Source organism: Streptomyces violens (assembly GCF_000717745.1).
GTDB classification, from domain to species: domain Bacteria; phylum Actinomycetota; class Actinomycetes; order Streptomycetales; family Streptomycetaceae; genus Streptomyces; species Streptomyces violens.
In genome coordinates, this window is record NZ_JOBH01000004.1 from 399,470 (window position 1) to 457,140 (window position 57,671).

Sequence of the window (57,671 nt, forward strand, 5' to 3'; positions counted from 1 at the left end):
CCGGCCCAGTCCCGGACCGCTCAGCCGACGAGACCCCGGTACCGGCCGGGAGCACGGCGGGCCGCACGACGTCCGGCTGAGACCGGCGCGCTCAAAAAAGGGGGCGCTCAGCCGGTCGACCCCACATTGCGGCCCGACACCGGGACCTCCAGCGGGCGGGCGAGACCGATCACGCCCTCGTCGAGGCGCTGGAGGTGGCGCAGGACGCGGAAGGTGACCGTGCCCGAGGCAGGCCCGGCGGTGCCGTTGGCCTCCAGTACCGAGGCGATGCTCGCGCCGGACGAGACCTCGCCGCGGGTGCTCTCCTCCACGACGCGCGCCACGATGATGTCGATGTTCCGGGCGATGCGCTTGCCGGCCCGCTCCAGCCGCGGGTCGGCCGCGACGTTCTTGCTGTACGGCACGAGCTCGGCCGTCGCCGCCAGTGAACGGGCGTGGTACGCGCAGGTCTCCAGCAGCGCCACCAGATAGCGGGCGGTCTGCCGACGCCCCCGCAGCGGCGTGATCGGGTGCGTCAGCGGCTGCGTGGAGGCCCGCAGGTCGTCCAGCGCCGAGTCCAGATCGCGCGCCTTGTCCAGCAGATCGGCGGCGGGGCCGCCACTGAGCTGCGCCACCGCTGCCGTCACCACGTCGCGCAGCCGCTCCAGCACCGTGCCCAGCAGCTCGTCCGTGCGGCGGTCGGTGTGCACCGGCAGCACCAGCATGGCGGCGATGATCCCGCAGGCCGCGCCGAGCGCCGTCTCCTCGATGCGCAGCACCAGCACGGCCAGGCTGTAGGTGTTCAGCAGCGTGTAGAGCAGGCCCAGCATCGCGGTGACGCAGAAGGACATCAGCGCGTACGACAGCGGCGCCGTGAAGAACATCCCGAAGATGAAGAGCAGTACGAGGGCGAACGCGAGCCAGGTGTTGTTCCCGACGAGCCCCGCGAGCGCGACACCGGCGACCACGCCGAGGATCGTGCCCACCAGCCGGCGATAGCCCTTGACCAGGATCTCGCCGGTGGACGCGGTGTTGAGGAAGACGACCCAGCAGGTCAGCACCGCCCAGTACCAGCGCTGGCTGGAGAGGAACTCGCCGCCGATGATGGCCAGCGTCGAGCCCACCGCGACCTGGAAGGCGGCCCGGGTGGTGGGCCGCTGCAGCCCGGTGCGCTCGTCGGCGGCCTCCTCGCCCGCCTCGTCCAGGCCGGCCATCGCGACGTCCTCGGCGTCGAACTCCTCACGGGAGCGGGCCGTCGCGGGGGTGTCGTCGGACGCGTCCTGCGGCCCGTCCAGCGCCAGCCGCAGACCCAGCACCGCGCGCGCGGCTTCACCGATGCCGCGGAAGACGTCCTGGACGGCGGGCGAGGCCGCCGGCAGCTTCTCCTCGTCGCGGTAGCCGAGCAGCCGGTTCCGTACGTGGGCCAGGGCCATGCCGCGGTCGTCGGCACCGCGGCGCGCGATCAGCAGGTGCAGCGCGCTCAGGTCCCGGCGCAGGGTACGGGTCTCGGCGTCCTCGCTCGGCAGCCGCTCGGCGGCGACCTGCAATGGCGCGTGCGGCAGATGCATCGTGATGGTGTCGGCGCGCTCGGAGCTGCGCGCGTTGAGCAGGATGACGCCCAGCCGCTCGGCGGCGATCTCCGCGTCCGCGATACGGCGCTGCAGCCGCGCAGCCGTGGCCTCGTCCCGGGTCCCCTCCTCCAGCCGGCCCTGGATCATCAGGGCCGCCTCGTGCAGCCGGGCGGTGCGCCGCCGCAGACTGTCCAGGACCTTGTCCAGGTCGTCCGGAGTGGCGTCGAGCAGCTCTATCTGGGCCGCCACCAGTTGCGCGAGCCGCGCCCTGAACGCCTCGCGGAGCCGCCCCAGGGTGCGCTGGGGCGTCTCCGGTACGACGGCGAAACGGACGACCGCGCTGCACGCGAAGGCGACGGCCAGCGTCAGATACAGCTCCGGCAGCGCGCCGACGGTGGCCTGGACGAACAGCGACACGAAGTAGACCTGGAAGCCGATCAGGCCGAGGGCCGTGCCGCGGTCGCCGAACCGCCGTCCGTACACCGCGCCGAAGATCAGCAGCACGAAGAAGATGTCACCGGCGATGATCCGGGTGTGCAGGAGCGCTCCCAGCGACATCGCGGCGAGGGCGACGGGCAGGCCGCACGCGAGCGTGACGGCCTGCCCGCGCACCTCCTTCTCCTTGATCGCGAAGGTGGCGACCATGGCCGTCATGGCGCCCGCCACCATGTGGTTGACATCCGTGCCGAGCAGCGCGAGGACGACGAGGGCCAGTACGATCGCGCCGACCGTCCGCAGCCCCGCCATCAGCCGCAGCAGTCCCGGGTCGGACGCCGCGAAGCGGTCCCAGGTGCGGATGCCGGCCCGCCGTGTCGCTGCTATCACGCTGCCGTACTCTCCCGATGCTCGCCATGATCCATGGAGGCCCCAGCATCGCATGAGTCACGCCCCGGTACCGAGGTCGGTGTTCCGGTGACCGCCGACGGCCGCGAGCATCGGGAGGCGCCGGCTAGCGAGCGTCCTTCCGCGTCAGGACCGTCCGGCGGACCCGGCGGGCCGCCGCGACCAGGTGCTCCAGCGACGTACGGGTCTCCCGCCAGCCCCTGGTCTTCAGACCGCAGTCGGGGTTGACCCACAGCCGCTCGGCGGGGACGGCCGTCAGCGCCGCGCGGATCAGGGCCTCGACCTCGTCGGTGTCCGGGACGCGCGGCGAGTGGATGTCGTAGACACCCGGGCCGACCTCCCGCGGATACCCGGCGGCGGCCAGCTCGCCGGCCACCCGCATATGGGAACGGGCCGCCTCCAGGCTGATCACATCGGCGTCGAGGTCGTCGATGGCCGGCAGGATGTCGCCGAACTCCGCGTAACACATGTGCGTATGGATCTGGGTGTCAGGACGTACGCCGCCGGTGGCGAGCCGGAACGCCTCGGTGGCCCAGGCCAGATACGCCGCGTGGTCGGCGGCGCGCAGCGGGAGCGTCTCGCGCAGCGCCGGCTCGTCCACCTGGATCACCGAGGTGCCCGCCGCCTCCAGGTCGGCCACCTCGTCGCGCAAAGCCAGCGCGACCTGGCGCGCGGTGTCGGCGAGCGGCTGGTCGTCCCGGACGAAGGACCACGCGAGCATCGTGACGGGTCCGGTGAGCATGCCCTTGACCGGCCGCCCGGTGAGCGACTGTGCGTACCGTGTCCAGCGCACCGTCATCGGCTCCGGGCGCGAGACGTCACCGGCCAGCACGGGCGGGCGGACGTAGCGGGTGCCGTAGGACTGGACCCAGCCGTGCCGCGTGGCGAGGTAGCCGGTCAGCCGCTCGGCGAAGTGCTGCACCATGTCGTTGCGTTCCGGCTCGCCGTGCACCAGGACGTCGAGCCCGGCCTTCTCCTGGTAGGCGACGACCTCACGGATCTCCGCCGCGATGCGCTCCTCGTACGCGGCCTCGTCGATCCGGCCCGCGCGCAGCTCGGCGCGTGCGATGCGCAGCGCGGCCGTCTGCGGGAAGGAGCCGATGGTCGTCGTGGGCAGCGGCGGCAGGCCGAGGTGGGCGCGCTGGGCGGCGGACCGCTCGGGGTACGGCTGGGAGCGCCGGCAGCCGGCGGCGGTGACGGCCGCGGCGCGGGCCCGGACGGCCGGGTCGTGGGTGAGCGCCGCGCCGGTGCGGGAGGCGAGGTCGGCGCGGTTGGCGGCGAGTTCGGCGGCGATGATGCCGGTGCCGTGCGTCAGCCCGCGGGCCAGGGTGACGACCTCGGCGGTCTTCTGCCGGGCGAAGGCGAGCCAGCGGCCGATCCCCGGGTCGATGTCCCGCTCGACGGCCGCGTCCAGCGGGACGTGCAGCAGCGAGCAGGAGGCCGCCACGTCCACCCGGTCGGCGAGGCCCAGCAGGGTGCCGAGCGTGGCGAGGGACTTCTCGTGGTCGTCGATCCACACGTTGCGGCCGTTGACGACGCCCGCGACCAGCCGCTTGCCGGGCAGGCCCCCGGCCGCCGCGAGGTCGTCCAGATTGCCGGCCGCCGCCTCGGTGAAGTCCATGGCCAGCCCCTCGACGGGGGCCTTGGCCAGTACCGGCAGGGCCTCGCCGAGCCGGCCGAAGTAGGTGGCGACCAGGAGCTGCGGGCGGTCGGTGAGCGCGCTGAGGTCGCGGTAGGCGCGGGCCGCCGCGTTCAGTTCGGCCGGGGTGCGGTCCTGCACGAGCGCCGGCTCGTCCAGCTGTACCCACTCGGCGCCGGCGGCCCGCAGATCGGCGAGGACCTCCGCGTACACGGGCAGCAGCCGGTCGAGGAGGGTCAGCGGCTCGAAGCCGGGGTCCGCGCCGGGGGCGGGCTTGGCGAGCAGCAGGTAGGTCACGGGACCGACCAGGACGGGCCGTGCCGTGTGGCCGAGCGCGCGGGCCTCATTCAGCTCCCCGACCTGCTTGCGCGAGTCGGCGGCGAAGACGGTGTCGGGGCCCAGTTCCGGCACCAGGTAGTGGTAGTTGGTGTCGAACCACTTGGTCATCTCCAGCGGCGCCGCGTCCTGCGCGCCGCGCGCCATGGCGAAGTATCCGTCCAGGGCGTCGGTTTCGACGGCGGTGCGGTGCCGTCGGGGGATCGCGCCGACCATGATGCTGGTGTCCAGTACGTGGTCGTAGTACGAGAAGTCGCCGGTCGGCACCTCGTGCAGGCCCGCCTCGGTCAGCTCCCGCCAGACGGAACGGCGCAGGTCCGCGGCGGTCTCCCGGAGCGCGTCGGCGGTGACGCGGCCCTTCCAGTACCCCTCGACCGCCTTCTTCAGTTCCCGGTCCGGCCCCTGCCGGGGATAGCCGTACACGGTGGCCCGTCCGGCCGTGGCGGTGTGCTTGCTGGTCACGTTGCTCTCCTTCGCGAGCGTGTCTCCGAGTGCCCGGCGACGGGCACGAGAGCGCGAAGGGAGTGCACAGCGGACGGGCCGTCACGCACTCGTGCGCCGCGTCCCTGCTGTACGCCGACCCGCCCTCGAGGTCACCGGGAGACCGCACACGAACGGATCGCGTGCGGGCAACGGGCAGGTCTTCGGACTCACGAGCACGTCCACCCGAAGGCGGACACCTACTGGCCGTCGCTTCCCGGACCCGGTCGGTCCAGTGCGTATGACGGCGGTCGTTCCCGCTCACCGCTGCGGGGCAGTCCCGGATTCCCACCGGGTTCCCTCTTGCGACGCGCCTGCCTGGCGGACAGGGCGAACCAGCTGCACGCATCAGGCTATGCCCTGCCACCGTCCACGTGCCATCCCCCCTAGATCCATATTAGGTTAGGCTTGCCTAAGTCACACTGTTCGTGGCGCGTGGCTCCAGCGGCTCCGCGCTGCCCAGGAAAGCGGGAGAGATGTACGTCCTTGACGGTCCCGGCGTACGGGACTCGCGGCCATCGCGCACGGCCGGCCCGTGTGTCGAACGCCTCGCCGCCCGGCTCGCCACCGCCATCGAAGCCCAACGACCGGTCCTGCTCGCGGACTTCTGGGCGGAGGTCGAGCGGCGCGGCACACCCCTCGTCGAAGAGGCCGCCGACAGTCCCGGGCGGTACGCGGTCACGTTCCTCTGGCGCGGCCATCGCGCCACCTGCCAGGTGCTGCTGCTGGCCGATGGCCTCACCGACCCCGGTGACCTCGCCTCCGCGCTGCTGGAGCGGCTGCCGGGCACCGATGTCTGGCATCTGACGTACCTGCTGCCCGCCGGCAGCGGCGGCGCTTACCGGCTCGCCGCGGACATCTCGCCCGGCGGCGCGCCCGCCGACTCCGGCCGCCGGCGGCAGCGACTGCGCGCGCTGTGCGCGTACGCCGCGGCCGATCCGCTCAACTCCGGTGCAGCAGACGGTGATTGGAGTGACCCGGACGCCTCCGCGTACGTTGTGCCGACTGTCGCCGGATAGCCCCGCGCGGCGCGGGCCGGGCCCGCCGGGCCGACAGTCCGACAAGCTGACCTGACGTGTCGTCAGGCAGAGCGCCGGAATGTGCCGCACATGGCCCTTATCGTGCACTTATGAGTCAAGTGCCTGATTCCGCTGCTCGTGACCGGATCGCCATCATCGGCATCGGCTGCCGCCTGCCCGGCCACGCCAACGACCACCGGGCGTTCTGGCGGAACCTGGCCGAGGGCCGGGACTGCATCGTCCCGACCCCGGCCGACCGGTACGACGTCACCACCCTCGGCAGCCGGGACCGGAACAAGCCCGGACGGCTGGTCGGCGGCCGCGGCGGATACATCGACGGCTTCGACGCATTCGACCCGGAGTTCTTCGGCATCAGCCCGCGCGAGGCCGCCCACCTCGACCCACAGCAGCGCAAGCTCCTGGAGGTCTCCTGGGAGGCCCTGGAGGACGGCGGGCAGCGCCCGGCCGGGCTGGCGGGCGGCGACATCGGCGTGTTCATCGGCGCCTTCACGATGGACTACAACATCCTGCACTTCGCCGACCTGGACTTTCTGGCAGCACACACCGCGACCGGCACCATGATGACGATGGTGTCGAACCGCATCTCGCACGCCTTCGACTTCCGCGGCCCCAGCGTCTCCCTCGACACCGCCTGCAGCTCCTCCCTCGTCGCCCTGCACCTCGCCCGGCAGAGCCTGCTGCGCGGCGAGACCGACCTCGCGCTGGCCGGTGGCACGCTGCTGCACAGCGCGCCGCAGTTCACCATCGCCGAGACCAAGGGCGGCTTCCTCTCCGTCGACGGCCGCTCGCGCGCCTTCGACGCGGCGGCCGACGGCTATGTACGCGCCGAGGGCGTCGCCGTCGTGGCACTGAAACGGCTGGCCGACGCGGTGCGCGACGGCGACCCGGTGCACGCCGTGGTGCTCGGCAGCGGGGTGAACCAGGACGGGCGGACCAACGGCATCACCGTGCCGCGCGAGGACGCCCAGGTGCGTCTCGTACGGAAGGTGTGCGCCGAGGCGGGTGTCGCGCCCGGCAGCCTGCAGTACGTCGAGGCGCACGGCACCTCCACCCCGGTCGGCGACCCGATCGAGGCCCGGGCGCTCGGCCGCGTCCTGTCCGCCGGACGCCCGCCCGGCGCCCCGTGCTACGTGGGCTCGGTCAAGACCAACATCGGGCACACCGAGGCCGCCGCCGGCATCGCGGGACTCATCAAGACGGTGCTCGCCCTGAAGCACGGGAAGATCCCGCCGCATCTGAATCTGGAGCGGCTCAACCCCGCCCTCGACGCGGTCGCGCTGCCCTTCGAGATCCCGGACCGGCTGGTCGACTGGCCCGCGCATGACGGGCCCGCCCGGGCCGGCGTCAATTCCTTCGGCTTCGGTGGCACCAACGCCCATGTACTGCTGGAAGAGGCGCCCGCGGCCGCTTCCCGCCCCGACCCGCCGCAGCGCGGCCGCACGATCCTGCCGCTGAGCGCCCGCCACCCCGAAGGGCTGCGCACACTCGCCGCCGGCCTCCGCGCCGAGCTCTCCGGCACGCACGGCATCCCGCCCGCCCTCGCCGACCTCGGCCACACCCTCGCCCACCGCCGCGAACACCACGCGCACCGGCTCGCGGTGGTGTACTCCCCGGCCGAGCCCGACTCGCTGGACGAGGCACTGGCCGCGTACGAGCGGGGCGAGCAGCACCCGCGCGTCGTCACGGGCCACTGCCGAGAGCGCCAACACCGGGGTGCGGCCTGGGTGTTCACCGGCATGGGACCGCAGTGGTGGGGGATGGGACGCCGGCTGCTGGCGGCCGAACCGGTGTACCGCGCGGCCGTCGAGGCGTGCGACCGCGAGATCCGGGCCCAGGCCGGCTGGTCCCTGCTGGACGAACTCGCCAAGGACGAAACCGAGTCGAGGATGGGCGAGACCTGGCTCGCGCAGCCCGCGAACTTCGCGCTGCAGACCGGCCTCGCCGCACTCTGGCGCAGCCACGGGATCCGGCCCGACGCCGTCGTCGGCCACAGCACCGGTGAGGTCGCCGCGTGCTACGAAGCCGGGGTGCACACTCTCTCCGAGGCCGTCACGGTGATCCTGCACCGCAGTCGTCTCCAGCACCGGCTGGCCGGCACCGGCACGATGCTGGCCGTCGGGCTGACCGAGGCCGAGGCGGCGCGCCGCGTCCGCGCGCTGCGCGACCAGGTGTCGGTCGCGGCGGTCAACAGCCCCCACGGCGTCACCCTGTCCGGGGACGCGGACGCGCTCCGCGCCCTCGCCTCCGACCTGGAAGGGGAGGGGGTCTTCGCGCGCTTCCTGGCGGTCGACATCCCGTACCACAGCGTGCGCATGGACCCGATCAGGGAGGAGCTGCTGGCGGCGCTGGCGGATCTGAAGCCACGCCCGCCGGAGGTGCCGCTGTACTTGACCGCCCGTCAGGACGTCACGCCCGGCGACGAGCCGGACGCCGCGTACTGGTGGGACAACGTCCGCGAGCCGGTCCGCTTCCGAGCGGCCGTCGACCGGCTGGCCGAGGACGGCCACCGCCTCTTCCTGGAGCTCGGACCGCACCCGGTGCTCGGCCACTCGATCGCCGAGTGCCTGGAGGCCTCGGGCACCGAAGGCCGGACGCTGGCCTCGATGCACCGTCAGGAGGACGAGGTCGAACGGTTCCATCGCTCACTCGCCGAACTGCACACGCTGGGCGTCGAGTTGGACTGGAACGGCCTCCAGCCGGGCGGCCGGGTGGTCCCGCTGCCCCGCTATCCCTGGCGCCAGGAACGGTACTGGGCCGAGCCTGAGGGCATCGCGCAGCTCCGGCTCGGCCGCCTCGACCACCCGCTGCTGGGCCGCCGCACCGCACACACCCGGCCCACCTGGGAGGCCCGGCTCGACACCGAACAACTGCCGTACCTGGCGGACCACCGCATCCAGGGCAACGTGGTCTTCCCCGCCGCGGGCTACCTGGAGATGGCGGCACAGGCGGTACGGGCGCTGACCGGCGGCGGCCCGGCGGTGCTGGCCGACGTCCGGCTGGCCAAGGCGCTCTTCCTCGACGACACGCAGCCGACGGCGGTCCAGTTCTCCTTCGACCCGGACGGCGCGGACTTCACCGTCGCGACGGGCACGGCCGACGACCCCGCCGTGCACGCCACCGGCGTCATCCGCACAGGTCAGCGACGCGCGCCCGGCCCCGCGCTCGACCCGGACGCGGTCCGCTCCCGTACCCGCCGCCGGCTCTCCGGCCCCGAGGCGTATGCGGCGCTGGTCGGGCAGGGATACGAGTACGGCCCGGCGTTCCAGGGCATCGAGGAGGTCTGGACCGGGCCCGGCGAGGCGCTGGCCCGCATCCGTCCGCCGGCCGGCCTCACCGGCGACGCGGCGGACAGCCACTGCCACCCGGCCCTGCTCGACGCCGCCTTCCAGGCCCTGCTGACGACCCTGCTGCCGGAGGACGGCCGCGCGTCCGGCGGCATCCGGCTGCCGCTCGCGATCGCCGAGGTACGCCTCGACCCGGTCGGCGACCGGCCGTTCTGGGTGCACGCCACCCTCACCGGCCAGGACGCCGACGAGATCACCGGCGACCTCGCGCTGTACGCCGAGGACGGGGCACCACTGGGCCGGATCACCGGCTTCCGCGCGGCGGACGTCGAACGCGCCTCGGCCTCGGTCGGCCTGAGCACGATCGACAACTGGCTGGCAGAGGTCGTCTGGACCGACGCCGACAGCCTGCCGGAGGACGTGGATTGCCCCGGTGACCTGCTGATCCTCGCCGACGAGGGCTTGCTCGCCGAGCGGCTGGCCGGACTCGCGCGGGCCGGTGGCGGACGCTGCCACCTGGTACGGCCCGGTACGCACTACACCCACGGCCCGGCGGAAACCACGGTCCGGCCCGACTCGACCGAAGACCTGACCCGCCTCTTCGCCGACCTCGACGCCCCCTTCGACGCCGTCGTCCACCTGTGGAACCTGGACCTGCCGCCGCTGGACGGGGTCACCCGTACGCAACTGACCCGGTGCACAGGACTCGGGACGTACTCGCTGGTCCGCCTCGCGCAGCTGCTGCCGGACGCGCAGCCCGGCGCCCGGCTGCACATCGTCACCCGCGGCACCCAGGCTGTGGCCGCCGGCGATCCCGTCGAACCGCTGGGCGCCGCCGCCTGGGGGCTCGGCCGGGTGCTGTGGCAGCAGGAACTCACCGCGCAGCGCGGCAAGTTGATCGACCTGCCGGCCGAGCCCGCCGAGGGGGAGGCCGAGGCGCTCTGGCGCGAGCTCGCCGCCACCGGCGACGAGGAGATCGCGCTGCGCGGCGGCCGGCGCCGCACCAGCCGGCTCCGCCCGCCGACCGGCCTCACCCGTCCGCTGCCGCTGCGGCTCCGGAGCGACGGTGACTACCTCGTGACCGGCGCGTTCGGCGCGCTCGGCCAGGTGCTCTGCCGCACCCTCGTGGAGCGCGGCGCCCGCCGGCTGATCCTGGTGGGCCGCACTCCACTGCCCGACCGCACGGAGTGGCACCGCGTCGACCCCGGCACCCCCGCCGGGCAGCGGATCGCGTTCCTCAAGGAGCTGGAGGCGCTCGGCGCCCAGCCGGTCCCGGCCCCGCTGGACATCACCGACGAGACGGCGCTGACCGACTGGCTGGCGGACCGTCGAAGCCGTCAACTGCCACCCATCCGCGGTGTGTTCCACCTCGCCGGGGAGGTCAGGGACGCGCTCGTCCCGGAGATGGACCGGGAGGCATTCGACGCCGCGTACGCCCCCAAGGTGGCCGGCGGCTGGCTGCTCCACCACCACCTGCGCGACGAACCACTCGACCACTTCGTCCTCTTCGGCTCCATCGCGGCCCTGCTGACCACCGCCGGGCAGACCAACTACGCGGCCGGCAACGCCTTCCTGGACGCGCTCGCCCACCACCGCAGGGCCCGCGGCCTGCCCGCGCTCAGCCTGGCCTGGGGCCCCTGGGACGCCGGCATGATCGAGGAGCGCGGCCTCGCGGAGCACTACCGCACGGCACGCGGCATGAGCCCCCTCTCGCCCGCCGCAGGCATGGCCGTACTGGAGCGCGCCATCGGCCAGGAGCGGGCACAGCTCGCCGTCGCCACCGTGACCGACTGGCGGACCGCCACCGCCTGGTACGCCGCGCCGCCCCCGCTCGTCGCCGACCTGGCAGCGGCCGCCGCCGACACCCCGGCGACCGGCGCGCGCGGCACGTTCCTGGACGCCTTCCGCGCCGCCGAGGGGGAGGAGGCCCGCCGCCACCTGATCACGGAGCGCTTCGGTGAGCTGGTCGCCGCCGTGCTGGGCGTGCCGCGGGACCGCGTCGACCCGGCCGCCGGACTGCTCGCGCTGGGCCTGGACTCCCTGCTGGCGATGGAGCTGCGCGCCCGGACCGGCACCGAGCTGGGCGTCACACTCCCGGTGGTGGCGCTGCTCAGCGGCGAGCCGGTCGACGCGCTGACCACCCGGCTGTACGAAGGGCTGCTGGCGGCCGGTGGGTCCGAGGCCGCGCCCGCGGCCGAGCAGCACAGCGACGAGGAGCAGTACCCCCTCACGCACAACCAGAAGGCGCTGTGGTTCCTCCGGGAACTCGACCCGGAGGCGCACGCCTACAACATCGGCGGCGCGATGGTGGTGCACGGCGAGCTCGACCCGGACCTGGTCCTCACCGCCTTCCGCACCCTGATCGAGCGGCACCCGTGCCTGCGGACCACCTTCGTCGCGGAGGAGGGGCGGCCCGTGCAGCGCGTCTCCCCGGAGGTACGGGCCGACGCGGCCGTGTTCGACGTGCGGGGCGAGGACTGGAACGCCGTACGCGGGCGGCTGGTCGAGGAGTACCGCAGGCCGTACGACCTGACGAGCGACCCGCTGGTCCGGCTCCGCCTCTTCCAGCTGGCCCCCGACCGCTGGGTGCTCCTCAAGGCCGTCCACCACATCGTCTCCGACGCCCACTCCATCTTCGCCTTCATCGAGGAACTGTTCGCGCTCTACGACGCGCTGCGGCACGGCGGACCGGCCGAACTCCCATCGCTGCCGGCCCGCTACCTGGACTTCCTCAACCGGCAGAACAGCCTGCTCGCCGGGCCCGAGGCACAGCACATGCTCGACTACTGGCGGGACCACCTGCCCGCCCGGATCCCCGACCTGGAGCTGCCCACCGACAAGCCCCGCCCCGCGGTGGCCACCCACCACGGCGCCTCCGAGTTCTTCGAGATCGACGCCGCGCTCGGCGCCCGGGTGCACGCACTGTCGCGCCGCCACGACGTCACGCCCTTCATGGTGCTGCTGAGCGCGTACTACCTGCTGCTGCACCGCTACTCGGGCCAGGACGACCTCATCGTCGGCAGCCCCGTCAGCGGCCGCACCCGCCCGGAATTCGACCCGGTCTACGGCTACTTCGTCAACCCGCTGCCGCTCCACGTCAGCCTGGCCGGGGACCCTTCGGTGGCCGAGCTGCTGGCCCGCACCCGCGACACCGTGCTGGGCGGCCTGGACAACCAGGAGTACCCGTTCGTCCTCCTGGTCGAGCAACTGGGGCTGCCGCACGACGCCAGCCGCTCCGCCGTGTTCCAGGCGATGTTCGTCCTGCTCACCCACCAGCTCGGCGAAGAGCTGGCCGGGCACCCGGTGGAGAACGTCCAACTACCCGAGCAGGAAGGGCAGTTCGCCCTGACGCTGGCGGCCTACGAGGAGCCCGCGAGCGGGCGCTTCACCTGCGCGTTCAAGTACAACACCGACCTGTTCCACGCGGCGACGGCCCGCCGGATGGCCGGGCACTACCTGAACCTGCTGGACGAGCTGACCCGCGCCCCCGCCGAGGCGCCGGCGGCCCGGCTGCCCCTGCTCGGCCCCGAGGAGCGCGACCGCATCCTGACTCAGTGGAGCGGGACCGGCCGGACGGCGGACCACGACATGCCCGTACCCGATCTCATCCGGCGGCGCGCCGCCGAGCGGCCGGGCGCTGTCGCCGTCGTGGCCCCCACGGCAGCCGGCGAGACCCGTCGGCTCAGCTACGCCGACCTGGACGCACGGTCCCGCCGGGCGGCCCGCCGGCTGCGCGCGCTGGGTGTGCGCGACGGCGCCGTGGTGGCCGTCCGCATGGCCAAGTCGCCGGAGCTGATCGTCACGCTGCTCGCGGTGCTGCGGGCCGGGGGCTGCTACCTGCCGCTGGATCCGGGCCATCCGGCCGACCGGACGGCCGGGCTGGTCGCGGACGCGGGTGCGGTCCTGCTCGTGGCCGACCGCCCCGCCGAGCCCGGCGGGGCGGGTCCCGAAGTGGTCACTCCGGACGAGCTGGACGCGCCGGTGCCGGAGGACAGCGGCGCCCCGGACAGCGGCACCTCGGAAGGCACCGAGCCGCCGATCTCCCTGGACGCCCCCGCCTACATCCTCCACACCTCCGGCTCGACCGGCCGCCCCAAGGCCGTCCGGGTCAGCCACCGCAACCTCGCCGCCGTGCACGCCGCCTGGCGCGCCGAGTACCGCCTCGACGACGAGGTCGGCGTCCACCTCCAGATGGCCGCCCCGACCTTCGACGTCTTCACCGGCGACCTGGTGCGCGCGCTGTGCTCCGGGGGCACCCTGCTCCTCGCCGACCGCGACCTGCTCTTCGACACCCACCGGCTGTACCGGACCATGGCCGAGGAGCGGGTCGACTGCGCCGAATTCGTCCCGGCCATCGCCCGCGGCCTGATCAGCCACTGCGAAGCGGCGGGGCTGCAACTGGGCTTCCTGCGGCTGCTGATCGTCGGCTCGGACATCTGGCGGGCCGGCGAGCACCGGCGGCTGCGTGCCCTGTGCGGGCCGCGGACCCGCCTGATCAACTCGTACGGGCTGACCGAGGCCACCATCGACAGCGCGTACTTCGAAGGCCCGGTGGACGGCCTCGCACCGGGCACGACGGTCCCCATCGGCCGCCCGCTGCCCAACAGCGAGCTGTACCTCCTCGACCGGTACGGCGAGCCCGTGCCGCCCGGCGTGACCGGCGAGCTCTTCATCGGCGGCGCCGGCGTCGCGACCGGCTACCTCGGCGACCCGGAGGAGACGGCACGGCGGTTTCCGACCCTCGTCCTGGAAGGCACACCGCGCCGGCTCTGCCGCACCGGCGACCTGGCCCGCTGGTCAGCGGACGGCACGATCCATCTGCTGGGCCGCGCGGACCGCCAGGTCAAGGTGCGCGGCCACCGCGTCGAGACCGGCGAGGTCGAGACCCAACTGTCCCGCTGCGCGGACCTGCGCCAGGTCCACGTCACCACCCGCCGGGCCGACGGCGGTGACAACACCTTGTGCGCCTACTACGTACCGGACGACGGGGCGCCGGTGGACCGGGGCGAGCTGCGCCGGCGGCTCGCCGACCACCTCCCCGCTTACCTGATCCCGTCCCACTTCGTGGCGCTGCCCGCGCTGCCGCTGACGGCGAACGGCAAGGTCGACACCGCCGCGCTCCCCGCTCCCGCGTACGAGGCGGAGCACCGGGCCCCCGAGGCGCCGGCCACGCCCTACGAGGCGCGGATGGCCGCGCACTGGCAGGCCCTGCTGGGCGGTGAACTCCTCGGCCCGCACCATGACTTCTTCGAGGCGGGCGGCAACTCGCTCACCCTCATCGAGCTGATCCACCATCTGCGCACCGAGTACGACACCGAGATCCCCGTCGGCCCGCTGTTCAAGGACACCACGCTGCGCGGCATGGCCCGCACCGTCGAGCACGTGGTGGCGGGCGAAGCCGACGACGCACCGCCCTACGTCCGCTTCGGCCCCGACGACCCGGCACCGGACCGCACCGTCTTCTGCTTCCCGCCGGCGGGCGGCCACGGCGCGGCCTACCGCGAACTGGCCGCACAGCTGGGGGACTTCCACGTCGTCGCCTTCGACTACCTCCCTGATGAGGACAAGGCCGCCCGCTACGCCGACCTGATCGCCGCCCTCCGGCCGGACGGGCCGTGTGCCCTCCTCGGCTACTCGCTCGGCGGCAACCTCGCCTTCGAAGTGGCCAAGGAGCTCGAACGGCGGGGGAGGGAGGTCTCCCGGCTGGTTCTGCTGGATTCCTACCGCTTCACCGAGGCCGGGCCGCTGGACGCCGAGCAGCTGGCCCGCTTCGAGGAGGGGCTGCGCGACCGGCTGGGCGAGCGGGCCGGTGCCGGTCCGCTCGCCGAGGAGACCATCGGCCAGGCCCGGGACTATCTCGCCTTCTGCTGCCGCACGCCGAACCTCGGCACGGTCGCCGCACCGATCACGGTGATCGCCGCCGAGCGGAGCGGACTGCCATACGTACTGGGGAAACGGGCCGGCTGGCAGGAGAGTTCCCGTACCGGCGCGGTACGGCTCGACGGCTCCGGCACGCACGACGAGCTGCTCGACCCGGCGCACCTCGGGCACAACGCCCGGCTCGCCCGCGAGGCCCTGGCCGGCGCGGAGTGCGGGGTGCCCGCATGACAGAACCGAGCCGTACGACCGCGGCGGCCACCGGTGACCTGATCGTCTTCGTCCTCGGGATGCGCATCAACCGCCTCCGCTCGCCGCGCGACTGGGTGCCGGTGAGCCGGGCGATGGCGCCGATGATCAGGGAGCTGCTGGCCGACCGGGAGAGCGGCCTGTTGGGCTCCCGGACCCGGCTGGGCCCGCCCCGGGTGATCGAGCTGATCCAGTACTGGGAGTCCCAGGAGAAGCTGCTCGCGTACGCCTCGGACGCGCGGCGGCGGCACCGGCCCGCGTGGGCGGCGTTCAACCGGCGGGCCCGGGAGAGCCGCGGCGCCGTGGGGATCTACCACGAGAACTACATCGTGCCGGCGGGCGCGTACGAGGCGGTCTATGTCGACATACCGCCGTACGGGCTGGCCGCCGCCACCGGAGTCCGCCCGGTCGGCGACCGCGGCGACACGGCGGCCGCCCGGCTGGGCCTGCGGTGAGCCTTGCACACAGGCTCCAACGCAGGCCCCAACATGCGCTCTTACCGCCCGGCCTCGCCGAGCAGCGCGCTGGAGAGCCCGCACAGTGACGTGATGAGGTCCTGCCCCAGCAGGCGCCAGCGCGCCTCCGCCTCCCGCTGCTCGATCCGGCCGTTGGCCAGGTCGTACTCCAGCTCCGCGAAGGCGTGCACGCTGAGCTGCCGCACCATCGCGCTGTACCGCTGGAACAGCCCGGGCGGGAAGTCCTTCCGCCGCACCGCGCCGTGGGTGTTGAGCATGCGGAGCGACGGCGTGTTGAGCTGCTCCTGGATGACGTACTCCCGCAGCGCCGGCTCGACGATCGCCTGGGCGAAGAAGCGCGCGCCCCAGGTCGGCGCGGCCGCTTCGATGTGGTACTCGACGCCCGGCAGGATGAGGCACGCGAAGTGCTCCTCCCGCGTCACCGCCCGGTCCGTGCCGAGGAGCGCCTCCACCATGGCGATGCGGCGCTCCTCGATGACGTCCGTGTAGCTCGACAGGATCGCCTTGATGAGCTCGTCGCGGCCGTTGAAGTGGTACTGCACCGCGGAGTTGTTGCGCTGGCCGGCCGACTCGCTGATCTGCCGGACCGAGACGTTCGCGAAGCCCTTCTCGGCATAGAGCCGCTCCGCGGTGCGCATGAGCTTGGTCCGCGCGACCACGGAGCGGGGGGACGGCGGGGCGGCCGGCGCTGGGGTCCTCATTCCGCGAGTCGGATGGCTCCGGTCGGGCACCCCGCGGCCGCGGCGCGCACCTCTTCGAAGTCCTCCGGCGACGGCGCCTCCTCCAGCAGCATCACGACACCGTCCTCCTCCCGCTGGTCAAAGACCTGCTCGGCCCTGAGCACACACAATCCGCTGCCGCAGCACGCTTCCTGGTCCACGGTGATCTTCATGCTACCTCCTCGTTCCCCGCCGCCCCGGTGCTCCGAGACCTCACCAGGTGACCCACAGTTCCTCCAGGCCGCCGGCCGCGACGCCGTCCCGGGGGCGCAGCTCCTCCGGCTTGTCCCGCAGCCGCAGGCCGGGCAGCCGCCTGGCGAACGTACCCAGTACGACCTGCAGTTCCACCCGGGCCAGCGTCTGGCCGACGCAGAAGTGCGGGCCCGCGCCGAAGGTGACGTGCTGGCTGTTGTTCTCGCGGCGCGGGTCGAACCGGTCGGGCTCGGGGAACTTGCGCCCGTCCCGGTTGGCGGCCGCCATATTGACCAGCAGGTTGCTGCCCGCGCCGACCGGAACCCCGCCGACCTCGGTGTCCTCCGTGATGAACCGGGGAATGCCGACGCCCGCGAGCGGGTCCATCCGCAGCGACTCCTCCACCGTGCCCCTGATCAGCTCCGGATCGGCGACCACCGCCTCGTAGCGCTCCCGCTCGGCCAGCAGCAGCGCCGTCATCTTCATGATCATGTTCGAGGTGGTCTCGTGCCCGGCCAGCAGCAGGCCCCGCGCCGTGGAGACCAGCTCGTCGTGGCTGAGCCGGCCGTCCTCGCTGTCCGAGATCAGGGTCAGCTCGCTGAGCAGATCGTCACCCGGCTGCGCGCGCTTCTGCTCGACCAGGTCCGAGGCGTAGTCCAGGAACTCCTGCTGCGCCGCGTCGACCTCCTCCTGCGTGTACTTGGTCAGCGTCAGCGCCACCTCCGACCAGTACGCGAACTTCTCCTGGTCCTCGCTCGGCGCGCCCAGCAGGGCACAGATGACCTGGACCGGCAGCGGCAGCGCGAGGGCCGTCCGGAGGTCGGCGGGCGACCCGCCGGCCATCATGGCGTCCACCAGCTCGTCGGCCATGCCCTGGATGCGCGGCCGCCACGCCTCCATCTTCTTCACCGTGAAGGCGCGGCTGAGCAGCCGGCGCCAGCGCTGGTGACCGGGGCCCTCCTGGATGTCCGTGGCACCGGGGTTGCGCCGGCTGAACATCCCGCCGTCCTCGGTGTTCGACAGGCGTGCCCCGCCTTCCCGGGCGAGGTTGCGGCTGAAGCGAGGGTCGGCCAGCAGGGTGCGGACCTCGTCGTATCCGGTCAGCAGCCCGACGACGTCACCGCTGGGCATCCGCACGTGTGCCACCGGGCACTTCGCGCGGTTCTCGGCCCACTCCTGCGGCGGCTCCAGCACGTGCGGCTGGGCGAACGGGTAGTCGGGGATCGGTGTGGCCTCGTCGGTCATGGGGGGCTCCTCCGGGCGTCGGCGTCCCGGCCACCGTAAGACGCGCGTCTTACTAAGACAATTGCCTTAAGTTCGATTGGCCGATACTGAACGCCAGTTGAGTGGTACAGACCACTTGTCGACGTTCTTCGGCGCCCATATGATCCCGCCAGTTGTGCAGAGCGGAACGTCCATTGCGCATGTTGCAACACATGTGTTGCCACGCTCGATCTGTAGGGGTGCCGATGACCGCGTATGCCCGAATAGCCGCGCCACTGGCGGGACTTGTCCTCGCCGGCCTCGCCGTCACCGGCTGCGCTCCGCAGACCTCGGCGAGCGGCGGGACCAAGGACGAGAGGAGCGGGACGCTGCGCGTGTGGCTGTTCCGGGAGGTCGGCAACAAGCCCAAGGAGAAGGTCGTCGACGCGGCCGTCGCCGCATTCGAAAAGCAGCACAAGGGCACCGACGTACAGGTCGAGTACATCCCGGTCGACACCCGCGCCCAGCGCATCAAGGCCGCCTTCAACGACCCCGCGAGCGCGCCGGACCTCATCGAGTACGGCAACACCGACACCGCCGGCTACGTCAAGGACGGCGGCCTCGCCGACGTCACCGCGGAGTACACCGCCTGGGACGAGGCGAAGGACACCGACCCCACCGCCAAACAGTCCGTGACCGTCGGCGGCAAGGTGTACGGCGCGCCGCTCTTCGTCGGCGTCCGCGCGCTGTACTACCGCACCGACATCCTCAAGGACCTGGGCATCGCCCCGCCTCAGTCCCAGGCCGAGTTGATCTCCGCGGCGAAGAAGATCCACAAGGCCCGGCCCGGCCTCTACGGCCTCGCGGTCGGCGGCGCGTACACCTACGGCGCCCTGCCCTTCCTCTGGGCCCACGGCGGCGAACTCGCCGTGCAGCGCGGCGACACCTACCGGGCCGCAGTCAATACCCCGAAGGCCCGCAGGGGCATCGAGGCGTACGCCTCCCTCTTCGGCGACGCCAACTGTCCGGCCGACAAGTGCGCCTCCATGGGCGGCAACGCCACCGTCACCGCCTTCACCTCCGGCAAGGCGGCCATGGCGATCGGCGGCGACTTCAGCCACGCCGCCGTCGAGGCGAGCAAGGTGAAGGGCAAGTACGCGGTCGTCCCGCTGCCCGGCGTGAAAAAGGGATCGATCGCCCCGGCCTTCGCGGGCGGCAACAACATCGGCGTCCTGAAGAGCACCTCGCACCGCACTCTCGCGGTCGACCTCATGAAGTCGCTGACCGGCAAACAATCGCAGCGGGGACTCTTCGACGCGATGGGCTTCCTCCCGACCTACACCGACGTGCTGGACGAGGCCGCGAAGAAGCAACCGTACGTCGCGCCGTTCGTCAAGACCCTGGACGCCGGCGCCAAGTTCGTCCCCGCCTCGCCGGCCTGGGGCCAGATCGACGCCTCGCTGATCCTCCCCACCATGTACCAGGAGATCGTCAGCGGCCGGAAGAGCGTGGACCGGGCGTCCGACGACGCGGCAAAGAAGATGGATGCCGCGTTCTCCGCCGCCCGGTGAGGGCCGCCCCTTGACCTCGACCGCCCTGCGCCGCTCCCGCTGGACGCCCTGGCTCTATCTGCTGCCCGCGCTCGTCCTGCTCGCCGGACTGCTCGTCTACCCGATCTACCAACTCGGTCTGATCTCCTTCCTGGAGTACACCCAGGCCCAGGTCAGCGGCGGGCAGCCGACCTCCTTCCAGGGGTTCGGCAACTACGCGGCGCTGTTCGGCGACGGTGAGTTCTGGCGGGTGCTCCTCGCCACGGTCCTCTTCGCCGCCGCCTGCGTGCTCACCACCCTCCTGGTCGGCTGCGCGCTCGCCGTCCTGCTGACCCGCATCCGGGCGGTGCCCCGGCTCGTCCTGATGATGGCCGCGCTCGGCGCCTGGGCCACCCCCGCCATCACCGGCTCCACCGTCTGGGTCTTTCTCTTCGACCCCGACTTCGGGCCCGTCAACAGGGTGCTCGGGCTCGGCGACTTCTCCTGGACGTACGGCCAGTACAGCGCGTTCGCCCTGGTCCTCCTCGAAGTCGTCTGGTGCTCGTTCCCGTTCGTGATGGTGACCGTGTACGCGGGCATCCGCGCCGTCCCCGCCGAAGTACTGGAGGCGGCCGCGCTCGACGGCGCCTCGCAGTTGCGCACCTGGCGCTCGGTCCTGGCCCCGATCCTCCGGCCGATCCTCGTCGTCGTCACCATCCAGTCGGTGATCTGGGACTTCAAGGTCTTCACCCAGATCTATGTGATGACGGGCGGCGGCGGCATCGCCGGGCAGAACCTCGTGCTCAATGTGTACGCGTACCAGAAGGCGTTCGCCTCCTCGCAGTACAGCCTCGGCTCGGCCATCGGCGTCGTCATGCTGCTGATCCTGCTGGCCGTCACACTGGCGTACCTGCGCATCGTGCGGCGTCAGGGGGAGGAACTGTGAGCCTGCTGTCTTTGCGGGAAATCCGGCGGCCGGGGCGGCTGGCCGCCGAGATCCTCGCAGTGGCCATCGCCGTCCTCGTCGCCTTCCCGCTGTACTGGATGGTCCTCTCCGCCCTCAAACCCGCGGCCGAGATCCAGTCCACCGACCCCCGCCCCTGGACCCTCGCCCCGACCCTGGACGCCTTCCGCCGCGTCTTCGAGCAGCAGGACTTCGGCCGGTACTTCCTCAACAGTCTGATCGTGGCGGGCACCGTCGTCATAGCCTCCGCACTGATCGCCTTCCTGGCCGCCACCGCGGTCACCCGCTTCCGTTTCAGGTTCCGCACCACCCTGCTGATCATGTTCCTGGTCGCGCAGATGGTGCCGGTCGAGGCGCTCACCATCCCGCTGTTCTTCCTCATGCGGGACGCCGGTCAGCTCAACACGCTCGGCTCGCTGATCCTGCCGCACCTCGCCTTCTCGCTGCCGTTCGCCATCTGGATGCTGCGCGGCTTCGTCAAGGCGGTACCGGAGGCGCTGGAGGAGCAGGCCGCGATCGACGGCGCGAGCCGCACCCGCTTCCTGTGGCAGATCCTCTTTCCGCTGGTCTTTCCCGGCCTGGCCGCGACCAGCGTCTTCTCCTTCATCTCCACCTGGAACGACTTCCTGTTCGCCAAGTCCTTCCTCATCAGCGACACCTCGCAGTCCACCCTGCCCATGGCGCTGCTGGTCTTCTTCAAGCCCGACGAGAACGACTGGGGAGGGATCATGGCCGCCTCTACGGTGATGACCGTCCCCGTCCTGGTCTTCTTCGTACTCGTACAGCGCCGCCTGGTCTCCGGACTCGGCGGCGCGGTCAAGGACTGATGTCATGTCAAGGACTGATGCCATGAACGCCCAACTGCTCCCCGTCCCCCGGCACTTGGATGTCGGCGACGGTGTCGGATGCGCCCTGGACGCGGCCACCACGCTCGCGGCCGGCCCCGGCACCGAAACCACCGAGCGGTGGCTGCGCGGCACGCTGGGCGCCGCGCTGGGACTGGCGCTCCCGCCGGGCCCGGCCGACGCGCCCGGCACGATCACACTCACCACCGCCCCCGAACTGCCGCCCGAGGGCTACCGGCTCGACACCACCGGAGACGCCGTACGAATCACCGGCGGCGGCCCGGCCGGCGTCTTCTGGGGCGCCCAGACCCTGCGCCAGCTCCTCGGCGCCGACGCCTTCCGCCATGCACCCATCACCCCCGAGCGGACCTGGCGCCTGCCCGCCGTACGCATCGAGGACGGCCCCCGCTTCTCCTGGCGCGGCATGATGCTCGACGTCGCCCGGCACTTCCTCCCCAAGGACGATGTGCTGCGCTACCTCGACCTGCTCGCCGCGCACAAGCTGAACGTCTTCCACTTCCACCTCACCGACGACCAGGGCTGGCGCATCGAAATCAAGCGCCACCCGCGCCTCACCGAAGTCGGCTCCTGGCGGCCACGCACCAAGTACGGCCACCGCGCGTCGGAGCTGTGGGACGAGACGCCGTACGGCGGGTACTACACCCAGGACGACATCCGGGAGATCGTCGCGTACGCCGCCGAGCGGCACATCCGCGTCGTCCCCGAGATCGACATTCCCGGCCATTCCCAGGCCGCGATCGCCGCCTATCCCTGGCTCGGCAACGCCGACGTCGTCGACACCGCCGCGCTGGAGGTGTGGGACACCTGGGGCGTCAGCCCGAACATCCTCGCGCCCACGGACGCGACCCTCCGCTTCTACGAGGACGTCCTGACCGAGGTACTGGAGCTCTTCCCGCCGCACGTCTCGCCGTTCGTGCACATCGGCGGCGACGAGTGCCCCAAGGACCAGTGGCATCGGTCGCCGGCCGCCCAGGCCCGGATCGCCGAACTCGGGCTGGCCGACGAGGACGGACTCCAGTCCTGGTTCATCCGCCACTTCGACCGCTGGCTGACCGCGCGCGGCCGCCGCCTCATCGGCTGGGACGAGATCCTGGAGGGCGGCCTCGCCGAGGGCGCCGCGGTCTCCTCCTGGCGCGGCTACGCGGGCGGCATCGCCGCCGCCGAGGCCGGGCACGACGTCGTGATGTGCCCGGAGCAGCAGGTGTACCTGGACCACCGCCAGCACGGCGGCCCCGACGAACCGATGCCCATCGGCTACGTACGCACCCTGGAGGACGTCTACCGGTTCGAACCTGTACCGCCCGGCCTTTCCCCGGAAGCCGCCCGGCACATCCTCGGCACTCAGGCCAATGTCTGGACCGAGGTGATGCAGAACCGCTCCCGCGTCGACTACCAGGTCTTTCCCCGGCTCGCCGCGTTCGCCGAGGTCGCCTGGTCCCCGCTGCCGGTACCGGCGGAACGGGACTACCCGGCCTTCGAGGCGCGGATGGCCGACCACTACGCCCGCCTTGATGCCCTGGGCGTCGACTACCGCCCGCCCGGCGGCCCGCTGCCCCGGCAGCGCCGCCCCGGCGTCCTCGGCCGCCCGATCGAGGGCGCACCGCCACAGGTGTGACACCCGGCGTCGCTGTACGACCTGACGTACCGGCACACCTCAGAAGGGCATGCGGGAACGGCCCTTACGGCCGGCGCGACCGCTCTTTCCCACCGCCCGGTTGCTGCTGCGGAACGGCGCGCTCAGCAGTCGCCCCACAACGCCAGGAGCCTTGCCTGCCCCACGCGCGCCCGCACCGAGCGACTTCTGCGTGCCCCGCTCCGGGCGCCGGGACAACCTCGGTACGAGGAACCCCAGAACCAGCATGAGCACACACACGACAGCGATGACCGCTACCACCATGACGCTCTCCTCTCCGCTGTGGGCTGCCCCACCCCTCCCGAGTACCCCCGAGAACGGACCTCACGGCCACTACTGCGCCGGCGGCCGGTTTCTCCCCGTGGAACGGTCGTGACTGCGCCACGCCGGCAGCGTCACCGAGGTCATCGCCTCCCACGACGGCTCACACCTCCACTGACCGCCTCCGCCTGATCCACCGGCCCCGTTTTCGCTGATCCGGTCGAACATCGCCTACGCTCGACGGATGGCGAAGTACTTCGACGTGCACCCCGAAAACCCGCAGCCGCGCACCATCCGCAGTGTGGCCGACAGCATCCGCTCGGGCGGGCTCGTCGCCTATCCGACGGACTCCTGTTTCGCCCTCGGCTGTCAGCTCGGCAGCCGGGACGGCATCGACCGGATCAAGTCCATCCGGAACCTCGATGACCGCCACCACTTCACCCTGGTGTGCCAGAACTTCGCGCAGCTCGGCCAGTTCGTACAGATCGACAACGATGTGTTCCGGGCCATCAAGGCCGCGACGCCCGGCAGTTACACCTTCATCCTCCCGGCGACGAAGGAAGTGCCGCGCAAGCTGCTGCACGCGAAGAAGAAGACGGTCGGGGTCCGCATCCCCGACCACGCCGTCGCGCAGGCACTGCTCGCCGAACTGGGCGAGCCGCTGCTGTCCAGCACCCTCCTCCTGCCCGACGAGGAGGAACCGCTGACGCAGGGCTGGGAGATCAAGGAACGGCTCGACCACGTGGTGGACGCGGTGGTCGACTCGGGCGACTGCGGCACCGAGCCGACCACGGTCATCGACTTCTCCGGCGGCGAAACCGAGATCGTGCGCCGGGGAGCGGGCGACTGGACGCGGTTCGAATAAGCGCTGCTGTTACTGGGCGCTGCCGTTACTGAGCGAGTCGCTCCCAGGCGGCCACCGGTCCTGGGCGAATCGCTCTCAGGCGGCCACCGGCTCGCGTTCCAGCAGCCGCCGGATGTCGCGTGCGGCGGCGCGTCCCGCCCGGTTCGCGCCGATCGTACTGGCGGAGGGGCCGTAGCCGACGAGGTGGACGCGGGGGTCGCGGACGGCACGCGTGCCGTCCATGCGGATGCCGCCGCCCGGGTCGCGGAGGCGGAGCGGGGCGAGGTGGTCGATGACCGGGCGGAAGCCGGTGGCGAGCAGGATGGCGTCGGCCGGGTAGGCACTGCCGTCGGCCCAGCGGACGCCGTCCTCCGTAATGCGGTCGAACATCGGCCGCCGGACGAGCACGCCCCGCTCCCGCGCCCGCCGCATCTCCTCGGTCATCGGCAGGCCGGTGACCGAGACCACACTGCGGGGCGGCAGACCCTGGCGTACCCGGTCCTCGACCAGGGCCACGGCGGCGCGGCCGCGCTCCTCGTCGAACGGTCCCTCGCGGAAGGCCGGCGGCCGCCGGGTCACCCATGCCGTGTCCGCCGCGACCTCGGCGATCTCCATCAGATGCTGTACGGCGGAGGTGCCGCCGCCGACCACGACGACCCGCTGCCCGGCGAACTCCTGCGGCCCGCGATAGCCGGCGGTGTGCAGCAGACGCCCGCGAAACCGCTCCTGACCAGGGAAATGCGGCCAGAACGGCCGGTCCCAGGTCCCGGTCGCATTCACCAGCGCCCGGGCCGCGTATGTCCCCTCCGAGGACTCGACGAGCAGCCGGCCGCGGGGCTCCGGGCCCTCCGGGCGTACGGCGGTGACGTGTACCGGCCGATGCACCCGCAGGCCGAAGGTCTCCTCGTACGTCGTGAAATAGTCCCCGATCACCTCGGCGGAGGGGCGGCCTGGGTCGGCGCCCGTCAGCTCCATGCCGGGGAGCGCGTGCATCCCGTGGACTCTGCCGTACGTGAGTGTCGGCCAGCGGAACTGCCACGCGCCGCCCGGGCGCGGCGCGTGGTCGAGTACGACGAAGTCCTGATCCGGTGTGTAACCCAGCCGCCGCAGATGGAAGGCGGCGGCGAGACCGGCCTGACCTGCACCGATCACCACGACCTCGACCTCACGCGCCCCGCTGGTGTTGTTCATGGTTGTACTAACCATGCGGGGCGCCGCTGTCTTCCCGGCATCGCTGTTTTCCCAACGCCGTGGCTGCGGCCTCAGCGGGCGTCAGCCGGCCTCAGCCGGTCTTTCCGTACGTACGCGGTCGTGTGCTCGACGGCGGCAGGTCACCGTTGAACCGCGGGTCGACGAAGTCGGCGAAGGAGTACTTCCGGGGGATCAGCCCGATGTCCGCGAAGGTGTTCACGATCTGCTGCTCGGAGGCGACGGCGGCCTTGTCGACCGCGACCGGTACGGCCGTACCGCGCGTCCGCTTGACCGCGTCCAGCGCCACCTTCTCCGGCAGCCCGGTCTCCTTCGCCCACACCTCGGCCCACTTCTGCGGATGCTTGAACACCCAGTCCTGGGCACGCCGCAGCCGGTCGTTGTAGTCCTTGAGCACCCCGGCCTTCTTCTTGTCCTTCAGCGCGGCGGGCGCGGCCACCTGGAAGCTGAGGCCGTTGACGACGCCCTGCCCGGTGGTCAGCACGCGCGCGTCGGCCTGGTCGAGGGCCTGCGAGGTGTACGGGTCCCACACCGCCCAGGCGTCCACCCGGCCGCGGGTGAACGCGGCCAGCGCGTCCGCCGGCTGCAGATAGCTGAGCTTGACGTCCTTGGTCGTCAGGCCGGCCTTCTTCAGGGAGGCGACGAGCTGGTAATTGGCCGAGCTGCCCTGCGCCACCGCGATCGTCTTGCCCTTGAGCTGCGCGGGCCGCTTCAGTGGCGAGTCCTTCTTCACCAGGATCGACTCGCCCTCCGAGGAGCTGTGCGAGGCCGCGATGACCTTGAGTTTCTGCTGGGCGGCCGCGGCGAAGACGGGCGGGGTGTTGCCGACCGCGCCGATGTCCACGGCGCCCGCGTTGAGCGCCTCCAGCAGCGGCGGCCCGGAGGTAAAGGTGGACCACTTGATGCGGTACGGCAGGTCGTCCAGCTCCCCGGCGGCCCGCAGCAGCGCCTCGGAGCCGCCCTTCTGGTCACCGACGTTCAGTGTCACGGAGCCCTTGCCGTCGGTGCCACTGCCCGTACCACCGCCGGAACCGTCCGCCCGGGACGCACCGCCGCACGCCGTCAGCAGCAGCGCGAGCGGGAGCAGCAGGGCGGCGGCCGGTACGAGGGCGCGGGCCGGTGGGCGTGGTCTCATCACAGTTCCGTTCGTTGGTTTCGTGGGTGTTCGTTGGTTCGTGAGCTTGTGCAGCGAGGGATGGGTTGTGCGTCGAGCCGGTCAGGCCGCGTCGGCGAGGCCGCCGCCCGCCGGGCCGTCCGCGAGGCTGTCGTCGGCGGGACCCTCCACGCCCAGCCGGTCCAGCAGTCGCGCACGCAACGCCGCGAAGCGCGGGGAGGCGATGTCCCTGGGCCGCGGCAGGTCGATGGCGGTCTCGTACGCGATCACGCCTTCGTCCATCACCAGCACCCGGTCCGCGAGCAGCAGTGCTTCCTCGACGTCATGGGTGACCAGCAGCACCGCGCAGCCGCGCCGCCGCCACAGCTCGGCGACCAGTCGCTGCGCCTTGATGCGCGTCAGCGCGTCCAGCGCGCCGAACGGCTCGTCGAGCAGCAGCAGATCGGGCTCGCGCACCAGGGCCCGGGCCAGCGAAGCGCGCTGGGCCTCGCCGCCGGAGAGCGTCTTCGGCCAGGCATCGGTACGGTGCGAGAGGCCGACCTCGCCCAACGCCCTTTCCGCAACCTCCCGTTCGGGCCGCCCGGGCAGCCCGAGGAGAACATTCCGCCACACCTTCTTCCAGGGCATCAACCGCGGCGCCTGAAAGGCAACGGCCGAACGGCGCGGTACCGACACCTCACCCTCGATCTCCCGGTCGAGCCCGGCGAGCACGCGCAGCAACGTCGACTTCCCGCACCCACTGCGCCCGAGCAACGCCACGAACTCGCCGGGCCGCACGGTCAGTTCAAGCCCATCAATCACCGCCCGCCCACCAAAGGAACGGGTCAGCCCGGCCACCCGTACAGCGGCGGTGGAGGCACTGTCTGCAGTCTTCGGGCTCACTGGCCCGTGAACGTCGGTCGCCATTGCAGCAACAGCCTTTCGAGAGTACGGACGAGGAAATCGGCGAGCAGCCCGAGCAGCGCGTACACAATCAGGCAGACCACGATCACATCGGTGCGGAAGAATTCCCGTGCCTGATTCATGAGGAACCCGATGCCGTCATCGGCGTTGACCGACTCGCCGAATACCAGCGCCAGCCACGCCGTGGCCAGCGAGTACCGCAGCCCGGTCATCGCACCCGGCAACGCCCCGGGCAGTACGACATGCCGGATCAGCCCCCACCGTCCGAGCCCGAGCGAGGTCCCGGCCTCAACCAACTGGGCGTCCACACCTCTGATCCCGGCGTACACATTCAGGTACAGGTGAAAGGCCACCCCGAGCGCAATCAACGCAATCTTCGGTGCCTCGCCAATCCCCAGCCAGATGATGAACAACGGGATGACGCCCACCCACGGAATGGACCGCAACATCTGCACGGTCGCGTCCACCAGGTCCTCACCCAGCCGCGACAACCCGGAGGCGAGCGCCAGCGCAACGCCCGCGACGCCGCCCAGTACCAGCCCGACCAGCACGCGCTGGACGGACACGAGCATCGCCGACGGCAACGTCCCGTCCGAGACGAGCCCCGCGGCGGTACGCGCGATGGTGCCGGGCGAGGCGAGCACGTCGGGATGGAGCACCCCCGACGCACTCAACACCTGCCACAACACGACCAGCCCCACCGGCCCAGTCGTACGCCGCAGCCACCGAGGCACCGACCGCCGCCGGGCGGAGACCGGCACCAATGTGACGAGCTCGGGCCCCTGGGAGGCATCGGATGTCTCGGGCGGCGCAGAGGACGATCGAGCCCGTCGATCAATTACAGCCTGATCAGGCGTCATAAAAACTCCGCAAACGGAAAGAAGGCCAGGCCGCACACAAGCACGGCAAAAGCGCGCGCAACGCAAGAAGGCGCGAAAGGAAAGGCGAAGCCCGGAGTGAAAACTGGAGGCGAAACTCGTCAGCAGTAACAGCAGCAGTAACAGCAGCAGCCGTCGCCGCGGCGACAGGCGGCAGAGGCCACCCGCAGCAGGTCGATATGACCGCGCGTGGTGAGCAAGGCTGACGAAGACATGCCGCTGAACGTAGCCGCGTGGCCGGAACCGGGTCAATCGCTGTCTCGGCCAGTGGTCCTTTATTGCGGCCGTGTGTCAGGTCGGTCCCACCCCGCTGCATCGCCGATCATGGTGATATGGCAAACCCCTTCACCACACACGTACTGAACGTCACGACCGGCTCCGCCGAGACCGTCCACGACCTCACGGGCGACTGCTCCGCCTTCCTCGCCGAGGCAGCAGCCGGCCGCGACGGCCTCCTGAACATCTTCGTCCCCCACGCCACCGCCGGCATCGCGATCATCGAGACCGGCGCCGGCAGCGACGACGACCTCCTCGCCGCCCTCCGCGACCTCCTACCGGCCGACAACCGCTGGCGCCACCGCCACGGCACCCCCGGCCACGGCCGCGACCACGTCCTCCCCGCCTTCATCCCCCCACACGCCACCCTCCCGGTCATCAACGGCGACTTGGCCTTGGGCACGTGGCAGTCGGTGTGCCTGGTCGACACGAACGGGGATAATCCGCAGCGGCAGGTTCGGCTCAGCTTCCTGGGCTGATCCAAGATTGCCCTGGGTGTGGCCGCCATATCTCCGTACTCTTCCTGGCCGAAACGGAGAAGCAGCGCGCGGTGTGGACATGGATGTGGTGGAACGGCCCTGGGACGGCTGCGGAAAGTGCCTGGTCGGCGTGCGGCGAGCACATCATTGGCTGGGCCGATGACTGGGAGGTCTCCGGTGCACCGACCCGGTGACCAGGCCGCAGCTGGGGCCCAGGCTGCGAGACGAGATGGATCCAGGCAGGCTATCCACTTGTGCGCCGTGACGCGTGAGATGCCCGTCTCTGCTGCGACATGCTCATCCGGGCGGTCGGCGCGGACACGTTCATCGAGCAGCCGACCGCCCTGAACGGTCAGCCGGGCATCACGGTGGGACACGAAGACCTCCGTGCGGTGAAGACTCGACACCTCCACCGCACCGGAGATCTTCACCATGATCATGCCTGGCGAGTGTCAACCACGCTCGTGATCAATACAGCTGCGGTTCAGGCGGCGGCGGTCCGCCAGATCTGCACCAGACAGAACTGGTGCTGTCCATCCAGATCGGCCTCATGGCCGCCGGGGTTGTCGAGCACGTCGAAGCAGTCCTTCAGAGGGGAAGTGAAGGAGCGGCCGATGTCCGGATTGAACACCCACTGCCACCGCATCCGGTACGTGCCCGGCGACGGCAGCACCAGCGGAAGCTCCCACATCCCGCCGTCGACGGTCTGCAGTTGGAGCTCGCCCTCGGGAAGTTCCACCTCGACTTCTTCCCGCCCCGCCCACGGGCCGGGCGGCGGCGACGGTGCGGTGGTCCACGACTCCAGGCGTATCGCCACCGTGCCCACCTCCGGGGGAGTCTGGAGATACACCAGGCCCGGTCCGGGAAGCAGCCACTTCGTTCTGTCCGCGTCGTCATCGAACGTTTCGGCCGCCATGGTCGTGTCGTGCAGCCCGAGCAGCCGATAGCTCGCCGACACATTCGCCTCGTAGGAATCCAGCAACCTACTCATCAAGTGCCTCACAAATCGGGAAAGCGCCGCTCAATGGCGGCGCTGCCGCCGACTGTAAACGAAAGGAAGGAACGCGCGCGGTAGATCTCAGACGCTCCGAGACGGGAGGCACAGGTCCGTACCGGACTCGGGCCTGGGCCTGTTCGTCATGTAACCAGGCACCCGATATCGCAGTCATAGACCTGCCCGAATAGCAGCCGACCAGTTCCAGATCACCCCGCACATCACTCGGCGCGGCGTCGGGCACGGCTCCGGCCTGGGCGTGTACCGCTGGGTCGTGGAAGGAGCGATCGCGCTGCTGCACTGGTTCTGCCGCCTGCGCATCCGCTGCGTCAGAACGCACTCGCTGCAGTCGGGTCCGCGCAGCCTCACATCCGGGATCTGAGCACGTCGACTTCGCAGCCTGGCGCGAACGGGTCGAAGTCGTGCTCGACCAGCCAGCGCACCCCCAGCAGGCTTCGCAACGACCACCATGCGCGGATCACGTCGAGGTCGACGTCGGTGCCGTAGCCGGCGACGACGTCGTCGAGGTGCTCCTCGTGTCCGAGCGTCAAGGTGGCGAGGTCGTACAGGGCATCGCCCTGGCCCGCCTCGGACCAGTCGATGATGCCCGTGACCTCGTCGCCGTCGACGAACACGTGAGTTACTTGTAGGTCGCCGTGCGTGAAGGCCGGAGTCCACGGCCGGAGCGCCGCCTCGGCGACCTGGCGGTTGCGGGTAACCAGGTCGGCGGGCAGGGCGCCGTTCGTCACGAGCCACTCGCACTCGCCGTTGAGGTCCGCCGCCAACTCCTCGAGGTTCCGGCCGGCCCGGCCGGGGCAGGGCGGCAACGGGGCGTCGTGCAACTTCCGGAGGGCGGTACCCGCCGCGGCCCACGCCGCCGGGGACGCGGTCGAGGGCTCGCCGAGGCGGCCGAGCGCCGTTCCCGGGACCGCGGCGATCGCGAGTACCGGCGGTTTGCGCCACAGGACCTTCGGAGTCGGGATGGGCGCCAGGGCCGTCGCCTCGTCCTCGACGTCGAGGCGCGCCTGATCGGCGTCCACCTTCAGGAACACGTCGCCGACGCGCAGGGTCGCGCGCTCGGAATGGGCGACGACGACCTCGACCTCATCCATGGCGACCAGGATCCCGGACGGCCGTCCACGTTGCCGGGATTATCGCGTCGATTGCGTGACTGACCGCGTCCCGACCGCGGCGGAATGCGCGACGGCGGGAAGAAGGTGCGCCATGGGTGGGGGTATGCCTTTCCGGAACGGGGCAGCCGGTGGGTTCGTATGAGGGGGCAGAAGGCGGGCCTTGTCGGCTGCTGGGGTCAGTGACGAATATTCACTATGGGCCCTCGTGGGTGGGTTTGTGTACGGCAAGGGGGCGACTGTTCACCCGGGGGTTTTGCCGCGTTCGGTGGCCGCTGATTAGGCTGGGGTACGTGGTTACGGCAACCACTTGTCCGCGGTCGGGGTACGGCCCGGCACCCCCGAACACCCTTGAGGCAGCACATCGATGAGCGAACCGGCGATATCGGCCCCGGGTCCTGCTGCCGCCGGGCCGGGTCGCCCCGCGCCGGGTCGCCCCGCGCCGGGTCGCCCCGCCCCGGCCTCCCTGTCGTCCGCCCGGCCGTCCGCCGAGGAGCGCATCACCGCACTTGTCCTGACGTACCGTCAGCCGTTGTTGCGGTATGTCACCGGCCTGCTGCCCGCCGACCCGCAGCGCGCGGAGGACGTCGTCCAGGAAGCACTGTTGCGCGCCTGGCTGAAGAGTGAGGCATCGCGCGCCCGCGGCGCCCGGCGCGAGACGGGGTGGGAGCCGAGTCTGCCCTGGCTGTTCAAGGTCGCCCGCAACGTCGTGATCGACTGGAGTCGGCGTGACAGCTCCCGGCCGGCGGTGCCGACCGGGCTGCCGCCGGAGACGGCCGTACTTGCGGACGAGGCCGCGCGCGTCGTGGAGCGGACGCACGTCGTCGAGTTGCTCGCCCAACTGTCCCGCCCCCATCGAGAGGTTCTGGTGTACACATACCTGCTCGGCTGTTCCGGCCCCGATACGGCGCACGCCCTGGGCATTCCGTCCGGCACCGTGAAGTCCCGGCTGCACCACGCGATGCACCACCTGCGGCAGGCCGCCGCGCTCGCCGCGCGGGAGTGCGCGTGAGTCTCTCCAGCCACGCCGCGCCCTCGGGCGCGGCGGCCGTCGCGGCACCGGCGCAGTTCCCGGTACCGCTGGCCCTCGGCATGCCGGACCGCAACTCCTGGCTGATCCTCATCGGCTTTCTCGTCGCCCTGGTCCTGCTCATCTGGCTCCTCGTCCGCACCGTGAGCAGGCAGGGCGGCTTCCGCCGTACCTGCCGCCGGATCGCGTGGGAGGTGCGGATGACCGCACGGGCGTTCACCGCGCCGCTGCGCGCCTACCTGCGGCACCGGCGCTGTGCCCGGATGCTGGCCGGGTACTTCGCCGACCCGGCCGCCGGGGACGTGGTGCGGGCGGCCCTCGACCGCGCGGACGCGGACGCGGGGGACGGCTGCTACGTGCCCACCGTCCAGCTGTCCCAGGGCGGGGGCCGCGTCCGCGTCGTCGTCGCGGGCCGCGACCCGGCCGGATCCGCCGGGCCGGTGCTGCCCTGGGCGGACGCGGCGGACGAGCCGGGGGAGTGGACCTGGGCCGCGCCGGCCGATGCGGTACGGACGCGGCCTGCCGGCCTCGGCCGCACTGTACGGCTGCCGCTCGTCCTGGGTGTGGACCGCAAGGCCCCGGGTGTCGTCCTCGTCGACTGGCTGCGCGGCCCCGCCGCGCTGAGCATCGAGGGCGACGCGCGGGTCTCCCGCGGCGTGCTCCAGGCGCTGGCCGCGCAGGTGGACCGGATGCCGGACGGGCCGCCGGTCCAGGTCGCCGCCGGTGTGCACCCGCGCTTCCCCGGGCGCCCGCTGGACGACATCCTCGCGGAACTGGCGACGGCGGGCCCTGAAATCCCGGCCGAGGCGGTGCCGGTGGTGGTCTGCTGGGCACCGACGCCCGCACAATCGGCCCGGCTCGCGGAACTGTGCGCGCGAGGCCGGGCCCGCGTGCTGGCCGGCGGCCGGCTGCCGGGTGCCTGCTGGGTCCTGCACGCCGAGCCGGACGGCCGGCTGCTGGGGCCCGGGCCCCAGGTGGACGTGGAGTCGCCCGCACTCGGCCGGGCCGTGGCTCGCGCGGTACGGCGGGGGCTCCCCGCGCCGCACTGCGTGCTGCCGGACGCCGGTAACGGAGCGGGCGCAGCCACGGATGCCGGTAGCGGGACCGGCGGCGGCACGGATGCCGGACCTGGCGTCCCGGCCGCCGGGCCCGTCCGGGAAACCGCCCCGGCCAAGCAGGTACTCCGCAAGCCCGAGCCCGCGCCGGACGGCACCGAGCCGGTACGCGAGCAGGCGGCGGCCGGCCGTCCCGAGCCGGCCGCCCGGCCCGCCGAGGCACCACGCGCGGCGGACAGCGGTGCCGACGGCATACCGCGCGGAGCCGCTCCCCGCGATGCCGACTTCGATGAGCCCGCGCCGAGTGTGCTTGCTCCGGGGGCGACTGCTCCGGCGGCCTCCGCCGCACCTGCTCCCGCGCAGAGCCCGGACGCGCCCGGGCGACCGGCCACCAAGGCACCCGAACCCGGCACGGCCCGCGGCGCGGCCGGACCCGACCGCCCGTCCGACGCCGGCTCCGTCGTGGAGGACGACTTCGACTTCACAGAACCGGACTTGGCCGAGCCCCGGGCCGCCGCCTCCGCGCCCGGCCTGGCCGGGGTGTCCGCCACCTCCGACCGCTCCGACGCCGACTTCGACCCCGCCGCCTCCGGCGATCCCCAGGAACGGACTCCTCGTACCCCGTGAGACTCTTCGTCACCCTCGCTCCGGCCGCCCCGGAAACCTCCGCTCCGGCCCGGCCCGGCTCCCCGCACGCCGCCCCCGAGCGGCGCGACATGGTCCTGGACGCCCCGGGCTCGACCACCGTCGGCGCACTGGCCGCACGCCTCGCCGGTGAGCACACCACCGCCGACGGCGCGGCCTCTGCGCTCTACCTCGGCGACTGCGAACTCCCCGCCGACCTGCCGCTGTCCGCCACCGGCATACGGGACGGCGCCACGCTCGGTCTCGGCGGTCCGGTACCGCCCGAGCCCGACGGGGGCTACGGTCCCGACCGGGCCGAACTGCCGCCGCCGTCCCGTTCCGCCGACGGCGAGCGGCTGCCGCGCGGCCCCCGCGTCGAACTCCAGCTCATCGGCGGACGCGGCGCCGGACGGGTCTGGCCGCTGGACCTCGGTACGCACACCGTCGGTCCCGCGGAGGGCAGTTCGGTACGCCTCCAGGGCCGCGACGTGCCCGCCGAAGGCATCCGGATCACCGTCCGCCCGGACGGCACCGTGCTGCTGAACGCCGGCCTGGCGGTCAGCGGCCCCGGTGCTGGCGACGGCCCTGCGGCGGACGCCGGCACCGGGACCGTGCCCGGCCACCGCACCGGCGTACGCCTGTCCGTGCCCGAACCGCCGCCCGCCCGGCCCCGCGCCGATGCCACCCCGCTGCCGCCCGCGCCGCCGCCCGAACTCCCCGACCCCTACGCCGACACGCACGCCCCCGTCCCCGAGGGCTGGGCGGAGTGGCCGCTCGGCGGTGAGCTGCGGATGGGCGAGTACCTGCTGCGGGTGGCCGAGCCCACCGAGGCGGACGCCGCCGTGACGGCCTCCGAGGACGGCGCGTACCTGGACTTCAACCGGCCGCCGCGGATCGTGCCGCCGCTGGTGCCGGAACGGTTCACGCTGCCCTCGCCGCCGGTGCCGCCGGCCCGGCGCACCATCCCGCTGCTGGTGGTGCTCGCGCCGATGTTCATGGGCGTCGGCATGGTCGTCTTCCTGCACTCGTACTTCTACTTGATGTTCGCGTTCTTCAGCCCGGTGCTCGCCATCGGCAACTGGATCAGCTCCAAGCGGAGCGGCTGGCGCGACTTCCTGGACTCGGTCGCCAACTACCGTGCCCGGCGCGCCTCGTTGGAGGAGGACGTCAAGGACATGGTCGCGCACGAGCGCGGCCTGCGGGTCGCCGCCGGCCCCGACCCGGCCGCCGCCGGCATGTGGGCCGTCGGCCCCGGCGCCCGGCTGTGGGAACGCCGCCGCGGCCACTCCGACCACCTCCTGCTGCGCGTCGGCACGGTACGCCAGGCGTCGCTGCTGACGATCGAGGACAGCTCCCGCGAGGACAACCACCGTTCCGTCAACTGGCAGATCCCCGACATGCCGATCGGCGTGAACCTGTGCGGGGACGGTGTCGTCGGCATCTCGGGCGAGACGGACGCGGCCCGGGCGCTGGCCCGCTGGACCGTCGCGCAGGCCGCGATCCTGCACAGCCCGCGCGACGTCCGGATCACCGTGCTCACCGACGCGGCGGGCGCGCCCGCCTGGCAGTGGGTGCGCTGGCTGCCGCACGCCCGCCCCGGCGAGGGCGGCGTCGCCGCGCCGCCGTCCGGCGGGCCCACCGTGACCATCGGCAACGACCCGGAGACGGTCGCCAACCGGGTCTCCGAACTGGTCTCCGCGATCCGTTCCCGGGCCCGCTCCCGTGAGTCGGCGATGGGCGGCGCGCTGCTGGCCGAACCCGACCTCGTCGTCGTCCTGGACGGTGCGCGGCGGCTGCGCGACGTGCCCGGCGTGGTGCAGGTGCTCAAGGAGGGCCCGGCCGTAAGGGTGTTCCTGATCTGCCTCGACCAGGAGGAGCGGATGCTCCCCGAGGAGTGCGTCACCGTCTGCGCGGTCGGCGCCCGCGAGGTGACGCTGCGCCGTACCGGCAACGCCGACATCACCGGCATCCGGCCCGACCTGGTGGACACCGGCTGGTGCGAGCGGATCGGCCGGGCCCTGGCCCCCGTACGCGACGTCACCCCGGACGGCTCGGACGGCCTGCCGGACCGCGTCAAGCTGCTGGACCTGCTCGGCCTCGAACCGCCGCGGGCCGCCGAACTGGCCGCCCGCTGGACCAAGCGCCCGGCCTCCACCGGCGTCCTGCTCGGCACCGGCTACACCGGGCCGGTCACCTTTGACCTGGTCAAGGACGGCCCGCACGGCCTGATCGCGGGCACGACCGGCGCCGGCAAGTCCGAACTCCTCCAGACGCTGGTGGCTTCCCTGGCGGCGGTCAACCGGCCGGACGAGATGACGTTCGTCCTCGTCGACTACAAGGGCGGCAGCGCCTTCGCCGGCTGTGAGCGGCTGCCGCACGTCCTCGGCATGGTCACCGACCTGGACAGCCACCTGGTCGAGCGGGCGCTGACCTCGCTGACCGCCGAACTGACCCGCCGCGAACGCGTCCTGGCCGACGCGGGTGCCAAGGACCACACCGAGTACCGGGCGATGCGCCGCCGCGACCCCGCGCTCGCACCGCTGCCGAGGCTGCTGCTCATCATCGACGAGTTCGCCACCCTCGCCCGCGACGTGCCCGAGTTCGTGCCGGGGCTGGTCGGCATCGCCCAGCGCGGCCGCTCGCTCGGCCTGCACCTGTTGCTCGCCACCCAGCGCCCGGCCGGTGTGGTCACCGCCGACATCCGCGCCAACACCAACCTGCGGATCTCGCTGCGCGTCACCGACGCCCTCGACAGCCAGGACGTCCTGGAGGTCAACGACGCGGTGAGCATCTCCAGCGACACCCCGGGCCGCGCCCTGGCCCGGATCGGGCACCGCTCGGTGCTCCCGTTCCAGACCGCCTTCGTGGGCGCCGTACGCGACGACGGACAGGCCGCAGCCGCGGACACCGGGGCCACGGGGACGAGCACCGGACCGGACCCGGAGCACCGGGCCGACGTCTGGACCAGCGAACTGTCCTGGTCGCTGCTGGGCCGTACGGCGGCCGAACCCGTCGAGGAGACCGCCGACCTCTTCGAAGCCATCCAGGAGGCGATGGACCGCGCCGACGCGCCCACCGACCTGACGGCCCTGGTCGACGCGGTCCAGGAAGCCGCCGCTCAGCTGGAGATCGAGCGGCAGCCCAGCCCCTGGCTGCCCGCGCTGCCGAATGCGGTGAGCCTGGCCGAACTGCCCGAGCGGCCCGACCCGGCCGACGGGCGCCTCGCGCCGGTCGTCTGGGGCCTGGCCGACCTGCCGGGCGCCCAGCGCCAGGAGCCCCTGGAACTGGACCTGTCCCGCTTCGGGCACCTGTACGTACTGGGCACCCCGCGCTCCGGCCGCTCCCAGGTGCTGCGCACCATAGGCGGCGCGCTGGCCCGCCGGCACTCCAGCGCCGACGTGCACCTGTACGGCATCGACGCGGCCGGCGGCGCGCTGGCTGCGCTGTCCGAACTGCCGCACTGCGGCGCCGTTGTACCGCGCGCCGACCTGGAACGGCTGGGCCGCCTGCTGACCCGGCTGACCGCCGAGATGGGCGCGCGTCAGGAACTGCTCACCTCCCACGGCGCGGCCAACCTCACCGAACTGCGCACCCTGCTGCCGCCCGCCGAGCGTCCCGCCCACGTGGTCGTCCTGATCGACGGCTGGGACTCGCTGGCCGCCCTGCTCGGCGAGCACGACGGCGGCCGGCCGATGCATGAGCTGACCGCGCTGATCCGCGAGGGCGCGCCGATGGGGCTGCACGTGGTCGCCACGTCCGAACGGGCGCTGCTGACCGGCAAGGTCGCCTCGCTCAACGACGAGCGTCTGCTGCTCAGGCTGACCGACCGCAACGAGTACAGCCTGGCGGGCATCCCGCCGAAGCAGGTGCCGGCCGTCGTCCCGCAGGGCCGCGGCTGGCGCGGGGGCAGCGCCACCGAGGTGCAGGTCGCCCTGCTCGGCGAACAGGCCGCACAGGGACAGGGGGCGCCGGTCACCGGACGTGACCAGGCCGAGGCGCTCAAGCGGATCGGGGAGCGGGCCGCGCAGCGCGACCGCGACCTGCCCGCGGCGCGCCGCCCCGCGCGTGTCCTGAGCCTGCCCCGCCAGGTGTCGTTCACCGACGCGTACGAGAAGGTCCCGGCGGCCGACCGGCGCCCCCTGTGGGGACTGCTCGGTGTCGGCGGCGACGACCTGGGCGCCATCGGCGTGGACTTCGCGGCCGACGCGCCGTCCTTCCTCGTCAGCGGCCCGCCCGGCAGCGGCCGGTCCACCGCGCTCACCACGCTCGCGGTGTCGCTGCTGGCCGGCGGCACCCGAGTGGTCGCGCTCACGCCGCGCGAATCGCCGCTGCGGGGCCTGGCCCGGCACCCGCGGGCCGTGGTCATCCAGGACCCGGACCCGCTGGCCGACGAGGTGACCGCGGCGCTGAACGCCGAACCGGGGCCAGCGGTGGTCCTGGTCGACGACGCCGACTTGCTCAACCAGCTGCCCGCCTGCGACGCGGCGCTGCGGGAGGTCGCCACCACCGGCCGGGACCGCGGCATCGGACTGGTCGCCGCCGCCACCGCCGAGACGCTGACCTCGGTGGGCATCGGCTGGCTCGGCCTGGTACGGCGGGTCCGCAAGGGCGTGCTGCTGTCGCCGCAGTCACCGGGCGAGGGCGACATCCTCGGCGTGCGGGTGCCGTACGACCTGTTGCGGGGCCGTCCGACGCCGGGCCGCGGCCTGACCGTCGACCCGGTGACCGGCGCGCTGGTGTCGGTGCTGGTGCCGGAGACGGTGCTGCGCGACGGAGACGCCGGCTGACCGGCCGGCCCGTACCTACGACGGTGCCCCGCCACCGGACTTCTGGTCCGGTGGCGGGGCACCGTCGTGTCGTGCGGTCCGTGTCGTGCGGTCCGTCAGCCGGCGTTCTTGGTGCCGGTCGCGATGTCCAGGTCCATCTTCTCGATGCTGTTCTTGATCTGGTTGAACTGGTTGGCGAAGGAGTTGATGCTCTCCACCGCCTTCTGCAGCGACGCGGTGAGGTTGCTGTAGGACTCCTTCAGCGCCGGGCTGCTCTGCTGCATGAACAGGCCGTTGTCCAGCAGGCCCTCGACGGAGGTCTTGGTGCTCAGCAGCAGCGGGTTGATGTCGTTGACGGCCTGCTTCATCACGCCGGAGACGCGCTGGATCTCGTTGTAGTCGATGTTGATGTTGCCTGCGGGCATGGTGCTGACTCCCTGGGTCGGTAGGGGAATGGGTGGGAACCCGGACGGGGCCCGGGGGCGCGTCGGGCCGGGGGCGGAGCCGTCAGTCGTCGGACTCCTTCGGCGTCCAGCCGGTGTCCCCCTCGGCGTCGTCGCTGGTCCACTCCTCCGTCTTGCCGTCGGTCACCACGGTCTTGGTGCCGCTGCCGTCCTCGTTGACCTCGATGGTGGTGGTCACCTCGTGGCCGTTGAGATCGACGGAGGAATGGGTGGTACCTGTCACCGTCTGCTCGTTGCCGTCCTCGTCGGGACCGACGGTGGTGTAGGTGGTCTTCGTGTCGCGGTGGCCGGTCTTCTGGTCGGTGACCGAGGTGGTGGTGCCGGTCGTGGTGCTCTCGTTGCCCTCGGTGTCCTTCGTCTTGCTCTCGAAGTCGTCCGTGGTGGTCTTGTGCTCCGGCGTCTCGGACGTCTTCGACGTCCCGATGGTGTTCGTGACGCTGCCGAAGACGTCCGTCGAGGTCGAGTCGTACGTGCCGTCGGCGTGGTAGTTCGTGGTGTCGGTCGCCTTCAGGCCCGTTTTGGTCTCCATGGTCGTGGTGACCTTCGTCGGCTTGCCGTCCGGCCCGTACTCGTACGTCGTGGTGGTCTTGTTGCCGTGCCCGTCGTCGGTGGTCCACTCGTCGGGGCGCTCACCGGGCTTCTCGGGCTCCTTCGGCAGCATCGACGGGTCGAGGTCCGGGTACTCCTTCTTGGCCTTCTCGACCGATTCGTGCCAGGCGTTCCACTCGTCGTTGCGGGCGTTCCACAGGTCGGAGGCGATCGAGGCGCTCTGCTTGGCCGCCTTGTTGGCCAGGTCGAAGTCCCAGTCGGCCCACTTCTTCGCCACGCCCTCGTAGAGGTTCTTGAGCTTTTCCAGCTTCTCCTCGGAGCGCTTGAAGGAGCCCTTCCACGTCGAGTAGTACTTGCGGATCGCCGCGACCGCCACGCGGGTGCCGACCTCGTCGACCGAGTACTCCTGCTTGCTCTCGCGGGCCTGCTTGACCTCGTCCTTGAGCTTGCCGGCCTTCTGCGCGACGTCGTTGAGCAGTTCGTAGTCAACGGCTATGTCGGTCACGGTCACACCCTTCGCGCGGTCGGAGATCACTTCAGGTCTCTCCACTGGTCAAACGCAACGGAAAGCGAATCGGTTCACTCAAGTACCGGTGAAGCGGAGTGAAGTGATGTCGTTCACACTGTGAACCGATCGGGTCGCAGATACGTGAACGTAGGTGTGGTGTCCTATGACTCCGGTGTGCTGGGCGCGTCGGTAGTGACATCTGTGAACGGTCTACCGCGGGAGAGGAACAGGCTTGGCTACGCGTCCCGGTGACTGGGGTGCTCTCGGCCTCGACGGCGATCCGACCCCGGGCGACGCCGCCGCCATCACGGCCATCGCCGACGCGATGCGCGATCTCGCCACCAACGCGGGCACCATCAACAACGGCCTCAAGGCGCTCCAGCAGACCGCCGGTGACGGCCAGCGCTTCATCGGCAAGACCGCCGACCAGCTGCGTGACATGGTCGACGACCACCTGCACAACTTCGTCGGCCATGTCGAGGAATCCTTCCACCAGGCCGAGGCGGCGCTGCGTACGTACGCCACCGCCGTCACCGACGCGCAGAGCGATGCCGACCAGGCGCTGTCCGCCATCCAGGGCCTGGCCGACGACGACCCGCAGCGGCAGACCCACATCGACCGGGCCGAAGAGGCGAAGACCGCGCTCGGCAACGCGGCGAGCACCTTGGACAAGGCGCTGACCGCTGCCGGGTCGCTGATGGTCCAGCCGGTCAGCGACTGCGACATGTTCTGGGAAGCCTTCGAATGGCTGACCATCGTCCTGTCGGTCATCGCCATCTTCACCGGCGGCGTCCTCGCGGTCCTCGCCTGGGGCATGAACGCGGTTCTGCTGATCAAGACCATCGTCGACTTCAGCCAAGGCAAGGCCAGCGGCCTGGAGCTCGGCCTCGCCTTCCTCGGCGTGCTCTTCCCCACCACCAAGGCCCTGCCGGTCGGCTCCATCGTCAAGGGCCTGGGCGGCGTCCTCAAGGGCGGCTTCGAGGGCATCGCCGGCGCCGGGAAGAACATCTTCGCGGAGATCGGCCACTTCTCCTCGCTGCACGGCATGCCCAAGGTCGTGGTGGCGCCCATGGTCATCGCCGCCCACGCGGCGCCTGCCCTCAACATCGTCAACGGCGTGAAGGGGTTGGGGAATCTCGCCAAGGGCGGCTGGGGGTCCCTGGCGGGCACCATCACCAAGGACTGGGCGACGTTCACCGGGCACATCGACGGCAGCTGGGCCAAGATCGGCGCGTACGCGAAGGTCAACCTCGGGCGGGGTGGGCGGATCGCCACCGCCACCGTACTGCCCCTGGACTTCACCGAACTCGGTGTCCTGGGCCTCGGCGGCGCCGCGCGGCTCGCCTTCGGCGAGCGGGTCCTGGGCATCCAGCAGCCGGAACTGCACGCGCTGCTGGCCAATGCGGGGCGTTCGGACGCGGCGCTGCGCGGCGGCATCCACACCGGCGCGTTCGGCGGGCCCGGCGCGCTCGTGCCGTTCCGGCCCGTCGGCGGGACCGGCGCGCCCTTCGTGCCGGGCAGCTTCGTGGACCTGTCGGGCCTGCATCTCGGCGCGGCCGGTTTCCCGGGAGGTTTCCCGGGCGCGCACTTCACGCCCGGTGGGCTTGGCGGGTTTCCCGGGACAGTGACGCCCGGCGGGCTCGGCGGGGTTCCCGGGACCGTGACGCCCGGCGGGCTCGGAGCGTTCACGCCGAACGGGCTGGGGTCGTTCACACCGAATGGGCTCGGGTCGTTCACGCCGAATGGGCTCGGGACGTTCACGCCGAACGGGCTGGGCGGTATCGCCCCCAACGGCATCACGATGCCGCACGGCGTCACCGCACCTCAGGGCATCACCGCGCCTCAGGGCATCACCGCGCCTCAGGGCATCACCGCACCGCATGGCATTACCGCACCGCACGGCATCACCGTGCCCAACGGCTCCGTCACCCACGCGGGCGTGCAGATCGACCAGCCGGGGCTGGTGACCGCCCCCGACGTACCCGGCATGACCACGCACGCCAACGGCCTGACCGTCCCGGACGTCCACGGTTCCGGTGCCACTCAGCTCATCCAGCAGACGGACTTCGCAGCCGGGCACATCCGCATGGACAACAACCTGCTGCTGTCCGCGGACACCGCCATCGACCTGCTCAAGGACACCCACGCCTCGTCGCCGCTCGCCCACGTGGCGACGGACGCCCCCGCCGTCCGCGTCCCGGAGACCTCGTTCGACGCCGGATCGGTCCACGGCATCGGCGACGGCCACGCGATGGCCCGCGGTGCCGCCGGGCACGGCGAGGCCCTGGAGGACATGACCTTCCCCGAACTGCAGGCGCTGGCCTCGGGCGACGTCGCGGTGACCGCCTTCCACGGGGACGGCGTCAGCATCCGCATCGGCGACGCGGCGACGCGCACGTTCACGGCGCAGGACCTGGCGAACACGGTGCCCGGCGGCCCGGCGCGTACGGACCTGACGGGCGTGCAGGACGTGGCGGTCACACAGGGCCCGGCGGGCACCCGGCACCTGCCCGGCGCCGAGGGAGTGCCGGGTGCGCACAGCGGACCGGCGGAAACGATCCGGCCGACGGGCGCCGGCGCGCACGACCCGCTGCGGGCGAAGACCCCGGAGACGGCGCCGGGCTCCAAGGCAGGCGCCGCGTCCGGCAACGATTCCCTGACCAAGGCGGCTCCTCAACCGGCCCTCGACCAGCATGACCTGGCGATGAGCCTGCTGGATGCCGGCGACCGCAAACCCGCCCCGGCCACCGGCCACAGCGCCACCCCGGACAGCGGCCCCTCCGGCGTGTCGGCCCGCCCGGACCTGGACGGCGCGGGCGCGTCCGGCACCGCGGACCACAGTGCCCTCGACCTGATCGCCCACCCGGGCGGTGACGTGTCCAAGGCGGCGGACGCCGTCGCCGTACCGGCCGCGGTCAAGGCCGCCGAACACACCCCCACGCCCACGCCCGCGCCCGCGCCGAAGGCCGGGTCCGCTGCCACCCCGGCGCCCGGGCCGAAGGACTCCGGCCCCGTCACCGCGCCCCCGCGCGGCCGCTTCGGCGGCTTCTCCGGCGCCGCCGCCATGAATCAGCGCCTGCGCGCCCGGAACGACCTGATCCTCGGCGGTTCGACCGGTCCCGAGGCCGGGGCGAAGCTCAACGCGTGGGTCGGGTACGAGAACGCGCTGTCGCAGCTCGGTAAGGCGGAGCGCAAGGTGGACGAGCTGGCGCCGCCGGGCGCCGCCCAGGGCGAGCCCTCGCCCGCCCTGGCCGAGGCGCTGGACGACCTGGGCGTCAAGCGCGCCGAGGCCGCCGAGGCGGAGGCCAGGCTCGACGAACTGGGCATCGACGCGGCGCGCACCCGCAAGCAGATCAACGCCCTCACCGGCGGCCTCTTCGGCGAACACGGCCTCGGCGGCGGCCCGCGGCCGCACCCGCAGCCGGAGACGCACCCGAACCCGCAGCCGGAGCCGCAGGCGGTCCCGTCCACCGACAAGGGCAAGGGCAAGGCCAAGGCGGACTCCGTGGAGCCACAGCCCGCACCGGGCAGCCCCTTCCCGCAACGCCCGGCACCGGAGGACCCGCTCGGTTTTGGCCCCGGCACCGGACGCGGCGCCCGCGACCGGGCCCGGCACGACATCGTCACCGGCGGCACCAGCGGCCCGGAGGCGGAGCTGCGGCTCGACGCCTGGGAGCAGTACCAGCGGGCCTCGTACGACCTGGCCGGGGCCCAGGCAAAGGTGGACCGGCTGGTGCCCAAGGCGGATCAGCCCGGCCCGTCCAAGCCGTCCGCCCAAGCCCTCGACGCGCTCGACGACCTGGGCGCCAAGCGCGCCGAGTTCACCGAGGCCGAGTCCCGGCTCGACGACCTGGGCATGGACCCGCAGGCCGTCCGGCAGCAGATCGACGAGGCCAACCACGCCATCGCCACCGAGCGCGCGCGGCGCGGGGAGTACGTCGGGCCGCTCGGCGGTGCGCCCTCCTCGCACCCCGGGCCGCGCGCCGTGGAGATGACCGACGTACAGCCCGGCCCCTCGGGCCAGGGTGGCGGCAACCACCAGATGCCCGGCCTCCGCTGGGACAACGCCCTCACCCGCGGCACCACGCCGGGCGACATCCGCGCCAACACCGCGTTCCGGGACCTGCACGGGCTCGACCAGCGGCCCCTGTCCGGCGCTGACTACCTGGCCAACCTGCACGACAGTCTCCGCGAGCAGCGCCCGCTCTCCTACGTCGTCAACACCGTCGTCAAGTACGACGAAATCGGCGGCGGGCAGCTGGGTGACTTCCTGCGGGCGGTCACCGCCGGTCTGCCGGACAGCTACCGGGGGCGCTTCGGTGTGGTCATCGGTCTCAATGGCCCGGCGGACGAGATCGCACAGATCAATGCCGCGGTGCGTCATGCCCTGGACGGCGTGCAGGCCGACTTCCCGATCGCCGTCGTCGGCGTCGGCTGGCGCGGCGGCGACTTCCCGTACGGCACCGTACGCAACACCGTCATGACCAGCCCGGCCAGCCGGTCGATGGTGCACGCGATGATGGCCGGCGGCGCCGACGGAGCCGGGCGTTCCCATCCGTACTTCGCCTTCATGGACTTCGACACCTTCGAGCACACCGTGCCCAGCGGCCGGCACATCTTCGACTACTTCGAGAAGAAGTTCGAGATGCGCGGCGTCGAGCGGGCGGGGGAGCCGTCGTCGGCCGAGCCGCTGCGCCCGCTGACGATGTTCGGTGGCTACCGGGTGCCCGAGCCGCCGGGCGGCGGCCTGCCCGATCCGCTCCTGGTCAAGACCGACGAGCACCTGGCCAAGGCCGAGGCGAAGGGCAAGGGCAAGGCCTCGGACACCCAGCGGCAGCCCGGCGAGCTGCGGGTGACGCAGGAGAACCGGATCACCTTCGACCTGCGGGTCCGCGCGGACATGCGCGCCCGCGTCGGCATCGCCGGCCGCCACCCGCTGCTGCCGTACGCACCCGAGCCCAACCTGTTCGTGGACGCCACCGCGACGCTGGTGGACGCCATGCCCGGCGTCCACGGCTGGCTGCCGCTGCGGTACGGTCCCGGCGGCGCCGAGTACCACCAGCTGAGCCGGGCGCTCAACAACTTCAACGCCTGGGAGCTGGACGCCACCCTGCCGCGCCTGACCAGGGACGACTTCCCGCGGCTGGCGGGCGAGAGCCAGGACGACTGGCTCAAGCGGGTGGACGACGGCATCACCGACCGCGAGGCGCAGCGGGAGATCGCCGCCGGCAACCACACGCTGCCCGTCCGCGGTACGGCCTTCGTCGCCGAGTTCGAGAAGGCGGCCATCACCACCGACCTCTCCCGGATCATGGCCGGGCTCTACGGCAAGGGCGGGAAGCTGCTCCAGGACCACGCCGGGCTGTCACAGCTGGAGCGGCTGGTCGAAAGCAAGGAGACCAAGCGCGGGCTGGAACTGAAGGACGTTCGTGACAACCGCTTCAAGCTGTCCCCGGAGGCGGCGGATCACGAGAACCCGCTGCGGCCGGTGGAGAGCCCGGGCCAGGAGGCTCCCCGGGACGTCGCCGCGCGACTGAGCGACGAACTGGGCACGGACGCCAACCCGTTGGGGCTCAACGTCTCCGCCGGGCTGCCCGGCGACCCGTCCGTACGGGCCGGCATCCGCCAGGAGGACCTGCGGTTCATCACCCACGGCTATGCCCACAACGAGGACCCGTCGCGCTTCCTGGACCTGCTCGACTACGCCATCGTGCATGCGTCGCACCAGCCGCCGCCCACCTCGGTCCTGCACGCCTTCGACAACGCGCCCGGCCACCTGCGGCTGCCCTCGGCGGAGCAGCTCCTGCGAGACGTGCGGACCCAGCTCGGGCGCGGTGGCACGGCCTCCAAGAACGCGATCAAAAACCTGCTCGACGAGGCGCTCCGAAGCAACCTCAACATCGACCTCACCCCCCGGGAACTGTCCATCGCGCTGGCCACCGGGCGCCTGCGCCGCGAGAACTTCCTGGCAGGCGGCCTGGAAGGCGCTTCCGGCCAGGCCGTCAGGTCCGCGGCCGAGGACTTCGCACTCCAGCGTTACGCCAACGCCCTCGGCCGCGAACTGCACCTCACCTTCGCGGACGGCAGCATGACCACCTTCGCCCCCGAAAGGGCGGGGAAGAAGCGGCTGCCGCCCCCGGTGGAGATCGTCTGGACGACCAGCCCCGACACCGTGCGCTACCCGGACGGCGGCCACTGGACCGTGGCGGACAACGAACCTGGCCCGGTCGCGGGCGGCAAGCGCGGTCGCGGCGGTGCGGACGGAACGGGCGGTGACACCCACTCCAAGCGCCCGCGCAAGGGCAAGGGCCGGGCCGACGGCCCCGCCGACCCGGACACGCCCATGGGAGGCATCCAATGACCACCGGTCAGGCGGCACCGGACGCCACCGTGCATCACGTGACCCCCGGCCGCCCCGGCGCGCTGGCCGCGGCCCTGGAGGCCGCTGCCCCGGGCGACGAAGTGCGGATGTCACCGGGGACGTACGCGGAGACGCTGCGCGTCGTACGGGACGTGACGCTGCGGGCCGCGGACGGCGGCGGGGTCACCCTCGCCGCGCCCGGTGGCACCACCCCGGCCCTCGAAGTCCGCTCCGGTGCCCGGCTGACGCTGGACGGAGTGACCGTACGGGGTGGTGCGGCGGACCAGCCGGCCGTCCTGCTGTCCGGCGGCAGCACGCACTGGCACGGCGGCGGTACCGGCATGGGCCGCCTCGAAGTGCTGCGTGACGCCGCGCTCACCATGACCGGCGCCCGCCTGACGGGCGCGGCACTGGCAGGGGCGCTGATCCGTACCACCGGTGCGGTGCGGCTGACGGACTGCGTCCTGGAAGGCGCCCAGGGCACCGGCGTCGTGGTGGGCGGCGACTCCCGGCTGGAGATGACCGGCAGCCGGATCAGGGGGGCCACCGGCTCGGGTGTGCGGGTCCGCGACGGCGCGCACGTCCTGTTGCGCGACTGTCTGATCGACGGCGCGGGCCGCAGCGGACTGCTGTTCGAGGACCGGTCGGCGGCCCTGCTCGTGGACTGCCGGGTACGGGACTGCGGCGGCGAAGCGGTGCGCGTGCTGGACTCCTCGCCCGTACCGCAGGACGACGACCCGTACGAGGCGGCGGACACCGCGGCCCCGGCAGAGGTCCGGGGCGGACTGCTGCTGTACGGCTGCGAGTTGAGCGGCGCGGGCGCCGACGCGCTGCACGTCGCCGGGGCCGGCGACGCCGTGCTGGCCGGCTGCGTCCTGCGCGACGGCGGCGGCTCCGGTGCCACGGCGGGGGAGCGGGCCCGGGTGCGGCTGGCCGACACCCGGATCGCACGGACCACGTCGGCGGCCCTGACGGCCCACGGTACGGCCCGGCTGGAGGCGCGCGGCACGACCGTACGCGGCTCGGCGGCCAACGGCCTGCTGGCCACCGGCTCCGCCACCGTCCGGCTCACCGACGGCGAGGTGACCGACTGCCGGTTCAGCGCCGTACACGCCGGTGGTGCCGCCGAGGTGACGCTGACCCGGCTGCGTGCCGGCCACACCCCCGAACACGGGCTGCACGCGGTCGCCGACGCCCGGCTGACGCTGACCGAGGTGCACCTCACCGACTGCGGTATGTCCGGCCTCGATCTGTCCGGCGCGGCGGGCACCGAAGCCGCCGAACTGTCCGTCGTCCGCTGCCGCAACGGTGTCGTCGCCGGCTCCGGAGGCCCGGTCCGCCTGACCGGCTGCACGGTCACCGACGCCGAACGCGCCGGGTTCGGTTTCGGCCCCGGCGGCGACGCGGAACTGGCCGGCGGCCGGGTGCTGCGCGCCGGCACCGCCGGGCTGGTGGTCCAGGACGGCGCCACCGTACGGGCCCGGGACGTGGAGATCACCGAGGCGGCCGGGTCCGGAGTGGTGGTCGCGGCCGGCGCCGCCCCGCACGTGAGCCGGGTACGGATCGTCCGCGCCGGCAAGAACGGCCTGATCGTGGACGCCAAGGGCGCCGGCGTCTTCGAGGACTGCGAGATCACCGCCCCTGGCTACCCCGCCGTCCACCTGGGCGAGGCGACCACCCCCGTACTGACCCGGATCCGCGTACAGGACGCCGACGCCGACCTGAGCACCGGGACCGGCGCCGAGCCGGAGGTGCGCGACTGCGTCTCCTGGCAGGTCAAGGACGCGCACTGGCCCGCGCCGCTGGCGCCCGTGACGGCCACCGCCACCGCGGCGTCCGGCGGAACCCCGGCCGGGGGCACCGCGACCACGGCCCCGGCCACCGAGGAGGACCTCGACGAACTGCTCGGCGAACTGCAGCAGTTGATCGGCCTGGACCGGGTCAAGCAGGATGTCGCCTCGCTCGTGAAGCTGATGCGTATGGTGCAGCGCCGGGAGGCGGCCGGGCTCGCGGCGCCGCCGCTCAGCCGTCACCTGGTCTTCGCGGGCAATCCCGGCACCGGCAAGACCACGGTGGCCCGGCTCTACGGGCGCATCCTGGCCGCCGTCGGCCTGCTGGAGCGCGGCCACCTCGTGGAGGCCGACCGCTCCGCGCTGGTCGGCGAGTACGTCGGCCACACCGGACCGAAGACCCAGCGGGTCTTCATGGAGGCGATGGGCGGCGTGCTGTTCATCGACGAGGCGTACTCCCTGGCACCCGCAAACGGCTCGGGCGGCAACGACTTCGCGCAGGAGGCCATCGCCACCCTCGTGAAGCTGATGGAGGACCACCGTGACGCCGTCGTGGTCATCGTCGCCGGCTACCCGGTGGAGATGGAGCACTTCATCGACTCCAACCCCGGCCTCGCCTCCCGCTTCAACCGCACGTTGCTGTTCGAGGACTACGGCACCGAGGACCTGGTGCGCATCGTCGAACAGCACGCGGCGGCCCACCAGTACGAACTGACCGACGCGGCGCGCGCCACGCTCACCGGCTACTTCGACCACGTTCCCCGGGACGGCCGGTTCGGCAACGGTCGCTCGGCCCGGCAGACGTTCCAGGCGATGACCGAACGGCAGGCGTACCGCGTCGCGGAGAACGACTCCCCGTCCGAGGCGGACCTGCGGACGCTGTCCGAACTGGACGTACCGGAACTGGACGTACCGCGGACGGATCTGTCCGGTCCTGGCGTGCCGCAACCGCTCCCGTCCGGCCCCGGCGGGCCCGTCCGCCCGGCCTGACCCGCCTCCCCCGACTACTCCCAGGAGGAAACCCCCGTTGTCACAGCCGAACAAGAACGCCGGCCCGGACCGCCCGTCCGGGTCCGGTTTCGCGGAGACCTTCGCCAAGGGGGCGCGCACACCACTGCGCGGCCTGGCGCCCGGCCGGCGGGTGTGGAAGACAGTGCTGGGCCTGCCCGTGCTGGCCGGTGTCGGTGTCGGCGTGGTGGCGCTGGCCACCCTCGGCGCCTCCCAGGTGCGCTTCGGCGACGGCCAGGAAAAGCCCGTCGCCGCCAACCGGCCACAGCCGGCGAAGACGGGCTCCCCGGCACCGGCCACCAAGGCCAGCAAGTCCCCGAGCCCGTCCCCGAGCCCGGCGTCCCCGAAGCCCAGCGACGCGGGCGCGCCCGCCCCGGCCCCCGAGGCGCCGGAGAAGAAGACCCCGCCCCCCAAGGCCAAGAAGCCCGCCGGTCCGCCGCGCGTGACCTACACGGGCCTCGTGGGCCCCGGCTGCCCGACCCCGCCCGGCGGCGGCTATGAGCAACGGGGTGCCTACAACGACGGCGGCAACGGCTGGTACGGGCTCACCGGCGGCAGCACCCGGGAGGGCGGCTGCAGCGGCCAGTTCACGTCCGTACCGATGTCCGGTGACCCGGGCAAGGACGCCAACAGCAGCGTGGTGTGGTGGTTCGCGCCGGGCCCGGAGTCCCGGTCCTGCCAGGTCTCGGTCTACGTGCCCCAGGGGCCCAACGACCGCGACGTGAACGGCCGTCCGACCACGTATCAGGTGCTGACCGACGCCTTCGACGTGAACTCCAAGTACGCCCAGTTCACCGTCGACCAGGCCGGGCACCGCGGCAGCTGGCAGCCGGGCGGCACCTTCCAGGTCCGTCAGGGCAAGATCGCCGTGAAGCTGCTGGACCGCGGCGTCGATTACGGGCCGGGCCGCGAGGCCGCCCACCACGCGGCGGCGCCCGTCAAGGTCACCTGCCACGGCTGAGCGTCCGCTGCGGGCCCGCTGCGTGCCGCGACCACTCCATACGGCACAGCACGCAGCGGCCCCGCAGCCGGCCTCGTTCCGGCTACTCGGGTCGCTGCGTACGGGCGTTGTGCCCGAGGCCGTCCGGACGGCCCGCCGTACGCTCTCCCAGGGGCAGCACCAGGGCGCGCTGCGCCGCGGGACCGGAGGACCTGCGGACCTGTCCGATGTCCTGCCACCCCCACGCCTGGAAGGCGGCGTGAACCGTGCGGTCGGCCTGGTCCACCAAGGTGGCACCGAGCGAGGCATGGTGGTCGGCGAGCAGCTGCGTCTGCAGCAGCCGGGCGAGATCGGGGGTGTGCTCGTGCGGATGGACCACGATCTCCGTGATGGCGAAGGCGTGCCCGGAGGAGGTCAACTGCTCGACGAACGGGGGAAGTTCTCCCTCGAAGCCGAGCCACCAGGACCCGTCGCGCGCGATGGGAAAGCCGAAGGCGCACCCCGCCAGGGTGGCAGTCTCGGCGACCAGCATGGAGAAGCCCGGGCGCCGTACGGAGTCCGCGAGGCGGAGCAGGAACTCCTCCCTGCGGTGGTAGGTCTCGCCGGCCGGGGCGTCCGAGGACTCGACGTACAGGTCCGCGAGATCTTCGCGCAGGCTCTCGGCCTGCCAGCGGTTGAGGCGGCGCAGGCGTACCGCGTCCAAGGAGGAGCGCTCATGCCGCGGCCCGGGGCCGGTGCCTGTCATCGTGCACCTGCCGAGAGGGGCGCGGACCGCGGAGCAGGCATGTCTCCAGGAGGGCTCGCCGGGAAGCCGTTTCTGATCAGCGCCCTGCTCTGTTCGTCGTGCCGGTGGACGTTCGGCTGGGGCCGGGACATGGCACCTCCGATTCCGGGCGACCGGCCGGGGCGGGAGCCGGCGGTGCAGGCTGAGGCCCGGCAGGTAGGTGTATTCAGCAGCGACGCGCCGTCGGGGTCTGGAACGTCGACGTCCTGATGCGAGGGAGGATAGTCCCGGATCCGCCGGGGAGGGAGACGGAAAGGCCCCTTCAAGCCGGACCTCCGGGAGGAGCTCACATACGTCGGGGGGGCGATGCGGTCGGAGAAGACCAGTGCACCTCACGGGCCCGGCCGAGACATTCGATGTGCCGACCGTCGCGGCTGCCGGCACTATGGTCTACGCCGTCATGGGGCCGTAGCGGGATTGGCTCCGGGGGCACTACGAGGGTCGGGAGTGCGGACCGCACACGGTGCCCTCCGTTCGCCACGGAAGGCACCGTACCGCCATTCCCCGCTGTTACTGCTTCCGCGACGCCTGGCTGAACTCTTCCGTGGAGATCTGACCGTTCGAATCGCGGTCCACCAAGCGGAAGGCCTTGCGGATATTGGACTCGGAGACCCCCTGCCGCTTCGCCGCCACGAACAGTTCCGGCTCGCTGACGGTGCCGCTCCTGTCCGTGTCGATCTGCTGGAAGGTTGGCGGGGTGCTCGCGGGGGCGTTGGCGAAGGCGGAACCGCTGGCGCCGAGAACGGCCGCCCCCGTCAGAGCCATCGCGATGGCGCCGGTGCGAGTCTGCATGGTGTCTCCTCTCGGCCTCCGCGGAATGGCGTCAAGGCCGAACTTGTAGCTGTCACTGGCAACTGCAGGCACCCACCGTAGTGAAGTGATAGCTCAACGTCACGGAAGCGCGGTACTCCTACGCGAAGCGCGAGGTGTCGCCTGGTCCGCGGCACGCGACCAGCGGCGCGTGGATTCCGGCTGCGCCAAATGATCGCTGTGGTGTGGTTGCTGACCGGGCTGCGCAGCTGGAGCAGTAGTCACATGTTCTGCGCGCCGGCGCGCCAGGTCGGTGAGCGGGGTGTCAGCCGGCAGGTTCCAGAGCCAGTACTCGGTGAGCCTCTTGGCGTCGAGCCGGTCCCTTGCGGCCCGTCAGTCGCGAAGGTCACCGAGCCAGCGCAGGGCGCTCAGACTCGGCAGGAAGCAGTACTCCCCGCCGCGGGTGACGACGAACCGGGGCAGGGCGGCCAGGCGGCGTCGCACCGGCCGTCGGGGGATGGCGTAGCCGGTGGTGCCGTCCGCTGAGCCGGTGACGGGGTCTTTGGCGTCGTTTCCTCCGAAGAAGACGCCATCGTTGATCCATTGCGACTGCACGAACTCGAACTGCCGCCCCAGGTGTGCACCGATGAAGGCGAACATCAGGCCACGGTCGACTCCGTCGTCCTCCAGGGCTCCGTCGGGCAGCGGCGGTCCGTAGACGGTGCCGCGCCTGATCATTCGGTGCAGCCGTACCTCTCCGGCCACCGAGGCGTCCCGCGGGTTGGCCCGCCGGATATGGCAGCCGCGGGGCGTATCGAAGCCCGTCGGATCGTCGCGCTCGTACAGGAAGGTGTTACGGCGGTGCGGGTCGGCGCCGAGTTCCGGGTCATCACGCTGCGGCGCGAGCGCCAGAGGGGCTCCGCTGCGCCAGCGGCCCATGATCTTGGCAGCGATCAGTTCCTCGTCGGCGGGTCCTGTGGAGTTGTCCTTCAGGTAGCGCCGGAAGCCGGCGACCTGCTGATGCAGCTTGCGGAAGACCGCGTAGCTGCCGTTACGGCCCAGGACGTCCGGCTGGGGAGCCTGGATGCCGCCGAGTTCGTCCCGATAGCCGAGGATGAACTCCCCTGCCTTCAGGGGGACTTCCAGCTCGTTCGACCCGGGGATGCCGCTTCCCTCGACGGCCGGGTGGCTGACGCCGTCCCGGTAGCCGAAGTGCTCGGTCTCGGTGGGCAGGGCGTAGCAGTCCTGCCGCCAGACGGCCGTCACCCCAGGGAGGCGGTCGTAGGCCGGACGGGCCCGGTCGAGGGCCGCTGCCAGGAGCAGCGGGTCGGGTGCGACTGCTGTGAGCGCCACGTGGACACCCGAACTGCCCAGCGGTGCCTCCCAGTTCGCCGGGCTGCTTGCACCGACGTCGCCGAGCGCTTTGGCGCGGGCCGCCATGCCTTGCCGGAACTCCCAGGCGAAGGTGTCCAGCGACGAGGGCGGCACGCCGAGGGCCGCCAGGCCGGTACAGGTGACGGCCACGCTGACCCAAGTCGCACCGAGCGGACTGACGGAGTCGGCGGCAGAGGTCACCGCTGTGCTCGCCCTGCGCATCAGTTCCCGTCCGTCGACGCGGTCGTCGATACGGAAGAGGAGGTACGTCGCGGCGTAGGGGGTCGGCCGGGGGCTGAGGGCCCCGCGCTGAATGTCGTCCAGTTCCAGTTCGGCTTCCCTGGGCCTGCTCACGGTGCGCCTCCTGCGGTCCTACTTCGAGACGAGGTTGCGCCAGAAGTTGCGCAGGCTGTCATCACCGCCGAACAAGGAGCTGAAGATCGTGGAGTCCGCCAGCAGTACGTCACCGGCCCGGTCACCGCGTGGGGGCATCCACAGGAGCATGTTGAACTCGGTGTTGCCGGCCTCGGTGAACGGATGCGGCCTGGACATGTCGATCGGCTGCCTGGCAAGGACACGGAGGGGGTCCGAGTCCTCGGTCATCACCTCGTAGTGCGGCAGATGCATGTGAAAGTTGAAATTGCGCACCCCGTCCAGCCAGCCCTTGGTGTCCAGGTCCGCAACGGTGGACAGGGGAGCGATCCGGTTGCCCTCCTCAGTGGCGGGGCGCAGGCCGTAACGGTTCATGGCCGGTACGCCCAGACCCTTCATCAGGTCCCTGACGTAGGTGGCGAAGCGCTGCTGGCGGGGCACCAGTGGATCGCGGTGGTGGCGGTATTCCATCTCCCGTTCCGACAGGTCGTCCGAGGCTCCCACGTCGTGGTGGGGACCGAGGATCAGACGGGCGTCCTCACGGGCCAGGAAGTGCCGCAGAGCCTCGATCTCGTCGGGCTTCGCCTCCTGCTCGGTGATCATGTGGTCCAGCCCGAACACGAACAGGACGTCCGTGTCCGCCAGTACCCGCTCGTCCAGGGGCGTCGGGAAACCGGCCTGGTCGATGCGTTGGTACACCGGTACGGGATGTCCCGTGGTGTCCTCGACGAAATCCTGGAACGGTACCCAGGCCCAGAAGAACAGTTCCAACGACCCGGCGATGCCCTGCTGGAACCGATAGGGGTCGGCCCACTGCGGGTCCTCGTAAGCCGGCCAGGCTGCTCGCCTGACCTCGGTCATCGTCGAGAAGCGGTTGTCCAGCTCCGTCGCATACCGGCCTGCCTCGGCCGGATAGCTCCACGAAACGTAGATGCTCACCCGTCGCCCGCCCGGTGTGTACGCCCGCGGGATGTGCCGCTGGTTGTAGGTGCGCGCTGTCCTGGCCTTGCTCATGTCGATCGTCTCCGATCGCGGCGGTGCTTCGGTGCGGTGGCCCGCTCACACCGCAGTACCGATTCCCGGCCTCACTGCATCTGGTCGAGCATCTCGGACAGAGCGCTCTTGATCCGCAGCGCCTTCTTGATCTCGTCCGCCGTCACGTAGGGATACTCGCCATACTCGATGAAGCTCGGACAGTGATGCTCGCGCACGAACCTGACGAAGCCCTCAGGATTGGTCTTCCAGTCCTCAGGAAAGCCCTCCAGGTTCTCGAAGGCCGTGCTCACGCCGGACTTCGAGAACAGCGCGACCGCATCCTCGGTGTACTTGTCGAAGTCGGTGTCGAAGATCCCCTGGTACATGAATCGCGTGTCGTCGTCGAAAAGCACCCACCGCAGATAGTGCAGCTTCAACGGTGCAAGGAGATGGGGATCCTTCTCCAGCGCTTTGGCCAGTGAGTGGCCGTGTTCCCGTATGGCGTCGGCCCGGCCCGGTTTGACCCTCGCCACGATGGTGAATCCGTAACAGGCGGGAGTCTTGGGGAAAATGGGACCGTACTTCCCCTGCTCGAGGTGGCCGGTGTCCTTGGGAATGACAGCTGCCTGCGGCTTGATCTCCATGTCCGCTACCTCATCGGCCTGGTGGTGCTGGCCGGGTCGCTCGCCGCGGTCCTGCGGATGTAGGCGTCGAAGGCGTCCCGCTGGGCCTCGGCCTCAGTCATTTTGCGGCGGCCCATGCCCCGGCCCCGTACGGCGACGTAGACCAGAACGCCGAGGAAGGGCAGCACGAGTACGAAGACGATCCAGCCCGCCTTCGCCCATCCGTTCAGCCTGTCGTCCCGGAAGACGTCCGCGATGACGTGGAACAGCAGAACGAACCACATCACCCACAGAAAGAGCAGGAACATGGTCCAGAAAACTCCCAGGATCGGATAGTCGTAGGCGAGGGATACGGAACCGTTCATGATTCACTTCTTCCGTTCGCCGTCCTGCCCTCACTCGTGGCCGGGTGGGTCCGTGGTGGCTCCCCGGGCACGAGGTGCGGTGCGGGGGTACGCGGGCCTGTTGTCGGCAAGCAGCCGGCGTACGTGTCTTCAGCCGGGGTCCGGGGCCCTCTGTCTTCGACAGTAGGACGCCTGCGCGGCGGGAGCCATAGCCCGATGGGCCCTGCTTCGCGGACTGCACGGCTGCCTGCGCCTGTCAGCAGTCGGAGCCGCCGGGCCGCCTCCCCCGCGGTGGGTGAGGTACCGCGCTCACATCGGTGCGATGCTTCGATCCGTGCACCAGGCATCCCGCGTTCCCGAGGAACCGAGAGGTCCGAGACCTGCTGCGTACCGGGCCGGAACGCTCTCGCGTGTCCTGCCCTTCGCCCGCCGTGTTGCGCAGCAGCTCAAGCGCGTCGGAGTCCTGGACAACGCGACGCGCCTGGCCGCGCAGGCGTTCCTGACCGCACTGCCCATGCTGATCGCGATCGCCACGTACTCACCCGAGGTCATACGTGCGGAGCTGCTCGTGTCGCTGCGCTCCATATTCGGTACGCCGAACCCCGTCATGCATCAGGTGGAAGGGGTGTACAAGGGTGGCCCCGGGGCGCGGGAAACCTGGGGAGCCGTCGGCGTACTGGTCACACTCGTGTCCGCCACCGCCTTCGTCCGGGCCTTGCAACGGCTGTGTGAGCGGTCCTGGCAACTGCCGCATTCGGGGATACGCATCGCAGTCTGGCGTTGGTTCGCCTGGCTCATCGTGTGGACGACGGCGCTGGTGTGCCAGGGAATGCTGCACACGGGCTTCGGTGCGGGCCTGCTGCTGGCCGTCCCGCTCCAGGTAGTGGTGGCGGTCCTGGTGTGGTGGTGGACCCAGCACCTGCTGCTGGCCGGCCGGATCGGCTGGCGTCGGCTTTTCCCCGGAGCCCTGGTGACCGGCGGTGCGGTGGTGGCGTTCACCGGTGTGTCCGGGCTCTGGCTGCCGCACTCGCTCGAACTGAGTGTGCAGCGCTATGGGCCGCTCGGCTCCGTCTTCACGGTGCTGTCCTGGCTCATCCTCTTCTTCGCCATCGTCGTCGTCGGCATCGCCGTGGGGTACGTGCTCGCTCAGCAGCGGCCCTTCAGCCGTACCGCCGGCGACCACACCCGGAGAAGGTGAGGCGCAGGCTGATGAGGGCGGCGACACTGAGGCATTCCCGGAAGCCTGCGGAAGGGAGCGTCCGGATGACCACGGACACGAACCGCGGGGCAGGAGCGGCCGCCGCCCGCACCGTGCTCGGCGTCATCGCGACGCAGCAGCTGCTCATGGCGTACGACTCGACCGCCATGAACGTCGCCGTCTCCGACATCGTCACCGACCTCGACACCACCCTGACCGGCGTGCAGTCCGCCATATCGCTCTACGCCCTGGTGATGGCCGCCCTGATGATCACCGGCAGCAAACTCGGCAGCCGGGTCGGCCACCTCCGCATGTTCACGCTGGGCGCCACGGTGTACGGGATCGGCGCCCTGGTCACAGCGCTGAGCCCCAACCTGCCGGTGATGCTGGTGGGCTGGTCATTGCTGGAAGGCATCGGCGCCGCCCTGGTCTTCCCGGCGATCCTGTCGATCGCCACCCTTGCCTTCACCGGTGCACAGCGCACCCGCGCCCTCACGCTCATCGGCGCGGCGGCCGGCGTAGGAGCGGCGCTGGGCCCTGTTGTCGGCGGCCTGATCACGAAATACCTGACCTGGCGGGTCTCCTTCCTGATGGAGACTCTGATCACCGCGGTGGCCGTCGCCTTCGTCCTCCGCAATCGGAGTCTCCAGCAGAGGCCCGACCGGGCTCGCCGGCAGCCCTTCGACGGCGTGGGCGTCGTCCTCTCCGCGGCGGGCTTCGGCCTGATCGTCCTGGGCACCCTGCTGGCCAGCCGTTACGGACTGCTCATCGCCCGGGAGGACGTGACCGTCCTCGGCCGGACAGTGCTCGACGCGGGCGGACTCGCACCCACGGTGGTACTGGGAGTGGCCGGTCTCCTGGTCCTCGCGGCATTCGGGTGGTGGGAACACCACCTCGCGCGGGCCGGACGCGACCCGCTGGTCCGGATCGCAGTCCTGCGCGACCGCGGCATACGGGTGGGCTCGATCGCCCTCGCCGTCCAATTCCTCGTACTGGCCGGTCTGTTCTTCCTCGTGCCGGTCTTCGTACAGACCACATTCGACTACGACGCCTTCGAAAGCGGGCTCACCCTGCTCCCGTCCACGGTGATGCTCGTACTGGGCGCAATGGCCGGTGCCCGCGCCGTCGGTGAGGGGCGCACCACCCGCAAGCCGCTCATCATTGTCGGGTTCCTGCTGATCGCGGCCG

39 protein-coding genes, 2 pseudogenes and 1 riboswitch (2 of these 42 running past the window's edge) are annotated in these 57,671 nt (G+C 71.8%); of the genes and pseudogenes, 19 read left to right on the forward strand and 22 right to left on the reverse strand.

Annotated features, from left to right (window positions below):
• Positions 1–80 carry the final stretch of an acyltransferase family protein gene (locus IF04_RS0110425; RefSeq protein ID WP_051831016.1) on the forward strand. Its footprint begins 1,045 nt before the window's first position, so the window shows 80 of its 1,125 coding nt (coding positions 1,046–1,125); its start codon lies off the left edge, out of view; it ends in the stop codon at positions 78–80.
• A 27-nt stretch (positions 81–107) separates the two neighbouring features.
• On the opposite strand, the gene IF04_RS0110430 is transcribed toward IF04_RS0110425, so the two are convergent.
• Positions 108–2,297: an FUSC family protein gene (locus IF04_RS0110430; RefSeq protein ID WP_051831079.1), complete on the reverse strand. Its 2,190-nt coding sequence runs from the start codon at positions 2,295–2,297 to the stop codon at positions 108–110.
• Between the two features lie 202 nt (positions 2,298–2,499).
• Entirely contained in the window at positions 2,500–4,830 is a 2,331-nt protein-coding gene (gene metE / locus IF04_RS0110435) for a 5-methyltetrahydropteroyltriglutamate--homocysteine S-methyltransferase (RefSeq protein WP_030253868.1), read from the reverse strand.
• Between the two features lie 156 nt (positions 4,831–4,986).
• Positions 4,987–5,203, reverse strand: a riboswitch (cobalamin riboswitch).
• A 121-nt stretch (positions 5,204–5,324) separates the two neighbouring features.
• Between metE and IF04_RS0110440 the strand changes: the two genes are divergently transcribed.
• The 3 genes from IF04_RS0110440 (at position 5,325) to IF04_RS0110450 (ending at position 15,753) form a co-directional block, all read left to right on the forward strand.
• Positions 5,325–5,867, forward strand: coding sequence for an enterochelin esterase domain-containing protein (locus IF04_RS0110440; protein ID WP_030253870.1), 543 nt, complete (start codon positions 5,325–5,327; stop codon positions 5,865–5,867).
• Between the two features lie 110 nt (positions 5,868–5,977).
• Positions 5,978–15,280, forward strand: coding sequence for a non-ribosomal peptide synthetase/type I polyketide synthase (locus IF04_RS0110445; RefSeq protein WP_030253872.1), 9,303 nt, complete (start codon positions 5,978–5,980; stop codon positions 15,278–15,280).
• On the forward strand, positions 15,277–15,753 hold the full coding sequence (locus IF04_RS0110450; RefSeq protein WP_030253875.1) for a DUF4188 domain-containing protein: 477 nt from the start codon (positions 15,277–15,279) through the stop codon (positions 15,751–15,753). Before IF04_RS0110445 ends, IF04_RS0110450 begins: the two co-directional genes overlap by 4 nt.
• A gap of 41 nt (positions 15,754–15,794) precedes the next feature.
• Here the strand turns inward: IF04_RS0110450 and IF04_RS35620 are convergent, their stop codons facing one another.
• From IF04_RS35620 to IF04_RS0110465, 3 genes are read right to left on the reverse strand one after another with little or no spacing between them, the layout of a single operon-like run.
• Entirely contained in the window at positions 15,795–16,475 is a 681-nt protein-coding gene (locus tag IF04_RS35620) for a TetR family transcriptional regulator (RefSeq protein WP_078600116.1), read from the reverse strand.
• Positions 16,472–16,666, reverse strand: a complete 195-nt coding sequence (locus IF04_RS0110460) for a ferredoxin (protein WP_030253879.1) — start codon at positions 16,664–16,666, stop codon at positions 16,472–16,474. The genes IF04_RS35620 and IF04_RS0110460 overlap by 4 nt, the downstream gene beginning before the upstream one ends.
• A gap of 40 nt (positions 16,667–16,706) precedes the next feature.
• Positions 16,707–17,930 (reverse strand): cytochrome P450, encoded by a 1,224-nt coding sequence (locus IF04_RS0110465; RefSeq protein ID WP_030253881.1) that lies wholly within the window; start codon positions 17,928–17,930, stop codon positions 16,707–16,709.
• Positions 17,931–18,154: 224 nt separating this feature from the next.
• Between IF04_RS0110465 and IF04_RS0110470 the strand changes: the two genes are divergently transcribed.
• From IF04_RS0110470 to IF04_RS0110485, 4 genes are read left to right on the forward strand one after another with little or no spacing between them, the layout of a single operon-like run.
• A complete protein-coding gene (locus IF04_RS0110470; RefSeq protein ID WP_030253883.1) occupies positions 18,155–19,459 on the forward strand; it encodes an extracellular solute-binding protein in 1,305 nt (434 codons plus the stop codon).
• Positions 19,434–20,363, forward strand: coding sequence for a carbohydrate ABC transporter permease (locus IF04_RS0110475; RefSeq protein ID WP_051831020.1), 930 nt, complete (start codon positions 19,434–19,436; stop codon positions 20,361–20,363). The genes IF04_RS0110470 and IF04_RS0110475 overlap by 26 nt, the downstream gene beginning before the upstream one ends.
• Positions 20,360–21,208: a carbohydrate ABC transporter permease gene (locus IF04_RS0110480; protein ID WP_030253887.1), complete on the forward strand. Its 849-nt coding sequence runs from the start codon at positions 20,360–20,362 to the stop codon at positions 21,206–21,208. Before IF04_RS0110475 ends, IF04_RS0110480 begins: the two co-directional genes overlap by 4 nt.
• A 22-nt stretch (positions 21,209–21,230) precedes the next feature.
• A complete protein-coding gene (locus IF04_RS0110485) occupies positions 21,231–22,862 on the forward strand; it encodes a beta-N-acetylhexosaminidase (RefSeq protein ID WP_030253890.1) in 1,632 nt (543 codons plus the stop codon).
• Between the two features lie 39 nt (positions 22,863–22,901).
• Here IF04_RS0110485 and IF04_RS39650 read toward each other — a convergent pair whose 3' ends face one another.
• Positions 22,902–23,144, reverse strand: a complete 243-nt coding sequence (locus IF04_RS39650) for a DUF6411 family protein (protein WP_078600118.1) — start codon at positions 23,142–23,144, stop codon at positions 22,902–22,904.
• Between the two features lie 241 nt (positions 23,145–23,385).
• On the opposite strand from IF04_RS39650, the gene IF04_RS0110490 reads away from it, so the two are divergent.
• Positions 23,386–24,006 carry an L-threonylcarbamoyladenylate synthase gene (locus IF04_RS0110490; RefSeq protein ID WP_030253892.1) on the forward strand — a complete coding sequence of 207 codons (621 nt, stop codon included), beginning with the start codon at positions 23,386–23,388 and terminating at the stop codon, positions 24,004–24,006.
• 75 nt (positions 24,007–24,081) lie between these two features.
• On the opposite strand, the gene IF04_RS0110495 is transcribed toward IF04_RS0110490, so the two are convergent.
• From IF04_RS0110495 to IF04_RS40230, 5 genes are all read right to left on the reverse strand, one after another.
• Positions 24,082–25,176, reverse strand: a complete 1,095-nt coding sequence (locus IF04_RS0110495; RefSeq protein ID WP_030253895.1) for an NAD(P)-binding domain-containing protein — start codon at positions 25,174–25,176, stop codon at positions 24,082–24,084.
• 91 nt (positions 25,177–25,267) lie between these two features.
• Positions 25,268–26,329: an ABC transporter substrate-binding protein gene (locus IF04_RS0110500; protein WP_030253897.1), complete on the reverse strand. Its 1,062-nt coding sequence runs from the start codon at positions 26,327–26,329 to the stop codon at positions 25,268–25,270.
• An 81-nt stretch (positions 26,330–26,410) separates the two neighbouring features.
• Entirely contained in the window at positions 26,411–27,214 is an 804-nt protein-coding gene (locus IF04_RS0110505) for an ABC transporter ATP-binding protein (RefSeq protein WP_051831022.1), read from the reverse strand.
• Positions 27,187–28,071 (reverse strand): ABC transporter permease, encoded by an 885-nt coding sequence (locus IF04_RS0110510; protein WP_245654352.1) that lies wholly within the window; start codon positions 28,069–28,071, stop codon positions 27,187–27,189. Before IF04_RS0110510 ends, IF04_RS0110505 begins: the two co-directional genes overlap by 28 nt.
• Before the next feature lie 119 nt (positions 28,072–28,190).
• Complete coding sequence (locus tag IF04_RS40230; protein WP_342668123.1) at positions 28,191–28,304, reverse strand: putative leader peptide; 114 nt, start codon at positions 28,302–28,304, stop codon at positions 28,191–28,193.
• A gap of 117 nt (positions 28,305–28,421) precedes the next feature.
• On the opposite strand from IF04_RS40230, the gene IF04_RS0110515 reads away from it, so the two are divergent.
• Positions 28,422–28,844: a secondary thiamine-phosphate synthase enzyme YjbQ gene (locus tag IF04_RS0110515; RefSeq protein WP_030253903.1), complete on the forward strand. Its 423-nt coding sequence runs from the start codon at positions 28,422–28,424 to the stop codon at positions 28,842–28,844.
• Between the two features lie 245 nt (positions 28,845–29,089).
• Here IF04_RS0110515 and IF04_RS37265 read toward each other — a convergent pair.
• Both IF04_RS37265 and IF04_RS0110520 read right to left on the reverse strand, forming a co-directional pair.
• Positions 29,090–29,221: pseudogene (locus IF04_RS37265) on the reverse strand (IS481 family transposase); the annotation flags it as partial.
• 107 nt (positions 29,222–29,328) lie between these two features.
• Positions 29,329–29,835, reverse strand: a complete 507-nt coding sequence (locus IF04_RS0110520; protein WP_030253905.1) for a hypothetical protein — start codon at positions 29,833–29,835, stop codon at positions 29,329–29,331.
• A gap of 238 nt (positions 29,836–30,073) precedes the next feature.
• On the opposite strand from IF04_RS0110520, the pseudogene IF04_RS39655 reads away from it, so the two are divergent.
• A pseudogene (locus IF04_RS39655) lies at positions 30,074–30,172 on the forward strand (IS5/IS1182 family transposase); the annotation flags it as partial.
• Positions 30,173–30,203: 31 nt separating this feature from the next.
• Here IF04_RS39655 and IF04_RS0110525 read toward each other — a convergent pair.
• Positions 30,204–30,950: a phosphotransferase family protein gene (locus IF04_RS0110525; protein WP_030253908.1), complete on the reverse strand. Its 747-nt coding sequence runs from the start codon at positions 30,948–30,950 to the stop codon at positions 30,204–30,206.
• Between the two features lie 385 nt (positions 30,951–31,335).
• On the opposite strand from IF04_RS0110525, the gene IF04_RS0110530 reads away from it, so the two are divergent.
• Genes IF04_RS0110530 through IF04_RS0110540 form a run of 3 tightly spaced genes read left to right on the forward strand, consistent with a single transcriptional unit; the run spans position 31,336 to position 38,464 of the window.
• Complete coding sequence (locus IF04_RS0110530) at positions 31,336–31,980, forward strand: sigma-70 family RNA polymerase sigma factor (RefSeq protein WP_078600122.1); 645 nt, start codon at positions 31,336–31,338, stop codon at positions 31,978–31,980.
• Positions 31,977–33,680: a hypothetical protein gene (locus tag IF04_RS0110535; protein ID WP_051831026.1), complete on the forward strand. Its 1,704-nt coding sequence runs from the start codon at positions 31,977–31,979 to the stop codon at positions 33,678–33,680. Before IF04_RS0110530 ends, IF04_RS0110535 begins: the two co-directional genes overlap by 4 nt.
• Entirely contained in the window at positions 33,677–38,464 is a 4,788-nt protein-coding gene (locus IF04_RS0110540; protein ID WP_078600124.1) for an FtsK/SpoIIIE domain-containing protein, read from the forward strand. The genes IF04_RS0110535 and IF04_RS0110540 overlap by 4 nt, the downstream gene beginning before the upstream one ends.
• Before the next feature lie 95 nt (positions 38,465–38,559).
• On the opposite strand, the gene IF04_RS0110545 is transcribed toward IF04_RS0110540, so the two are convergent.
• Positions 38,560–38,868 carry a hypothetical protein gene (locus IF04_RS0110545; protein ID WP_030253916.1) on the reverse strand — a complete coding sequence of 103 codons (309 nt, stop codon included), beginning with the start codon at positions 38,866–38,868 and terminating at the stop codon, positions 38,560–38,562.
• A gap of 82 nt (positions 38,869–38,950) precedes the next feature.
• Entirely contained in the window at positions 38,951–39,961 is a 1,011-nt protein-coding gene (locus IF04_RS0110550; RefSeq protein WP_030253918.1) for a hypothetical protein, read from the reverse strand.
• A gap of 235 nt (positions 39,962–40,196) precedes the next feature.
• Between IF04_RS0110550 and IF04_RS0110555 the strand changes: the two genes are divergently transcribed.
• From IF04_RS0110555 to IF04_RS0110565, 3 genes are read left to right on the forward strand one after another with little or no spacing between them, the layout of a single operon-like run.
• The gene (locus IF04_RS0110555) at positions 40,197–46,325 is read left to right on the forward strand and encodes a putative T7SS-secreted protein (RefSeq protein ID WP_030253921.1); all 6,129 of its coding nucleotides are present in this window, start codon (positions 40,197–40,199) and stop codon (positions 46,323–46,325) included.
• Positions 46,322–49,105 (forward strand): right-handed parallel beta-helix repeat-containing protein, encoded by a 2,784-nt coding sequence (locus tag IF04_RS0110560; protein ID WP_030253923.1) that lies wholly within the window; start codon positions 46,322–46,324, stop codon positions 49,103–49,105. Before IF04_RS0110555 ends, IF04_RS0110560 begins: the two co-directional genes overlap by 4 nt.
• 37 nt (positions 49,106–49,142) lie before the next feature.
• Positions 49,143–50,084, forward strand: coding sequence for a hypothetical protein (locus tag IF04_RS0110565; protein ID WP_051831029.1), 942 nt, complete (start codon positions 49,143–49,145; stop codon positions 50,082–50,084).
• An 82-nt stretch (positions 50,085–50,166) separates the two neighbouring features.
• Here the strand turns inward: IF04_RS0110565 and IF04_RS0110570 are convergent, their stop codons facing one another.
• The 6 genes from IF04_RS0110570 to IF04_RS0110600 form a co-directional block, all read right to left on the reverse strand.
• The gene (locus tag IF04_RS0110570; protein WP_245654353.1) at positions 50,167–50,808 is read right to left on the reverse strand and encodes a hypothetical protein; all 642 of its coding nucleotides are present in this window, start codon (positions 50,806–50,808) and stop codon (positions 50,167–50,169) included.
• A 549-nt stretch (positions 50,809–51,357) separates the two neighbouring features.
• On the reverse strand, positions 51,358–51,639 hold the full coding sequence (locus IF04_RS0110580) for an EF-hand domain-containing protein (protein WP_030253929.1): 282 nt from the start codon (positions 51,637–51,639) through the stop codon (positions 51,358–51,360).
• A gap of 351 nt (positions 51,640–51,990) precedes the next feature.
• Positions 51,991–53,325 (reverse strand): Dyp-type peroxidase, encoded by a 1,335-nt coding sequence (locus IF04_RS0110585; protein WP_030253931.1) that lies wholly within the window; start codon positions 53,323–53,325, stop codon positions 51,991–51,993.
• 18 nt (positions 53,326–53,343) lie between these two features.
• Positions 53,344–54,357, reverse strand: a complete 1,014-nt coding sequence (locus IF04_RS0110590) for a hypothetical protein (RefSeq protein WP_030253933.1) — start codon at positions 54,355–54,357, stop codon at positions 53,344–53,346.
• Between the two features lie 71 nt (positions 54,358–54,428).
• Positions 54,429–54,962, reverse strand: a complete 534-nt coding sequence (locus IF04_RS0110595; RefSeq protein WP_030253935.1) for a hypothetical protein — start codon at positions 54,960–54,962, stop codon at positions 54,429–54,431.
• 5 nt (positions 54,963–54,967) lie between these two features.
• A complete protein-coding gene (locus IF04_RS0110600; protein ID WP_051831031.1) occupies positions 54,968–55,306 on the reverse strand; it encodes a PLDc N-terminal domain-containing protein in 339 nt (112 codons plus the stop codon).
• Positions 55,307–55,619: 313 nt separating this feature from the next.
• On the opposite strand from IF04_RS0110600, the gene IF04_RS0110605 reads away from it, so the two are divergent.
• Both IF04_RS0110605 and IF04_RS0110610 read left to right on the forward strand, forming a co-directional pair.
• Positions 55,620–56,483 (forward strand): YhjD/YihY/BrkB family envelope integrity protein, encoded by an 864-nt coding sequence (locus IF04_RS0110605; RefSeq protein WP_245654354.1) that lies wholly within the window; start codon positions 55,620–55,622, stop codon positions 56,481–56,483.
• Positions 56,484–56,548: 65 nt separating this feature from the next.
• Positions 56,549–57,671 carry the 5' portion of an MFS transporter gene (locus IF04_RS0110610; RefSeq protein WP_030253942.1) on the forward strand. It continues 521 nt past the right edge of the window, so 1,123 of the gene's 1,644 nt are visible here — the first part of the coding sequence; its start codon is at positions 56,549–56,551; its stop codon lies off the right edge, out of view.

What these genes read in the sequence shown, in the direction of transcription:
- IF04_RS0110430 (WP_051831079.1), bottom strand. Translation starts at nt 2,297, where the DNA reads ATGGCGGGGCTGCGGACGGTCGGCGCGATCGTACTGGCCCTCGTCGTC.
- IF04_RS0110440 (WP_030253870.1), top strand. Translation starts at nt 5,325, where the DNA reads ATGTACGTCCTTGACGGTCCCGGCGTACGGGACTCGCGGCCATCGCGC.
- IF04_RS0110445 (WP_030253872.1), top strand. Translation starts at nt 5,978, where the DNA reads ATGAGTCAAGTGCCTGATTCCGCTGCTCGTGACCGGATCGCCATCATC.
- IF04_RS0110450 (WP_030253875.1), top strand. Translation starts at nt 15,277, where the DNA reads ATGACAGAACCGAGCCGTACGACCGCGGCGGCCACCGGTGACCTGATC.
- IF04_RS35620 (WP_078600116.1), bottom strand. Translation starts at nt 16,475, where the DNA reads ATGAGGACCCCAGCGCCGGCCGCCCCGCCGTCCCCCCGCTCCGTGGTC.
- IF04_RS0110460 (WP_030253879.1), bottom strand. Translation starts at nt 16,666, where the DNA reads ATGAAGATCACCGTGGACCAGGAAGCGTGCTGCGGCAGCGGATTGTGT.
- IF04_RS0110465 (WP_030253881.1), bottom strand. Translation starts at nt 17,930, where the DNA reads ATGACCGACGAGGCCACACCGATCCCCGACTACCCGTTCGCCCAGCCG.
- IF04_RS0110470 (WP_030253883.1), top strand. Translation starts at nt 18,155, where the DNA reads ATGACCGCGTATGCCCGAATAGCCGCGCCACTGGCGGGACTTGTCCTC.
- IF04_RS0110475 (WP_051831020.1), top strand. Translation starts at nt 19,434, where the DNA reads ATGCCGCGTTCTCCGCCGCCCGGTGAGGGCCGCCCCTTGACCTCGACC.
- IF04_RS0110485 (WP_030253890.1), top strand. Translation starts at nt 21,231, where the DNA reads ATGAACGCCCAACTGCTCCCCGTCCCCCGGCACTTGGATGTCGGCGAC.
- IF04_RS39650 (WP_078600118.1), bottom strand. Translation starts at nt 23,144, where the DNA reads ATGGTGGTAGCGGTCATCGCTGTCGTGTGTGTGCTCATGCTGGTTCTG.
- IF04_RS0110490 (WP_030253892.1), top strand. Translation starts at nt 23,386, where the DNA reads ATGGCGAAGTACTTCGACGTGCACCCCGAAAACCCGCAGCCGCGCACC.
- IF04_RS0110495 (WP_030253895.1), bottom strand. Translation starts at nt 25,176, where the DNA reads ATGAACAACACCAGCGGGGCGCGTGAGGTCGAGGTCGTGGTGATCGGT.
- IF04_RS0110500 (WP_030253897.1), bottom strand. Translation starts at nt 26,329, where the DNA reads ATGAGACCACGCCCACCGGCCCGCGCCCTCGTACCGGCCGCCGCCCTG.
- IF04_RS0110505 (WP_051831022.1), bottom strand. Translation starts at nt 27,214, where the DNA reads ATGGCGACCGACGTTCACGGGCCAGTGAGCCCGAAGACTGCAGACAGT.
- IF04_RS0110510 (WP_245654352.1), bottom strand. Translation starts at nt 28,071, where the DNA reads ATGACGCCTGATCAGGCTGTAATTGATCGACGGGCTCGATCGTCCTCT.
- IF04_RS40230 (WP_342668123.1), bottom strand. Translation starts at nt 28,304, where the DNA reads ATGTCTTCGTCAGCCTTGCTCACCACGCGCGGTCATATCGACCTGCTG.
- IF04_RS0110515 (WP_030253903.1), top strand. Translation starts at nt 28,422, where the DNA reads ATGGCAAACCCCTTCACCACACACGTACTGAACGTCACGACCGGCTCC.
- IF04_RS0110520 (WP_030253905.1), bottom strand. Translation starts at nt 29,835, where the DNA reads ATGAGTAGGTTGCTGGATTCCTACGAGGCGAATGTGTCGGCGAGCTAT.
- IF04_RS0110525 (WP_030253908.1), bottom strand. Translation starts at nt 30,950, where the DNA reads ATGGATGAGGTCGAGGTCGTCGTCGCCCATTCCGAGCGCGCGACCCTG.
- IF04_RS0110530 (WP_078600122.1), top strand. Translation starts at nt 31,336, where the DNA reads ATGAGCGAACCGGCGATATCGGCCCCGGGTCCTGCTGCCGCCGGGCCG.
- IF04_RS0110545 (WP_030253916.1), bottom strand. Translation starts at nt 38,868, where the DNA reads ATGCCCGCAGGCAACATCAACATCGACTACAACGAGATCCAGCGCGTC.
- IF04_RS0110560 (WP_030253923.1), top strand. Translation starts at nt 46,322, where the DNA reads ATGACCACCGGTCAGGCGGCACCGGACGCCACCGTGCATCACGTGACC.
- IF04_RS0110570 (WP_245654353.1), bottom strand. Translation starts at nt 50,808, where the DNA reads ATGACAGGCACCGGCCCCGGGCCGCGGCATGAGCGCTCCTCCTTGGAC.
- IF04_RS0110580 (WP_030253929.1), bottom strand. Translation starts at nt 51,639, where the DNA reads ATGCAGACTCGCACCGGCGCCATCGCGATGGCTCTGACGGGGGCGGCC.
- IF04_RS0110590 (WP_030253933.1), bottom strand. Translation starts at nt 54,357, where the DNA reads ATGAGCAAGGCCAGGACAGCGCGCACCTACAACCAGCGGCACATCCCG.
- IF04_RS0110595 (WP_030253935.1), bottom strand. Translation starts at nt 54,962, where the DNA reads ATGGAGATCAAGCCGCAGGCAGCTGTCATTCCCAAGGACACCGGCCAC.
- IF04_RS0110600 (WP_051831031.1), bottom strand. Translation starts at nt 55,306, where the DNA reads ATGAACGGTTCCGTATCCCTCGCCTACGACTATCCGATCCTGGGAGTT.